The sequence below is a fragment of the Achromobacter sp. HNDS-1 genome, assembly GCF_040084795.1.
GTDB classification, from domain to species: domain Bacteria; phylum Pseudomonadota; class Gammaproteobacteria; order Burkholderiales; family Burkholderiaceae_B; genus Achromobacter; species Achromobacter ruhlandii.
Map to the genome: position 1 here is coordinate 4452279 of NZ_CP157584.1, position 57671 is coordinate 4509949.

The following is a 57671-nucleotide window of genomic DNA, read 5'->3' on the forward strand; positions in this document are numbered from 1 at the left end:
GTCGGTGCCTGGCGCCGGTTCGGCCCCGGCTGCCAAGCCGGACGCCTCGGTGCCGTCGGCCCCGGCCGCTTCGGGCGACAAGCCGGCTGAAACGCCGGCCAAGTAAGCCTCGACAGCATGAGAAAGGCCGGCGGATCGCCGGCCTTTTTTCTTGGTGGCGCCGCAGCGGCGCCGGTTGGCGGGGCAAGGATGCGTTCAGGCGCCCGGCAGCATGTGGCGCGCCGACACCGCCATGATGCGTTCAGCGGATTCGCGCAGCTGGCGCGCTTCGCGGTAGGCCCGCAACGACAAAACGGCGTCGTAGCGGCGCGAACTGCGCGGGCCGGCGAGCAGCGTGGGGCGACGAGCCAGAATGGGGGAGATCAGACGTTGCATGGTGGAACCTTTCTACGGGCCTGAGGCCCTGTTGTGTATGGCTGGCATCGTAAGCCGGCCAGGCATGCGCGCCAACGAATTCCCTTTCATATGAATATCCGGAGGAAATTCCCCGGGAACAACCCCGGGTGTGCGCATGAGGATGCCAGTATTGCCGGGCGACATGACAGATTGATGCCAGCGGCCGTCGCGCTTGTAAGGGCTTGTTGCCCGAGCGGGAAGGGCGTGTCCGGCAGCGGCGGGGTGAGCGACGTGCCGGGACGAATTGACGCGAAGCGGCAATTGCGTGATAGAATGTTCGACTTTCCAGGAAAGCACTGCTTTTCTGAGAAGCCGACGTGGTGAAATTGGTAGACACGCTATCTTGAGGGGGTAGTGGCGAAAGCTGTGCGAGTTCGAGTCTCGCCGTCGGCACCAGGAATTCCTCGTGAAACGCCCGCTGAAACGCAAGTTCCAGCGGGCGTTTTGCATGGGCGCTCCATGCATGGCCCCGGTGTGGCCTGCCCCAACGTCGCTGGCGCATGGCGCTAGGCGCATGTCCGATCCTTGCGCGCGAGCCCGCCTTCTGCTTTACCCCTCCTGCTTTACCTTTCCTTCACCAACCTTTCATTTAGCTGTTATTCCCGCGTCATGTTGGGGAACGATCATGCCGCCAGGCTGGATCGCGGGTGAACCGGCCAGAACATCGAAAATGACAGGAAATCTGATGAGCGTTTCGGACCAGGACGACATCCCGTCCAACCCCTCCACGGCACCGCATTTCAATGAAGTGGTGCGACGCGCGGTGTCGCGTCGCGGTTTTCTCAAGGCTGGCCTGGGGGCTGGCGCCGTCGGCTTCATGGGCGCGGGCCTGACCGCCTGTGGCGGGGATGACAACGATGACGATTCCCCCGCCGGCGAAAATCCCGGCGCCACCAACCCCGGCGGCGAAACGCCCGCCAAGCCGGTGGAACTCAATTTCAAGGCCGTGCCCATCAGCACCGCCGACACCGTGGTGGTGCCCGAGGGCTACCAGTTCGCCGTGATCAGCCGCTGGGGCGATCCGCTGTTCGCCGGCGCGCCGGCCTTCAAGGCCGATGCCAGCAACGGCGGCGACGACCAGGCCCGCCAGCTGGGCTACAACCATGACGGCCTGCATTTCTTCCCGATCGACGGCACCGATAGCGTCAATGGCAGCAGCGTGGAAGGCCTGATGGTCACCAACCACGAATACACCACGCCCGAGTACTTCTATCCCGTCGGCGTGCAGCCCGGCAACGCGCAGTGGAACCTGGACTGGGTGCGCAAGTCGCAGCACGCGCACGGCGTGTCGGTGCGCCATCTGCGTCTGACCAATGGCAAGTGGGAAGCGGTGCTGGATTCGCCCTTCAACCGCAGCGTCAATGCCAACGTCGCCATGCAACTGGTGGGACCGGCCGCCGGCAACCGCCTGGTGCGCACCAACGCCGACCCGTCGGGCACGCGCTGCTTCGGCACCTTCGGCAATTGCGGCAACGGCTACACGCTGTGGAACACCTACCTGACGTGCGAAGAGAACTTCACCGACTACTTCGGCGTCGGCACGGCCGACCCGGCCACGGTGAACTATCCCGACGCCGAATACCAGGCGCACATGGAGCGCTACAAGGGCTCGGGCAAGACCTCCAGCAGCTCGTACCGCTGGGATCACTACGACAACCGCTTCAACTGGGCGATGGAGCCCAACGAATACAACCGTTGCGGCTGGGTGGTGGAGATCGATCCGTTCGATCCGAACTCCACGCCCAAGAAACTGACCGCGCTGGGCCGCTTCAAGCACGAGAACGCGGCGATGACGCTGGCCGATGACAAGCGCGTGGTGGTCTACATGGGCGACGACCAGGTCAGCGAGTACATCTACAAGTTCGTGTCCGACGGCAAGTACGACCCGGCCCGCCCGGCGCTGAACCGCCTGCTGCTGGACAAGGGCACGCTGTACGTCGCGCGCTTCCTGGACGGCGCCGCGCAGGGCGATGCCATGGGCGTGGGCGAGTGGATCCCGCTCAAGCTCGACACGCCGGCGCTGGCCGGCGGCACCCTGGGCGCGCTGTTCAACCAGGACATGGGCGAACTGCTGGTCAAGACCCGCCAGGCCGCCGATGCGGTGGGCGCGACGCCGATGGACCGGCCCGAGTGGATCACCACCCACCCGACCACCCGCGAAGCCTACGTCACGCTGACCAACAACAGCTCGCGCGGCAGCAGCAGCGCGCGCTATCCGGGCGGCCCCCAGCATCCGGGCGCCAACGATGCCAACCCCCGCACCGGCAACCAGTACGGCCAGATCGTGCGCTGGCGCGAGAAGAACGGCGACCCGGCGTCGCTGACGTTCGAGTGGGACATCTTCGTGCTGGCCGGCAACCCGACGCTGTATCCGCGCACCGACCTGCGCAGCGGCTCGGCCAACGTCACGGCGGACAACACCTTCAACAGCCCGGACGGCCTGGCTTTCGACAAGCGCGGCCTGCTGTGGATCGAGACGGACGGCAACTACTCCAACACCGGCGCCTACGCCGGCCAGGGTAACAACCAGATGCTGGTGGCCAATCCGGCCACCAAGGAAATCCGCCGCTTCATGACGGGTCCGATCGGTTGCGAAGTGACCGGCCTGACCTGGACGCCGGACCAGAAGTACCTGTTCATCAACATCCAGCACCCGGGCGAAGGTCCGAGCGTGACGGATGCGCAGAACAATCCGCTGATGGCATCCAAGTGGCCCGACGACGCCACCGCCACGCGGCCGCGCCCGGCCACGGTGGTGATCTGGAAGCAGGACGGCAGCGCCGTCGGCACCTGACGACGATGCGCCGTATGGCGGCGGGCCGCGTGCCCGCCATCGTCGTGGCGCAGGCGTGAATGGCCGGCACCTTGTGTGCCGGCTTCTTTTTTTTGGGGCGGCGGCGCGCTGCCGGGCGTGCGTGGGAAAAGCGCCGTCCGCCTGCCGTCAATGCAGGTTGTGGCCGAAGGCAATGGCCGCGGCCACGAAGGTCGCGGCGCCGATGCCGGCCAGCCAGTAGGCCCGCCGGGCCGCCATCGCCTCATTGCGGCCGAACGCCACCAGCAGTGCGATCAGCGACCAGATGCCGGTGAAGGCGAGCAGGGCGAGGGTGTAGACGAAACCGGACAGGTCGTAGCCCCCGCCGCCGATGGACGGATATTCCGGGCTGCGCGGCCAGAGCAGGGCCACGTGCGGCACGGTGACCAGCGCGAACACGGCCAGCCAGATCAGGAATCGGCGGTCTTTCAGCATGGGTGGGCTCCGGATGGGGGAAACCGTAGTCTGACACCATTTGCGCCGGATCCGGCGCCGCCGTCGGCGCGGCCGCGACTCACACGGCGGCCGGCGCTTCGCCCTGGTAGGCGTGGTGCAGCAGCGCAATGAAGTCTTCGGCCTTGGGCAAGACCACGTCCGCCACCCGACTGACGGCAATGCCGGGGGTCCAGGGCGTTCATCACCGGGGTGGGGAACGGGGCGGCGCGGGAAAGGCTGCGCTTGCGCGCACTATCCGGGATCGCGCGAGGTCCGGGAAACGAATGTTGCTTAAGGGATCTTCAAGCGGAACTTGACGATCAGCGTCGTGGCGCGGAGGCGCGGCGCCGACGTATCGCTGCACGGGGCCAGGCATTCGAGGTCATTGGCTACAAAACTGGAACAGTTTGTTCCGGGAAAAATCGCCGTTTTTGGCCCGGGGGCGGTGGTCGCCCGCGATGGCGGCCAGTAGAATTTGCTCACTCCCTACCCCTCTATCTACCAGTCGAAAGGCATATCCTCATGAGCAACGCATACCTCGACGCACTGAAGAAGCGCCGCACGCAGTATTCGCTGGGCCGCAACCTGTCCGCCTCGAAAGAGGAACTGGCGTCCCTGATCCAGGAAGCGATCAAGCACAGCCCCTCGTCGTTCAATTCGCAGAGCTCGCGCGCCGTGATCCTGTTCGGCGCCGAAAGCGACAAGCTGTGGAACCTGGCCACCGAGGAAGTGCGCAAGGTCGCTCCGGCCGAGAACTTCCCCCAGACCGAAGCCAAGCTCAAGAGCTTTGCCGCTGGCGTGGGCACCGTGCTGTTCTTCGAAGACCAGGACGTGGTGCGCAGCCTGCAAGAGAAATTCGCGCTGTACGCCGACAACTTCCCGGTGTGGTCGGAACAGGCGGGCGGCATGGCCCAGCTGTCGGTCTGGACCGCGCTGGCCAATGCCGGCGTGGGCGCCAGCCTGCAGCACTACAACCCGCTGATCGACGCCGCCGTGGCGCGTGAATGGAATGTGCCCGCCAGCTGGAAGCTGCGCGCGCAGATGCCGTTCGGCTCCAATGAAAACGGCTTTGGCGAAAAGGCCTTCATGGACGACGCCGAGCGCTTCCGCGTGTTCGGCTGATCCGGCGGGCGCCTAGCGCGCCCGGCTTCGGACCGCAAGACCCGCACATCCCGTTCACGGGGTCTGCGGGTTTTTTCATGCAATGCGCCCGTCCGGCATGGATCGGGAAAACCCGCGGGCCCTGCGGACACGCCAGCGGCCTGGGGCCTGTCGGGGCTGCGGACAGGCATAATCCGAGGTTTTGTCCGTATCCAGAAAGGCCCCGCCGTGACCGACGCCGTCCCCATCAGCCAAGCCGACTACGACCTGCCCCTAGAAACGCTGGAGGCCCATCTGCTGGCGCAGCGCCAGCGCGCCGCCGACGTGGTCAACGCGGCCACGCGCACCTGGACCTGGATCCGCCATGGGTCGTTCCTGGCGTCCATCGTCATCGTCGGCATCGAGAAGCTGACCACCGGCAAGGTGGGCGCCCATACCGCCGTGTTCGCCAGCGTGATGCTGTTGATGGCGCTGAGCTTCATCGCCGCCGCCAAGACGCGCCGCATCATCAAGGGCCTGGGCAACGGCCAGCCCACGCCCAAGTGGGTGCTCAAGCGCATGATCCGCAAGACCATCTTCAAGGGCGCCGCCAGCCTGAAGGGATCGGCGCGTTTTTATGCGGACCGCTTCGTGCTGGATCAGAATGGCAGCCATTTCGAGTCCGCCTACGAGAACGACAAGATCGAATTGATCGCGCTGACGCCGGATTATCTGCAGATCATTCCGGTGCAGCGCCAGGACGTGCCGGACGAGGTGTATTTCATACCGCTGGCGCAGGTCAGCCAGCCCGAGGAACTGCTGAAGTTCCTGGGCGGCAAGCCGAACTACGTGGATGCGGCCTGAGGGCCGGCGCGGGTCTACTCGTAGGCCCGCTTCTGCGTTGACCACTTGAAGGTGCGCTTCCACTTGCCGCCCTGCTGGCGCAACTGGATGTCGAAGTAGCCACCCGTCTTGCCCGGCAGCATCACCAGCGCGTTGCTGGCGTCGGATTCGTCGTGTTCGCGCGTGCCGTCCGGGTTCCAGTCGCCGGCGATGCTCTTGACGAACGACATGGGCTGGGCGAACACCACTTCCAGGGCCGCGCCCTCGATGCGGAACAGGTACAGCGCCTCGAAGTCGGCGCCGCCGCCGGCGTAGCCTTCGCTCCAGCCGGCGCGCAGGCCGAAGGCGGTGGCGTCGGGGGAGATGCGGTAGGGCGCCAGGTCGAAGCGCTTCCAGCTTTCGGGCGTGGACAGCATCGGCGCGCCGGCATCCTGCATCGCCAGGTCCATGGGCGGGTCGATGTCGGTGTCGCTCCAGTCGGTCGGCGCCGTCACCGGCGTCTCGGTGCGGGCCACCAGCCGGGGCGCCGCGCCGGGCGCCGATTCGAATACCCCGACCCACACTTCATTCTTGTCCTGGTCGCGCGACAGGTTGGCGCAATCGCCGCCGCCGAACTGCTTGAGCCGTTCCGCGCGTTCGGCGCTGGCCGCCAGGCACACCAGCGCGACATAGGATCCGGGGCGCTGCGGCCAGGCCTTGGCGCCGGCCACGAGCAGGCGCTTGGGATTCTGGCCAGGCGCCAGCTGCCGCAGCAGGAAAGCGTCGCTGAAGCCCGGCGGCAGTGGCGCGCCCAGGCCGTCGGGCCGGGGCGCGCCGCTCATCTGGCTGTCGTACATCTTGCGGGCGTCCTGCGTTTTGATGGCGCCGGGCACCTGGTCCAGGGATTGCACCCGGGTGTCGGCGCGCGCCATCGGGGCGTGCAGGGCAAGGGCCAGCGGGCAGAGCAGCAAAGCGGCGCGGATACGCATCGGCGTGGCCCGGCGGCGAGCCGGGCGGTAGTGGGGTTGCGCGATTATCGCTGAACGCCGCTGACACGCCGCCGTCGGCGTCAGTCTGTTTTCCAGCTCCCCCCTTCTTGAAGATCGCGCGGCCCTCGGCGCAGGCGAGGTAATCGACCAAGGCCTGCGCCCACGGGTTGGCAGGGGGGGCGTGGCGCGCGGGCGGCGCGGCTTCCTCCTGCTGTGAACGTGGGGGGGCGGCCGCGAATATTCCCTCGATTCGGTATAGTCCCTGCCCAATGGCGATGAACCGAGCAGAGAGCGATCGATGGACAAGCGACTAGAGCTGGAACCCGCGGCGATTCAGGAGGGTGCGGCGCATGCCACCGGGCCGGCCAGCCCGGTCCCGGGCACGCCGGACGCGGTCGCGATCGAGATCGAGGCCGATCCGACGCTGGGCTACGCGTCGATCCAGAACGCGGTGCCGGTCCTGCGCTCGCTGCGGCTGAGCAACCGCTCGCAGGAGACGTTCGAGGACGTCGAGGTCCACATCCGTTGCAATCCGGCCTTCGCACAGCCCGTGCGGCTGCGCTTCGACGCGCTGGTGCCGGGCGAAATCCGCCGCATCGCGCCGCTGGACCTGGCGCCCGACCATGCCTACCTGGCCGAGCAGCAGGAGGCCCAGCGCGCCGCCATCGAGGTGACGGCGCTGGCCGGCGGGCGCGAAGTGGGCCGGGCCGCGCAGGCCGTGGCCGTGCTGGCCTACGACCAGTGGGCCGGCACGCGCGCCCTGCCGGAACTGCTGGCCGCGTTTTCCATGCCCAACAACCCGGCCGTGGATGGCTTGATCGGCAAGGCCGCCCGGCTGCTGCGCGAGCAGCACAACGACCTGACCATGAACGGCTACCAGTCCAAGAGCCGCGACGTGGTCTGGAAACAGGTGTCGGCGATCTACAGCACGCTGGCGGCCGAATCGCTGCATTACGCCGAGCCGCCCGCGTCGTTCGGCGTCGACGGCCAGAAGATCCGCACGCCCGACCGCATCCTGGAGGCCCGCGTGGCCACCTGCCTGGATCTGGCCATGCTGTTCTCGTCCTGCCTGGAGCAGGCCGGGCTGCGTCCCGTGATCCTGATGAAGGAAGGCCACGCCTGGGTGGGGGTGTGGCTGCATCCGGCCTGCTTCGCCGACCCGCTGACCGATGACGTGCAGGCCGTGCGCAAGCGCGTGGACAGCGGCGAGTTCCTGGCGTTCGAAACCACGGGCATCGCCCAGCATCCGAATTTCCGGCCGTCGCTGCGCCTGGCGTTGGAACAGGGCGCGGCCCACCTGCGTGAAGACGACGCTTTCCGCTATGCCATCGACGTGCATCGCGCGCGCGAATTGCAGATCAAGCCGCTGCCGTCGCGCGCCGGCGCCACGGCGCCGGAGGGGGGCGACGCCGCCGAGGCGCCCGCCGCGATCGAGCCGACGCCCGACCTGCCGCCGCTGGACCCGGAATTCGTCATCAGCCTGGAGCCGGCCGACGACAGCCCCGAGGGCCGCCTGGCCAAATGGAAGTCGCGCCTGCTGGACCTGACGCTGCGCAACCGCCTGCTGAATTTCAAGAACACCAAGTCGACGCTGCCGCTGGTGGCGCCCGACCTGGCCCGCCTGGAAGACGCCATTGCCGATGGCAGCGAGTTCCGCATCCGTCCGTTGCCGGCGGCCTTGATGGAGGGCGGCGATCCGCGCGTGGCGCAGGTGCATGTCGACCGTGGCGGCCGCGCGCCGCTGGACGACATGGCGCTGGAGGCCCTGGGCAACCAGGAGCTGATCGCGCGCGTGCCGCAGGAGGCGCTGGATGCCAACCTGCTGACCCTCTTCGGCGCCGCGCGCACCGGCCTGGAGGAGGGCGGCGCCAATACGCTGTACCTGGCGATGGGCATGTTGCGCTGGACCGAGCATCCCGCCGCCGAGAGCGCCCACCTGGCGCCGCTGATCCTGATGCCGGTGTCGCTGCAGCGCCAGTCGGTGCGCAGCGGTTTCCGGCTGGTGCGCCACGATGACGAGACCATCATCAACCCCACGTTGTTGCAGATGCTGCGCAACAACTACGAGTTGCGCATCCCCGGCCTGGACGTGCTGCCGACCGATGACAAGGGCGTGGATGTGGCGCGAGTGCTGCAGGCGTTCCGACTGGCGGTGCGCGAGATCGCCGGTTGGGAAGTGCTGGAGCAGGTGCATCTGGGGATCTTCTCGTTCACCAAGTACCTGATGTGGAAGGACCTGCAGGACCGCAGCGGCCAGCTCAAGGCCAACCGCGTGGTGCGGCACCTGATCGACCATCCCGGCCAGGCCTTCGCACAGGAGCCCTGGGATCCGCGTTTCGAGCGCCTGGACGAGAGCTACCGGCCGCAGGACCTGTTGACGCCGCTGCTGTCGGATTCTTCGCAATTGAAGGCGATCTGCGCGGTCGACGCCGGCCGCGACCTGGTGCTGGAAGGCCCGCCCGGCACCGGCAAGAGCCAGACCATCACCAACCTGATCGCGCACCTGCTGGCGCGCGGCAAGACCGTGCTGTTCGTGTCGGAAAAAATGGCGGCGCTGGAGGTGGTGCACCGGCGCCTGGCCAACATCGGGCTGGCGCCGTTCTGCCTGGAGCTGCATTCGTCCAAGGCGCGCAAATCCGAAGTGCTGCAGCAGCTTGGCCGGGCGCTGGAACTGGGCGGCCAGCGCACCAGCGAGGAGTGGAACCGCGAGGCCGAACGCCTGGGCGTGCTGCGCCAGGAGCTGAACGGACTGGTCGAAGCGCTGCATCAGCGCCACGCCAATGGCCTGACGGTCTATGACGCCATCGGCACCTGCATCCAGCACGCTGGCCGGGAGGCGTCGCCGATGTACTGGCCCGATGCCCAGGCGCACGACGAGAAGGACCTGGAGCGGCTGCGCGAGGCGGCGCGGCGCATGTCGACGTTGTCCGGGGAGCTGGGGGCGCTGCACGGCCACGCGCTGGCGCACATCGGCATGACCGAGTGGAGCCCGAGCTGGCAGGACGCGCTGCTGGCGGCGGCTCAGGCGCTGGACCAGGCGGTGGACGCGTTCAAGACCTGCGTGGAGGCCGCCGGCGAGGAACTGGGCGTGCCGGCCGCGGGCTTGAGCCTGGACGCCTACGCGCGCCTGGACACGCTGATCGACGTCCTGCTGGCCGCGCCGCAGGTGCCCGCCGGCCTGGCCGCGCAGGCGCATGACCCGGCCGCGCGTCTGCGGGTGCAGGCCCTGGCCCGCCATGGCCTGGCGCGCAATGCGCATTGGGCCGATGTCGGCGCGCAATGGCAGGCGCGCCTGGCGGACCTGGACGCGGCGGCGCTGCGGGCGCAATGGCAGGCCGCCTGCGCCGCCTGGTGGCCCAAGTCGCTCTTCGCCAGGCGTGGGGTGCGCAAACGCCTGGCGGCGCTGCGCGTCGATGCGCGCCGTCCGGACGACGCCGCTATTGCCGCGATGCTGGAACCGCTGGCGCGGGTCAACGCCGAGGACCGCGAACTGGCGGCGCTCAAGGCCGATGCCGAGCGCCTGTTGCAGAATGACTATGCCGGGCTGGACACGGATTGGGAGCAGGTCGGGCGCCACGAGCAGTGGGCCGAACGTTTCGCCGAGGCGGTCACGCTGATGGCCGGCGATCCGGCCATGGCGTCCGCGCTGCGCACGCGCCTGCAGCCGCTGGTGGGCGAGAACCGCGCCTTGCTGCAGCCGGGCGCCGCGCTCGGCCAGCGCCTGCTCGACGCCCGCAACGCGTGGCGCGGGCTGCGCGATCAACTGGCCGTGGTGGAGGCGCTGGCGCATCCCGCCGCGCCGTTGGCGGGCCTGCCGCAGGACGGCGGCGCGCTCGAACGCCTCCAGGGCGTGCTGGCCGGATGGCGGCTCAACAGACAGAGCCTGATGCCGTGGTGCGTCTGGCGCCAGGCGCGCGAACAGGCGGTCGTCATGCAGTTGCAGGGGCTTGTGGCCACGCTGGAGGCGGGGCGCGTGCCGCTGGCCGGGGTCGAGGCGCATTTCGAATTCAGTTATCGCAACTGGTGGGTCAAGAAGGTCATTGACCGGTCGCCGTTGCTGCGTTCGTTCTCCAGCGCCGACCACGATCGCAAGATCCGCGAGTTCCGCCTGGCCGACGACCGCTTCCAGCAGCTCACCTCGGCCTATATCGCGGCATTGCTGGCCGGCAAGGTGCCTGCCAACAACGCCGTCCTGGTCAGTCCCGACAGTGAGCTGGGCCTGTTGCGCCGCGAATTGCAGAAGAAGACGCGCCATGTGCCGGTGCGCCAGCTGATGCAGCGCCTGCCTTCGCTGCTGCCGCGCCTCAAGCCCTGCCTGTTGATGTCGCCGCTGTCTGTCGCGCAATACCTGGATGCCGGTCACTCGCAGTTCGACGTGGTGGTGTTCGACGAAGCCTCGCAGATTCCGGTGTGGGATTCGATCGGCGCCATCGCGCGCGGCCAGCAACTGGTGGTGGTGGGCGATACCAAGCAGCTGCCGCCCACCAGTTTCTTCAGCAAGTCCGCCAACGATGACGACGGCGCCGGCGACGATGGCCAGGTGGAAGACCTGGAGAGCATCCTGGACGAATGCCTGGGCGCCGACATGAACCGCCTGCGGCTGCAGTGGCATTACCGCAGTCGCCACGAAAGCCTGATCACGTTCAGCAACGTGACCTACTACGATTCGCAGCTGATCACCTTCCCGTCGCCGGTCACCGACGACGTGGCGGTGCGGCTGGAACGCGTGGCCGGGGTCTACGACCGCGGCGGCAGCCGCAGCAACCGCGCCGAGGCCGAGGCCATCGTCCAGGGTATCGAGCAGCATTACCTGGACCCGGCGCGCCGCCGCCAGAGCCTGGGCGTGGTGACGTTCAACCAGCCGCAGCAGTCGCTCATCGAAACCCTGCTGGACGCGCGCCGGCGCGCCAATGCCGCCCTGGACAAGGCGATTTCGGCGCAGGCGCGCGAGCCGTTGTTCATCAAGAACCTGGAGAACGTGCAGGGCGACGAACGCGACGTGATCTATTTCTCGATCACCTACGGCCCCGACGCGGCCGGCAAGATGACGATGAACTTCGGCCCGCTCAATGGCGAGGGCGGCCATCGCCGCCTGAACGTGGCGATCTCGCGGGCCCGCGAAGGCGTGGTGATCTACAGCACGCTGCTGCCGCAGCAGATCGACCTGTCGCGCGTGCGCGCCGCCGGCGTGCGCGACCTGAAGCATTACCTGGAGTTTGCGTTGAAGGGGCCGCGCGCGCTGGTGGAACAGTCGCTGCCTACCGGCCGTGAACCCGACAGCCCCTTCGAGACGCAGGTCATCAAGGTGCTGCGCGAGCGCGGCTGGGTGGTGCATCCGCAGGTCGGCTGCTCGGGCTACCGCATCGACATGGGCGTGGTGGATCCGCGCGCGCCCGGCCGCTACCTGCTGGGCATCGAGTGCGATGGCCGCGCCTACCATGCCGGCGCCACCGCGCGCGACCGCGACCGGCTGCGGCAAGTGGTGCTGGAAGGCCTGGGGTGGCGCCTGCACCGGATCTGGTCGACCGACTGGTGGATCAATCCCGAACGCGAAGTGGAAAAGCTGCTGGCGCGTCTGGAGGCGGAACAGGCGCGCGAGGGGGAGGTGGCCGCGCCGGAGCCGGAAGTCGCGCCCGAGGCGCCGGACGCCGCGGACGACGACGTCGCATTCAGCATCACCACCGAGGGCGAGGCGCAGCCGCGCCAGGCCGGTCCGGCAGGCGCGCCGGCGGGCGGCATCGAGACCTACGCGGTGGCCGCGCTGCCAGCGGGCGATGCGCAGGCGTTCTACGTCCAGGCCAGCAACGCGCGGCTGAGCGCCGAATTGCGCCAGGTGATCGAGACCGAAGGCCCCTTGCCGGAAAGCGTGCTGCATCGCCGGGTGGCGCGGGCCTGGGGCCTGGAGCGCACCGGCACGCGCATCGTCGAGCGCCTGCGGCAGCTGACACCGGCAGACATCGGCCGCACGCAAGAAGGCGAGGTCACGTTCCTCTGGCCCGCGGGCACGCGGGCGGCGGACTGGGCGGGCTTTCGCGGCGCCGGCGACGATGAGGTCTCGCGCCGCCGCGTCGACGACGTCTGCCTGGAGGAGCTGGCCAACGGCGTGCTGCGGGTGCTGGCCATGACCGGCAACGCCCCGCGCGCGGATGTGATCAAGTCGGTCTGCCGCCTGCTGGGCCAGTCGCGCACCCCGGCGGACGCCGAGGCGCGGTTGGGCCAGGCGCTGGCGGCGCTGCTGGCGCAAGGCCGGGTGCGCGAGGACGCGGGCATGCTGCGGGTGGATTGAGGCACCGCGGCGCGCCTCGGGCAAGAACGCCGCAAAACGCTGCATCACTGTGTGCAATGTTGCGGTTGGCGCGACGCGTAAGTGTCAGTCTGTAATCACATGGCGGGACGCGAGCGGCCCGCGCCGCGCCGCGCCATTCGTGGCGCCGCCGCAGGAGCGGCGCGAGGCGGACGCAGCCTTTGGTGTCAGCTTGTGTTCAGTCGGGCGGCAAGATTTTGATACGTCCGAGGGCAGGACTCGCCTATTTCGTCCATGGCGCGGACGTAGAATCGCGGTTTTCATCAGTGCCACACGGCTGATAGGAACAAACCATGAAAAAGACAATTCTCCTGGCGTCGGTCTGCGCCGCCTTGCTGCAGGCTTGCGCACCGGTTTCCCACACTGGCGAAGGATCTTCCACCATGTCCACCTCTTCCTCGACGCCCGCCGCCAACGCATTGAGCCTGCCGGCCTACTACTGGCGCCTGGTGTCGGCCACCGAGGCCTCGGGCAAGTCCATCCCCGCGCTGCAGAAGGGCGTTGAGCAGCCCCTGCGCCTGTCGTTCACGGCCGACGCGCTGAACGTGCGCGGCGGCTGCAACACGCAGTTCGGCGGCTACACCTACAAGGACGGCGTGCTGCGCGTGGCCAATCTGGCCTCGACCATGAAGGCCTGCGAGCCGGCCCTGATGCAACTGGATGCCGAGATCGGCCAGCGCCTGAAGGGCGACCTGCGCGCCACGCTCGGTGGCGAGTCCACCGAACCGACCCTGGAACTGGTGGCGCAGGACGGCAGCGTGCTGAAGTTCGTCGGCGAGCCGACGCCGGAAACCCTGTACGGCAGCGCCGGCGAAATCATGTTCCTGGAAGTGGCGCCCAAGCGCGCCGATTGCAGCCATCCCATGATCCCGCGCTACCAGTGCCTGATGGTGCGCGAGCGCCGCTACAACGAGGCCGGCGTGCAACTGCCGCCGCAGGAAGACTGGCACCCGCTGTACCAGTCGATCGAAGGCTACGACCACCGCGATGGCGTGCGCACCGTGCTGCGCGTCAAGCGCTACGACTGGAAGAACCCGCCGGCCGACGCGCCCTCGAAGGTGTACGTACTGGACATGGTGGTCGAGCAGGACGCCTCGGGCAAGAAGAAGTAAACGCCGGCCGCGCCCATCCGGGCGCGGCGCCTCAAGCGGCTCCCCGCGCGCCCCGGTCGCGGAAAGGGAAGGCGGCGGATTGAACGCCTTCATCAATAATGATTACAATTCCCATTCCCGAAATTCACAAGGCGCTGACGCGACGGCCATGTCGTCCACGGAATCCCTGGAGCACCGCGAGCTGGGCAGGCTCTATCGCGACCATCACGGCTGGCTGCGCGGCTGGCTGCTGCGGCGCCTGAACGTGCCGGCCGAGGCCGCCGACCTGGCCCAGGACACCTTCCTGCGGCTGCTGGCCTCGCCGGCGTCGATGGCGCAATTGCAGGGCGTGCGGCAGCCGCGCAGCTTCCTGGCCACGGTGGCGCAGCGCACGCTGGTCGACCACATCCGCCGCCAGGTGCTGGAACGCGCCTGGCTCGAAACCCTGGCGCAGCAGCCCGAGGCCAGCGCCATATCGCCCGAGACGCGGGCCATCCTGCTCGAGACCATCCGCGAGATCGACGCCATGCTGCACGGCCTGGGCGACAAGGTGCGGCGCGCCTTCCTGATGTCCCAGCTGGAAGGGGCCAGCTATGCCGAGATCGCCGCCCGCCTGGGCGTGACGGTCAGTTCCATCAAGAAGTACATGGCGCGCGCCACCGAGCATTGCCTGGTGTACGCGCTGGCCCGGCAGTAGGCGACCATGGCGGACAAGACCATCGCCGCGGCGGCGCAATGGTACGCGCGGCTCTGCGCGGACGACGTCAGCGCGGCCGAAGTGGCGGCGCATGGGCGCTGGCTGGCGGCCGATCCCGAACATGCGCGCATCTGGAGGCAGGTGGAACGGTTGCGCGGCACGCTGGGAGCCGCGCCGGCGCGCCTGGCTGCCGACACGCTCAATCGTGCCGACCAGCATTTCTCGCGCCGCCGCGCCGCATTGCGCAACGGACTGGGCGCGGTGGCGCTGTTGGGCGCCGGCGGCCTGGCGGCCTGGCGCACCCTGCCGATGGAGCGGATGCTGGCCGACTACCGCACCGGGGCGGGCGAGCGCCGCGAACTGCGGCTGGCGGATGGCACCTTGCTCTGGCTGGACAGCGCCAGCGCGGTCGACGTGACCGTCGACGCCGGCCAGCGGCGCATCTTCGTGCACGCCGGCGAGATCCTGGTCGATACCGACAACGTCCGTCCCGGCCTGCCGCCCTTGCGCGTGCTCACCGCGCACGGCGCGGTGCGGCCCTTGGGCACGCGTTTCATCGTCACGCGGCAGGACGATCTGACGCGGGTCGCGGTGCTGCGCCATGCGGTGGCGCTGGAACCCGCGACGGGCGGCGCGCCCGTGATCCTGAAGGCGGGCGAGCAGGGCACGCTGGCGCCCGCGGGGGCGCAGGCGGCCGGGGCCATCACCGGCGAGCCCGACGCCTGGACGCGAGGCCTGCTGGTGGTCGACAACTGGCGCTTGGACGACTTTATCGCCCGGCTCGACCGTTATCGGCCCGGGCTGCTGCGATGCGACGATGCCGTGGCGGCGCTGCGCCTGTCCGGGGCCTTTCCCGTCGACGACACCGACCAGGCGCTGGCCGCCGTGACGCGCGCGCTGCCTGTGAACATCGTGCGCTTTACCCGTTATTACGTCCGCATCGTCGCCCGCCACTGATTTTTTTTCGCTCGGCATTGTCCTTTTTCCGCGCTCGTCCGACTTAGCAGGGATTACGTCGGATCTGCCACACGGAAACCTGAGTCCATGCCTTCTGTACCCTTGCTTCGTCACTCCGCCAAACTCGCGCCCCTGGCGCGCGCCCTTGTCATCGCATTGACCACCCTGGGCGCCACGCCGTCCGCGCAGGCGCAGGCCGTTCCCGGCGCGCAGGCGTCGCGCCACTACGAGGTGCCGCCCGGTCCGCTGGGCCTGGCGCTGAGCCGGTTCGCCGCCCAGGCCGGGGTGGTGCTGTCGTTCGACGCCACGCTCACCCAGGGCCGCCAGAGCGCTGGCCTGCAGGGCGACTATGGCGTGGCCGCGGGCCTGGCGGCGATGCTGTCGGGCACCGGGCTGGAGGCCGTCAACCAGGGCGGCAACCGCTATGGCCTGCGCGCCGCCAATGCGCAGACCCTGGCGCCGGTCGAAGTGCTGGGCGCGCGCGAACCCGTCCCGAGCGAAGGCACCGATTCGTATACGGTCGGCGTATCGAACACCGCCACCCGGCTGCCGATGACGCTGCGCGAGACGCCGCAGTCGGTCTCGGTGATGACGCGCCAGCGGCTCACCGACCAGGGCCTGAACACGCTGGAAGACGCCATCGTCAACACCCCGGGCCTGACCTTCAAGAAGAAGGGCTCGGCCGACGACAACGAGAAGGGCCTGTATGCGCGCGGCATGGAAATCACCAACATGCAGGTCGACGGCGTGCCGACCCACAAGGACTTCAATGCACTGGGGCTGGACACGGCGCTGTATGACCGCATCGAAGTGGTGCGCGGTTCCACCGGGCTGCTGAGCGGGGCGGGCAACCCGGCCGCCTCCATCAACCTGGTGCGCAAGCGGCCGACCCGCGAGTTCGAGGCCGGCGTCGGCGCCAGCATCGGGTCATGGGACTACAAGCGCACCGAGTTCGACCTGGGCAGCCCGCTGGATGCGTCGGGCAAGCTGCGCGGGCGGCTGGTGGGCGCCTGGCAGGAGGGCGGCTCGTTCATCGACCGCGTCAAGCAGGATTCGCAACTGCTGTATGGGGTGGTCGAGGCGGACCTGACCGAGCGCACCCTGCTGACCCTGGGCGCGGAATACCAGCGCAAGAAGTGCACGGCGTGCTCGTACTTCGGCTTTCCCGCGTACTACGCCGATGGTTCCAAGACCGATTTTCGGCAACGGTTCAATTCCGCCACCAACTGGAGCCGCCAGGAACGCACGCGCTACAACGTCTTCGCCACGCTCGACCACGAGTTCTCGTCATCATGGAAGGGGTCGCTGACGCTGTCGCGCACCGGCGACGACAATGACCGCACCTATGGCTGGTTCAGCAGCAACGGCTGGGCCGATCCGCAGACCGGGCAGGGCGCCTCGGTCTGGGTCGCCAAATGGCCGATCCCCAAGACCCAGAACGCGCTGGACGCCAGCCTCAGCGGCGCCTTCGACGCGCTGGGCCGCCGCCACGACCTGGTGCTGGGCGTGAGCCTGTCGCGCACCCGGGGCGACTACGATACCTATCCGCTGTGGACCGCGCCCGGCTATGACCCGGTCATCCCGGACGTGCGCGCCTGGGATGGCGACATGCCGCAACCGCAGTGGCAAGCCACCGGCAAGCGCTACTACACCGAGAAGCAGAACGCGGTCTATGGCGCACTGCGCCTGCGGCCGACCGACGCGCTGTCGGTGATCCTGGGCTCGCGCATCACCTGGTGGGACCAGCAGGCCTCCTACACCTACAACGACGGCTCGGCCTACCCGGACAACATGCGCGAGCAGGGCGTGTACACGCCGTATGCCGGCGTGGTCTACGACCTGACGCCGACGCTGTCCGCCTACGCCAGCTATACCAGCATCTTCCTGCCGCAACAGGCCCAGACCGTGTCGGGCAGCGGCATTGCGCCGATCAAGGGCAATACCTACGAGATCGGCCTGAAGAGCGCCTGGCTGGACGGCCGCCTGAACGGCGCGCTGGCGCTGTTCCGCACCCGCCAGGACAACTACGCCATGCTGGACGGCGACAAGCTGGCGCCCAACGGCGACAACGCCTATGTCGCCGCCAACGGCGCGGTGTTGCGCGGCGTGGAGGCCGAGCTCAGCGGTGAACTCATGCCCGGTTGGCAGATGCAGCTGTCGTATGCCTACGTGGACCGCCGCCTGCCGACGGGCTTCTCGACCCAGGTCGGCCTGCCGCGACACATCGCCAAGCTCTACACCACCTACCGCCTGCCCGGCGCCTGGAGCGCGCTGACCGTCGGCGGCGGCGTGCGCTGGGAAAGCCAGAGCGGCTTCACCAGCCGCGGCCCCGGCGGGCAGCAATTCGATTCCTCGCAGAGCAGCTATGCGCTGGTCGACCTGATGGCGCGCTACCAGTTCAACCGACAATGGTCGGCCACGTTGAATCTGAACAACGTGCTGGACAAGAAGTACTACGCCAGCACCAACGTCTACAGCAATTACTACGGGGCGCCGTTCAGTGCGATGCTGGGGGTGAATTACCGCTATTGATCCGCGCCGGTCGGCGCGGCCGGCAGCTTTCGGTTTTGGGTGGGGGCCGTTTGTGCCATAGTGGTGTCCCCCGATTCACTATTCCTGTCCGCCCATGCCGACCTCTTTTGCCTCGCTTGCCGCCGCGCTCCGCTCCCCGGTCACGTCAGCCGACGACGTGGAGACCCTCGATGCGTTCTTTCAGCGCCCCGAGGTGCGCGCGTTCTACGAGGAAGCCCAGGATCCGGCGCACACCAGCGCCAGCCTGCGGTTCTGCGCCGAACTGCTGCCGTCCCTGCACCCCAGCCGGGCAGCGGCGCTGGCGCTGATGTGCGGCTCGCTGGTGGAGGACGGCGCCGATCCCGTGCTGCTGTTCCCCGCGTTGCAGGCGTTGCTGGGCCCGTGGTTGCGGACCCTGCGGCCGTATTGCGCGCTGGAGGTCGAGGACGACGACGCCGAAGTCGAGGAAGCCGACCGCCTGGCCTGGAAAGACGCGGTGGCGCGGCTTGAAGCCATTCCCGAGGACCGGCGCTGGGAACTCGATGCGCAGGTCGCCGCCATCGACACCCTGGTGCTGCCGATGATGGCCATGCTGATGCGCGACCAGCGCAATCACCAGGCCTTCGTCGCCGACGCCGAACTGATGGACCTGCTGTACGCCATGACCACGCTCAACGACAACCTGCCGTTCGAGCAGCTGCACTACCTGTGGCTGGCCTCGCGCATCAGTTACGAGGAAGAACTCGTGGTGGTGCTGCCCACCTCCGGCACGGGCTTCGTGGCGCGGGCGCACGGCATCAACAACAATTTCCACGCCTTCACGCTGTTGCAGAACCTGATGCGCGACCACGTCCAGGCCCTGGGCGTGCGCCGCGAGATCGCCGCGCGCGAGCCGGACGCCGAGCGCGACAGCGCCGATTTCCAGTGGTTGCAGGCTGATGCCTATGCGGATGGCGCGCTCGTCAACGACATGCGTTTCGCCTGGGGCGAGGCGGCGCTGCGCGACAACCTGGCCAGGCACGGCAAGCGCGTGCTGATCGCGCTGGAGACCGAGGACGGCATGCAGCGCAACTGGTCGGGCTTCAACGGCGCGATCCATGATGCGCAGCAACCGTCGATGACGTTCGTGCGTTATCTGACAGCGGATGAGGTAGCGGCGTACCTGGCATGAGGTCATCGCTAACGCTATACCAAGGTATACGTTCCATGATCTGTTCGGAACACCGGTGCAGACCTACACTGCCGCCTGTTGCCACCCTATAGGAGCCCGCCGTGGAAGACGACGGAAGTACCAGAACCCACGGCGCACGCCGGGTCTAGCGGGTCTGCACGTTTTTTCTGCCAGCCGCCACGCCCGTCCGGATCGACCCGGAGCCGCGACGGCTTGCATGCGCCACCTGAACCCCTGCGGGCGGAATCGCCTGTTTCCAGGAGACGCGCATGCTGTCCCATATCCTGTCCCCCAACCCCGTGCGCCGCGCGGCCCCCGCGCCGGCCTTCATCAACCTGACGTTTTACGGCAGCCCCGCCGTGCTGGCCCTGATCCGCAAGCGGCTCTACGAGGAGCTGCGGCAGCGTGCCGAGACCGTGACGGACGTGCGCTATTCGGCCGACGGCGAGCAAGCCTGCACCGCCGTCTGCCTGCGCAGCGACAGCGGCAATCCGTGGCCCGTGATCACCTGGCTCAGCGACCTGTGCCGCGATCTGGGCGTGCAGACACTGCGCGTCGGCGTGGCCCCGGCGCCGCGGGCGCAGGCGGCGCCGGTCCCGCATTGATTCCGCCTTACCCGATTCTCAATATCCACCAAGCCCGCGCGGGCCGTGGACGGGGGCTGCTCGCGTCTTGACGGGGCGGCTCCCGCCGGCGGCGCGCGCGGGCGGGAGCAGCGAACATGAAACCAATCCAGGAAGCCTCCCTGCCGGCCCCCCAGGGTCCGCGCGGCGAGAAAGCGCCCGCCACCGCGACGGCGGGCAAGACCCGCGCCATGCCCGTGGCGCGCCACGCCGGGCTGTCGGTGCATGACAGCCTGCAGGCCCTGCAAGCGCACCGCGAGGGTCTGACCGAGGCCGAGGTGGCGGCGCGCCGCGCCATCGATGGCCTGAACGAAGTGGCGCATGACAAGCCGGCGCCAGCCTGGCTGCAATTACTACGCGCTTTCCGCAATCCCTTCGTGCTGGTGCTGCTGGGGCTGGCGGCGGTGTCGTACTTCACCGACATCCAGTTCGCCGCGCCCGCCGACCGCGACTGGACCGGCATCGTCATCATGTTGACCATGGTGACCATCAGCGGGCTGCTGCGTTTCATCCAGGAGTACCGTTCCGGCCGCGCGGCGGAAAAACTCAAGTCGATGGTGCGCAGCACCGCCACCGTGTTGCGGCGGGGCAGCGTGTCGGGCGAACCGGCGCGGCGCGAGCTGCCGATGAACGAACTGGTGCCCGGCGACATCGTCGAACTGCAGGCGGGCGACATGATCCCGGCAGACATCCGCCTGCTGCAATCGCGCGACCTGTTCATCAGCCAGGCCATCCTGACGGGCGAGGCGCTGCCGGTCGAGAAGTACGACACGCTGGGCAGCGTCAGCGCCAAGCGCGCCGAGGCCAAGGCAGGCGAGAACGCCGAGCTGCTGGACCTGGCCAACATCTGTTTCATGGGCACCAACGTGGTCAGCGGCACCGCCACGGCGGTGGTGGTGGGCACCGGCCCGAATACCTATTTCGGTTCGCTGGCCAGGAATGTGGTGTCGACCAAGCGGGTCGAGACCAGCTTCGACCGCGGCGTCAACAGCGTGTCTTGGCTGCTCATCAAGTTCATGCTGGTGATGGTGCCGATCGTGTTCGTCATCAACGGCGTGACCAAGGGCGACTGGGTTACCGCGCTGACCTTCGCGCTGGCCGTGGCGGTGGGGCTGACGCCGGAGATGCTGCCCATGATCGTCTCGGCCAACCTGGCCAAGGGCGCGGTGGCGATGGCGCGGCGCAAGGTGGTGGTCAAGCGACTGAATTCGGTGCAGAACTTCGGCGCCATGGACGTGCTGTGCACCGACAAGACCGGCACCTTGACGCAGGACCGCATCATCCTGGAACACCACTTCAACGTCGATGGCGAGGTCGACGACGAGGTGCTGCGGCTGGGCTGGCTCAACAGCGCCAACCAGAGCGGCCAGCGCAACCTGATGGACCGCGCCATCCTGGCGCGCGCGCGCGAACTGCGCGGCTGGGAACGCAGCGCGATGCACGAGAAGGTCGATGAGATCCCGTTCGACTTCGTGCGCCGGCGCCTGTCGGTGGTGGTGCGCAGCGTCGATGGCGGCCTGGAGATGATCACCAAGGGCGCGGTCGAGGAAATGCTGGCGGTCAGCACCGGCGTGGTCATCGATGGCCAGGAGCGGCCGCTGGACGCGGCCATGCGCAGGCGCCTGCTGCGCAGCGCCGAGGCGTACAACCAGGACGGATTCCGCGTGCTGCTGGTGGCCTCGCGCCGCCTGGAGGACACCGGCCGCACGCAGTTCCAGGCCGGCGATGAAAGCGGGCTGGTGCTGCGGGGATTCCTGACCTTCCTGGACCCGCCCAAGGATTCGGCGCAGGCGGCGATCCGCGCGCTCAATGACTATGGCGTGGCGGTCAAGGTGCTGACCGGCGACAACCCCATCGTCGCCGCCAAGGTCTGCCGCGACGTGGGCCTGGACCTGGGCAACGATGACGCTCGCATCCTGCTGGGCGCCGACATCGAGCGGATGGATGACGTGGCGCTGTGCCGGCGCGTCGAAGGCGTGGTGCTGTTCGCCAAGCTGACGCCGCTGCAGAAGTCGCGGGTGGTCAAGGCGCTGCAGGCCAACGGCCACACCGTGGGCTTCCTGGGCGACGGGATCAACGATGCCCCCGCGCTGCGCGACGCCGACGTCGGCATTTCGGTGGACAGCGGCGCCGACATCGCCAAGGAAACCGCCGATATCGTGCTGCTGGAAAAGGACCTGATGGTGCTGGAGCAGGGCGTCATCAAGGGCCGCGAGACCTTCGGCAACATCCTCAAGTACCTGAACATGACCGCCAGTTCGAACTTCGGCAACGTGTTTTCGGTGCTGGTGGCCTCGGCCTGGCTGCCGTGGGAGCCGATGCTGTCGCTGCAGCTGCTGATCCAGAACCTGGTGTACGACATCTCGCAACTGACCCTGCCGTGGGACCGCATGGACGACGAGTTCCTGAAGAAGCCGCGCAAGTGGGAAGCGGGCAACATCCAGCGCTTCATGCTGTGGCTGGGACCGACCTCGTCGGTGTTCGACATCACCACGTATTTCCTGATGTGGACGGTGTTCGGCGCGGGCGCGGCCTATGCCCTGCACGGCGGCGACGGCGGCCAGACCATCATGAATTCGGGCTGGTTCATCGAGGGCCTGGTATCGCAGACCTTCGTGGTGCACATGCTGCGCACCCGCAAGATCCCGTTCCTGCAGAGCACGGCGTCGCTGCCGGTGCTGTTGTCGACCACCGCCGCGATCGCGCTGGCGTGCTGGCTGCCGTTCTCGCCGATCGCCGAGTCGATCGGGTTCGTGGCCCTGCCGCCGATCTACTTCGGCTGGCTGGCGCTGACCATCCTGGGCTACATCGCGCTGACGCAGCAGGTCAAGACCTTCTACATCCGCCGCTACGGCCGCTGGTACTGACATGCCGGGAGAGACGACATGGAAAAAGCGTTCGAGGAAATGCGCAAGTTTTCGCGCGACATGCACGCCTACGAGATCGAACGGGCCGCCTTGCGCCGGCCCGGACAGACGCCGGACCTTCCGGACGGTCCGCTGATCCCGCTGCGGCTGCTGGTGCCGATGCTGCTGGCGTGGATGTTGGGTGTGGGCGGGATCCTGTGTTTCCTGCCCTGACGGCGAGACGGGCAGGCGGGCGGCGAGGCGCCGCCCGCCTGCCTCAGGCGATGCGGTGCAGCGCCTGGAGCACGCCGAGCGCGATCCAGATGCCGACGAGCACGGCGCCGCGGACGATCCAGAGGGCCTTGATGGACGGTTTCATGGGGAGGCTGCCGGTAGGCGTTGGCGGGACGGCGCGGCCCGCGGACGCGTCGCTGGGGGACCCGAAAATTATAGGAACCGGCCCCCGCCCGGGCGAGGCGCCATTGGGATGGCGGGCCTATACCTTGGTATATGCCGGCTTTCCGATAGTGCGCGGCGGCCCGCGCCTATCTCTACAATGGCGTCTCGCGGTGCGCGGCCATCGGGGCCCGGCGCCGGCGTCCATTCAACGGGGTGGCAGCGCCATGTTCCTCAAGCCGGCCAGGTATCTGAAGCAGCGTCCCGGCGCGGGCGTCGCATTGCTGGTGGCGCTGATGGCGCTGGTGTTCCTGGTGGACACCTTCACCCGCCTGGAAATCGCCGTGGCGGTGTTCTACGTGGCGGTGATCCTGGCGGCGCTGAGCTTCCTGCCGCGGCGCGGCGTCACCATCGTGGCGGTGGCGTGCGCGGCGTTGACGCTGCTCAGCCTGTACCTCACGCCCAACGGCGGCGTGCTGCGCGAGCTGGGGCTGATCAATGCGCTCATCAGCATCGCCGCCATCGGCGTGACCACCTACCTGGCGCTCAAGCGGGCGGCGGCCGAGGACGCGGCGTTCGAGGCGCGCGCGCAGCTGGCGCGCATGGCGCGCATTCACAGCCTGGGCGAGCTGACCGCGTCCATTGCCCACGAGATCAACCAGCCGCTGGCGGCCATCGCCACCAGCGGCAGCGCCTGCCAGCGCTGGCTGGAGCACGATCCGCCCAACATCGAGCGGGCCCTGCGCGCGCTGCAGCGCATGACCGGCGACGTGCACCGCGCCAGCGAGGTGGTGGCGCGCATCCGCCGCGATGCGCGCAATGCCGCGCCGCAACGCGAGCGGCTGGACCTGGCCGACGTGATCGGCGAGGTGCTGGAGCTGGCTGGCGACGAGCTGGCGCGCAACGACGTGGTGGTGTCCACCCGCATCCAGGAGCGCGTGCCGGCGGTGCTGGGCGATCGCGTGCAGCTGGGGCAGGTGCTGGTCAACCTGGTGCTCAACGCCATCGAGGCGATGCAGCAGACCCCGGCCGGCGCGCGCCATCTGACGTTGCGCCTGTCGTGCCAGGCGCCGGGGCAGGTGCAGTGTTCGTTGACCGACACCGGCCCGGGCCTGGACCCGCAGGCGCGCGAGCGCCTGTTCGATACCTTCTGGAGCACCAAGCCGGAGGGCACCGGCCTGGGCCTGACCATCAGCCGCGGCATCATCGAGAGCCACGGCGGCCGGTTGTGGGCCGAGCCCGCCGCGCGCGAGGGCGCGGTGTTCTGTTTCATGCTGCCGGCGGCGGCCAAGGATGAGTCTTCATGATCGCGAGCACGCGGCCCGAGCCGGCCACCATCCACATCGTCGATGACGACGCCTCGCTGCGCGAGTCGCTGGAGGACCTGATGCATTCGGTCGGCCTGCCGGTGCGCGGCTATGGCTCGGCGCAGGAATTCCTGGACGCCGATCCGGGCGCCGGCCCCGCCTGCCTGGTGCTGGACGTGCGCCTGCCGGGCCAGAGCGGCATGGACCTGCTGCGGCGCCTGCAGCAGGCGCGGCGGCGCATGCCGGTGGTGATGATCACCGGCCACGGCGACATCCCCATGTCGGTCGCGGCGATGAAGCTGGGCGCGGTGGACTTCCTGACCAAGCCGTTTCGCGACCAGGACCTGCTGGACACCATCCACGCGGCGGTGGAAAAGGATCGGGCGCACCTGGCCAGCGCGTCGGGATCGGACGAGGTCCAGGCCCGCTGGGACACTTTGACCGACGGCGAGAAGGCGGTGATGGAGCGGGTGGTGCGCGGCATGCTGAACAAGCAGATCGCGGCCGAACTCAACGTCAGCGAGATCACGGTGAAGGTGCGGCGCGGGCGCGTCATGCGCAAGATGCAGGTGCGCACGCTGGCGGACCTGGTGCGCGCGGGCGGGCAACTGGGCGGTTAGCGTCCCTGGCCATGGAACGGCGTGCGGCCGGTCGCGGCTGGCAGGCCGCCGCCGCCGTGTACAGGCGGCCTCAATCCGCTTTGACGAACCGCTGACGTCGCGGTGCGGGCCACCTTGTCAGTCGACCTTGTCAGTCCGCCTTGCCGGGCGGTTGCGCCGCCGCGCGCCACAGGTCGAGGAAGTGGCGCTGCTTCAGCGGGTCCAGGTACACCAGCAAGCCCACGCCCAACGCCACCGGCCGCACCCCCGCGGCCGGCACCATCGAGGCGCCTACCGGGCGCATGCCGGATTGGCGCGCAATCATTTCCTGGCCGCGCGGCGACAGCAGGTAGTCGAGAAAGCGCGCGCCCAGGTCGGCGCGCGGCGCCTGCCGCGGAATGATGGCCGAGCGCGACAGCATCAGCGTGTAGTCCTGCGGATAGACGATGGCCAGCGGCGCGCCCTGGTCGATGCGATGGCGCGTGTAGGATTCGAGCAGGTTGTAGGCCAGCGTGATTTCGCCGCGTTCGAGCTTGTCGAGCGCGTGCTCGGTCGATTCGTGGACGCGCACGCCGTTGCGGCCCAAGGCGGCCAGCAGCGCGCCGGCCAGGCTGTCCAGGCGCGCGTCCTGGGTGGCGGCCAGGTAGCCGATGCCGCTGCCTTCGACATCGTAGGTCGAGATGCGGCCGGCCAGCGGCTGGTCGGGCGCCTGCAGCAACGCCAGCAGTTCGCGGCGGGTGCGGGGCGCGCGCGCGGCGTCGAGCTGGCGGGTGTCGTAGACCATCACGATGGGGTCGGTGCCGATGCTGAAGACCTCGTCGCGCCAGTTGGCCCAGGCGGGCAGGGCGCCGGTTTCCGGCGATACGTGCGGCTGCGCGTGGCCATCGTTGACCAGCTTGGTCTGCAGGTCCATGGCGCTGCTGATGACCAGGTCGGGGCCGGCCTTCTCGCCCGGCGCCTGCGCGGCACGGGTCGCCACTTCGGCATACAGTGCCTGGGTCGACAGCTCCGTGTATTCGAGGCGTACGCCGGGGTTGAGCTGGCTGAAGTCTTCCAGCACGCCGCGAAACACCTGCACGCTGTTGGAAGCGTGCAGCACCAGCACGTGCTTGCTGTCGGCCGGGCCCAGCGTCAGGCCGTCGGCGCTGGTCTCGGCGGCGGGGCTGGCGCCGGCCAGGATCAGGGCGGCGCCGGCCGCGGCCAGGCGCGCGAGCAGGGGAAGTCTAGGCGTCATGGGCGTTGGCGGGCAGATGGACGACGGCTTCGAGACCGCCGCCGGGGCGGTTGCTGAGGTTGAGCCAGCCGTGGTGGATGTCGACCACGCGCTTGACGATGGACAGTCCCAGGCCGGCGCCGGGCGTGCGCGGATTGGGCCCGCGCGAGAAGCGCTCGAAGGCGCTTTGCGCCAGCGCGGGCGGGATGCCGGGCCCCTGGTCGGCCACGGTGATGCGCCAGCCGGCGTCGTCGCGTTCGAGCCGCACGTCGATGTGGCCGTCCGCCGAGGCGCCATGGCGCAGGGCATTGTCGATCAGGTTCTTGAAGGCCTCGCGCAGCATCAGGCTGTCGCCCGCGATGCGGGGCGGCGCGCCCTCTTGCGCGGCGGGCAGGCGCAGCCGCACATCGGGCTGCGGGTCGGCCTGCGGCACGGTGTCGTAGACGGCCTGCGAAAGCAGCTCGGCCAGGTCCACGGGACCGAACTTGCGCACGTTGCTGCGGTGGATGACGCTGGCGTCGCTGAGCAGCTGGTTCACCAGCCGCGACAGCTTCTCGGCATTGCGCAGCACCGCCAGCAGGCTGCGGCGCTGTTCGGCCGGGTCTTCCTCGTCCAGCGCCACTTCCATCTGCGCGTGCAGCGCGGCCAGCGGCGTGCGCAACTGGTGCGCGGCCTCGGCGATGAACAGGCGCAGGGTGTCGAGGTTCTCGGACAGCCGCGCCATGAAGCCGTCGAGCGAATGCACCAGCGTGTCCAGTTCCTCGGGCACCGGCGCGGCGATCGGATGCAGGTCGGCGGCGCCGCGCGCGGCCAGCTCGCGCTCGATGCGCTGGATCGGCGACAGCGAGCGCCGCAGGCCCCAATAGGCCAGCGCCAACGCCGCGGCGGTAAAGCCCATCAGCGCCAGCGTGCCCTGCCACAGGATGCGCTCGGCCAGCGCGTTGCGCGCCTCGCGCGTCTGCGCCACCTGGATCAGCGCGGTCTCGGTGGCGCGCGGGCCGGCGATCTTGCGCTCCATCCATGCCACCCGCACGGCGTGGCCCTGGTAGTCGGCGGTGAACAGTTGCGGCGCGGCGCTGGCGTCGGCGCCGTGAGCGGGTGGGGTGGACAGGTCGGCGTAGCCGGAAATCAGCGCGCCGTCGGCGGCCGTCACGCGGTAGAAAACGCGGTCGCGCGGCGCCTGTTCCAGCAGCGCCAGGGCGGCGTAGGGCATGTCCATCTGCCACTCGCCCTGCACCAGCTGCAGGCTGTCGGCCATCGACAGCGCCGAGGCGCGCAGCAGTTGGTCGTAGGTGGTGTCGGCGGTCTGCTGCGCATAGCCGCGTACCAGCAGGTAGAGCGCGCCCAGTCCCACGACGAACAGCCCCAGCAGCATCGCCAGCAGCCGCCGGCGCACGGAAATACGGCGGGACCGCACCGTTTCAGTCCCTTGGCGCCGCGGTGGCGTCGGCATCCCCGGCCGCCGTCAGCAGATAGCCCGTGCCGCGTTGCGTTTCGATGCGCAGCGGCGAGCCTTCCAGCTTCTTGCGCAGCCGCGCGATGTAGACCTCGATGGCATTGGGCGCGGCCTCGTCATCGAACGCGAACAGCTTGTTGGCGATCTCGGCCTTGCTGACCGCGCGGTTCATGCCGGCCAACAGGATCTCGAGCAGGCTGTACTCCCGCTTGGGCAGATCGATGCGCTGCCCCGCCAGGCTGACCTGCCGCGCCGCGCTGTCGATCACCAGTTCGCCAAACCGAAGCACCCCCGCCGCCTGCACGCTGGGCCGCCGCAGCAACGCCCGGCAGCGCGCCTCCAGCTCGCGAAAGTCAAACGGCTTGGCCAGGTAATCATCGGCCCCCGTATCCAGCGCATGGACCCGATCCTCGATATCGATGCGCGCCGTCAACGCCAGCACCGGCGTCTTGCTGCCCCGATCCCGCAACCGATGCAGGATCTCGAACCCCGACATGCGCGGCAATCCGATGTCCAGGATCACCAGGTCAAAGGTCTCGTACTGCAACACCCCATCCGCGTTCAACCCATCATTCTGGCAATCAACGGCATGCCCAAGACGACGCAGTCGGCGTACGAGCGCGTCGGCCAGGTCCTCATCATCTTCGATCACCAGAATCCGCATGCGCGAGATTGTCGCATAGCGGCAAGTTCCGCCTTTGCCTCGTATCCGTCCCCTGAATGTCTCTGCCATAGCCGGCGATTGGCTCGGCGGGCGCGTCCAAGCCTGGCCCGGGGGCGGCGGTTTTCCAGCATGATTGTCCAGGTATCCATGGACGTGGCGCGCAGGCGTCGGGCGTGTCCGGCCCGGCCTTGTATGCGCGGCGCCGACGGCTGTTAGCCGGCGCCGCGCACGCCTCAGAAGCGCCAGCGGACGTCAAGCGACCCGGCATGCTGGCGGTTGCCGCCGCCGAACTCGCCGCCGTAGCTCAAGCCGGCCGTCATGTTGCGTATCTGCACCAGGTCCGCGCCCAGTTCCACACGTGCGGCATCGCGCGCGATCGGCGCGCCCGCCACGCTGAACGCGGGCCCCTGGTCGAATGACAACGCGACCGAAGGCCGGGTGTTGCCGTAGACATGGCGCCAGCCGACCATGCCGCGCAGCGCGATGCTCGAGTCGGGCACCAGCCAGTTGCCGCGCAGGCCGGCCAGGCTGCTGACGTTGCGCTGGCGCTGTCCGTCGCTGGACAGCGCGGCCGAACCGCCCGATTCGGAGAACGCTCGCATGCGCAACTGGTTCCAGGCCAGGCCGATGAACGGTTCGACGCCGGCCGCGTCCGACAGGGGCAGCGCGTATCCGACCTCGGTGAACAGTTGCGTCGTGGCGCCGCGATAGTTGGCGCTGAGCCGCTGATCCAGGCTGCCGTAGCGCACCTGGCGTTGCGAGTCGACCACGTGCCAGGAATAGGCGCCGCCGGCCATCAGCTTGAGCGCGCCCGCGCCCAGCGCGTAGGCCTTGCCGCCATAGACGGTGGCGCTGTAGCTATCGGTCCTGGCGCTGGCCTGGCGCGCTTGCGCGCTCAACCGCGCGTCGGTGTAGCCGAAGGCGCCGCCCATGCGCCAACCGCCGCCTACGGCCGCGTCCCCGCCTATCGTCAGCGACGTGCTGCGCTGAGTCAGGTTCGGCGCGTTGCCATCGCCGGCCAGGTTGCGCCATTCGCCGCCAAGCTGGATCCACAACGGCGACGCGCCGCTGCGCGGCAGGGCCGAGGCGGGTGGCGGCGCGCCATTGTCGGCGGCCGCGGTGGGCGCGCCCGGCTGCATGGGCGCCGACAGATTGTGGCGCAGGGCCGCCAGTCCGTTCAGCGCGGCCGGCGCCATCGTCACGCCGGCCAGCGCCGAGGCGACGCTGGCGTGGGTGTCGCCGGACAGCTGGGCCAGCGCCGGGTCCAGGGCGGCGACGTTATTGCTCAGCGCGATGGTGCGCCACACTTCATGGCTTTGCGGCAAGGCGTCGATGGCCGAAGCCACGCTGGCCTGGTTGGCGGAGCTGGCCAGGGTGGACATGCCGCGGTCGTTGCGCTTGAGCGCGAGCGTGACGTCATTGCCATCTCCGCCCGTGGTGCTGACCGGCGCGTCCAGAAAGAGCAAGGGGTTGCGTACGGTGGTGAATGCGCCTTTGACCGCGCCGGGGCTGTCCTTGGCGATCAGGGTATAGGGGCCATTCAGCGGCTGCCAGGCGGCGGCATCCATCGGGGAGAGCTGCAGTTCCAGCGTGGCGCCGGTGATGTCCACCCCGCCGGCGACATCCACGCGACTCACTGCCGACGGCGCCCCGCTCGCGCGCAGCGTGCCGCGATTGACGTAATCGCCGGTGACCGTCTGCGTGCCGACAGGATTGCCGGGCGCGTGCACCGCGCCGGCTTCGATCGTCGTGGCGCCCAGGGTGCCCGTGCCGCCCAGCAAGGCGCCCGTGCGCGCCAGCACGCTGGCGCCGAGCCGCGCGTCGTCGCGCAGCCACAGGCCGCCGCCGCTCACGGTGATCTGGCCTCGATAGGCGCTGTTGTCGGCGCCCAGCGTGAACACGCCCGCGCCGGTCTTGGTCAGGCCCCCGGTGCCTTGGATCCGGCCGGTGTAGACGCTGTGCTGGTTGTCCGCGCCGGTGGTCAGGGTGGCCGCGCTCAGCGCGACGGCACCGCCGCCCGACAGCGAGCCGATGGCCTGGTCCCAGCCGCCCAGGTCGAGCTGCGTCCCTGCGTTCAACATGAAGGCGCTGCGTGACGAGAAAACGCCGGCCGAGCCGGCGCGCAAGGTGCCGTCCAGGAGCAGCGTCGGCCCGGAATAGGTGCTGGCGCCGGCCAGCACCAGCGTGCCGGCGCCCAGCTTGGCAAGCCCGCCGGCCGCCTGGCCGTCGGCCAAGGCGCCTGTCAGCGTCAGCATCCGGGCCTGTGTGTCGACCTTGCCGAGGCCGGTGAGGGTGATCGCATTGCCCAGGGACAGATTGTCGGCCGCCGCCAGCAGCGTCGCGCCGTTCGCGATGGCGAGCGCACCGATGCCGAGCGCGTTGTTGTGGCCCACGCCCAGCGTGCCTTCCCGCAGTTCGGTGCCGCCCGAGTAACTGTTGTCGCCAGCCAGGATCAGCGTGCCCGCGCCGGCCTTCACCAGACTGCCCCGGTAGTCGGCGTTAGTCTTGGCGGCCAGCGCGTTGACTCGGACCTGCCGGACGTCGATCTGATCCGCGATCGACTTGTTCTGGTTGATCGTGGCGACGCGAAGGGCGTCGAAGGCCGCCTGTGCCAGATCACCGTCACTGCGCCCCGCGATGAAATTGGTGTAATCATCGGCCTTGCTGTAGCGGTCGCTCCATCTGGGGTTGGCTGCTTCGTACATGTCCAGCAGGAGGGACCCCTGCGGGGCCGCCCGCAGCGCGGCCAGCGCCGCGTCGAAGCGGGCCGCCGTATAAATGCCCTTGATGTTCGATTTGATGGCTTCTTCGAGCAGGGCACGCGCCTGCGCCATGCCAGTGATCAGGTCGGGAGTGGCTTGCCCGGCGGTGGGCACGGCCTTGATGCCGCTTTGCAAGGCGGATTTTTCAGTGGCCCAGGCAGCAACTTCCGCGGTCTCCTCGCGGCGGCGTTGCGTCAGCGCCGCTTCGGAAATATTGTTCTTCCACGTATCGGACATGCCGGCCGGCAGGTTGGCGGTGAACTTTCCCAGCAGTTGGGCGGGGCCGTCCATGCCTTTGCGCAAGTCCGGCACGCCCCAGCCATAGCGTTCGTTCGGCGTATCGGCGGAGCCCGCGCCCCGATGCGAAGCGGTGGTCAGCAGGATCGTGCGGATTTCCTCATTGCCCAGGTAGGGATAGCGTTCCATCAGGATGCCCAGCGCGCCGGTCACATGGGGCGCGGACATGGATGTGCCGCTGGACAATGTGTATTTGTCGTCGCCGGCCACGTTGGCGCTGAGGATGCCGAAGCCGGGCGCGGCGACGCACCAGTACTTGGCCAGCCCGCACTGGTTGAAACCCTGGTCGCCCGACTGCTGAAGGCCCGTTGCCGCGATCCAGTATTTCTCGATCTCGGGACGGAAGTAGGGCAAGCCGGCGCGTGTCGAGGCATTTGCAACCCCCGCGTTGCCGTTGGCCCAGACCTGCAGCACGCCATATTGCAGCGAGACGTCGGCGGCCGCGTCCAGCCAGGTTTTCTTGCCGGCGCTGTTCATGCGCAGATAGGCCCGGGTGAAACTCGGCAGCGTGTTGTAGTTGTCGGCGTCCGCTGGCGTGCCCCAGCTGCTGTTGATGGCGCGCACGCCCGCGGCCGCCAGGTTGCCATAGGCGGCCTTGAAATAGTTGTAGTCCATGTTGGACCCGTATCGGGACGAGTCCGTGCCGTTGGAGTTGGTGGTGTAGTACTGGCTGCCAAACGAGACGCCCATCATGCCCTGGCCGTTCTTGGCGGCGGCGATGGTGCCCGATACGTGGTTGCCGTGGTTGTCGTTCGCGCCGATTTTTTTAGCCGGATCCGTCGAGTCTATGTACGCGCCGGGCCGGTCGAAGGCTTCGCCGGCGCGCCAGGCGAGCTGCGAACCATCGAGTTGCTCGCCGTCGTTCAGATAAGTGCCTTTGACCCTGAGCGCGATGAAGCCGCGGCTGGCGAATTCCTGGTGCGTCGGCAGATACCCCGAATCCACCGCGCCCAGCTTCACGCCCGCGCCGCTCAGGCCGCGCGCGTAAGCATATTGCGCGTTCATCGCGCCCAAGCCCCAGTCTGCCTTGAATTCCGGGTGGTTGGCCCAACTCACGACCGCGGCCTGCTCGTCGTTGGTTCGGGTGCCGTCGTAGTTGACGTAAGTCTGCGCCTGCGCCGGGATCGAGACCGCCTGGCCCAATGCCAGAAGCGCCGCGTGCGTAGCCCGCACGCCCTGGCGCACCTTGGGAGGCCGGGCAGGGTGGCGTTTTCGGGACATCTTGCTTTTCATGCTTTCCCCTTGGGATGGTGCAACGTCCCGTCCGGGCGCCGTCGTCGCTCCCCGGGGGCGGGTGCTGCTTGTTATGGAATGACGTGAATGAGCAATTCGGAAATGCGTATGGATTGTGTGTCGCCGGACGAACGGGCGCTACATTTGCTGACATTTTCAGAATCGTCTTAGGTTTTCCCGATCTCCTGGCCGGAAGCCTTGGATGCGCTCGTCGACTCGAGTGATCGCCGGTCTGGGCTCAATGGGGGGCAGGACGTCGCGCACGATCCTGGTGCGCCGTGCCCAAAAACGACAGGTTCCAGACAGCTTTTCTTCCTAGTCTTCCGCCCCAGCGCCCCACCGGCGTGCAAATAACAACGAGCCCGGAGATACCCCCTCATGCTTTTGACCCTGCTTGGCTTCGGCATGGTGATCACGTTCATGACGCTGATCATGACCAAGCGCCTCTCGCCCCTGGTGGCGCTGATCCTCGTCCCCATCCTCTTCGCCCTGCTCGGCGGCTTCGGCGCCGGCATCGACAAGATGATGCTCGACGGCATCCGCAAGATCGCGCCCACCGGCGTCATGCTGATGTTCGCCATCCTCTACTTCGGCGTGATGATCGACGCCGGCCTGTTCGACCCCATCGTCGGCCGCATCCTGCGCGCCGTGAAGGGCGATCCGCTCAAGATCGTGGTCGGCACCACCGTGCTGGCGCTGGTGATCTCACTGGACGGCGACGGCTCCACCACCTACATGATCGTGGTCGCGTCGATGCTGCCGTTGTACCGCCGGCTGAAGATGAACGCGCTGTCCATGACCTGTCTGGCGATGCTGGCCAGTGGCGTCATGAACCTGACGCCGTGGGGCGGGCCGACGGCGCGCGCCGCCAGCGCGCTGCACGTGGACGCCGGCGACATTTTCGTGCCGCTGGTGCCGGTGATGGGTGTGGCCATTGTCGCGATCCTGATCCTGGCCTTCTTCCTGGGCCTGCGCGAACGCCGCCGCCTGGGCGTGCTGTCGCTGCCCGACGGCGCCTCGCTGCACGCCGGCTACGACGAGGACGGCCCCAAGAACCTGCCCGAGATCGAGGTCGACCACGACCTGCGCCGTCCCAAGCTGCTGTGGGTCAACGCCGGCCTGACGCTGGCGCTGATGGTGAGCCTGGTGATGGGCGTGTTGCCGCTGCCGGTGCTGTTCATGATCGCCTTCGCGATCGCCCTGATCATCAACTACCCGAACCTGGCCGAGCAGCGCCGCCGCGTGGCGCAACACGCCGGCAACGTGCTGTCGGTGGTGTCGCTGATCTTCGCGGCGGGCATCTTCACCGGCATCCTGTCGGGCACGGGCATGGTGGAAGCCATGTCGCGCAGCCTGCTGGCGGTGATCCCCGACGCGCTCGGGCCGTACCTGGCCGGCATCACCGCGCTGGTCAGCCTGCCGTTCACCTTCTTCATGTCGAACGACGCTTTCTACTTCGGCGTGCTGCCGATCCTGAGCGAAGCCGCGCAAGGCTATGGCATCTCGCCGGTGGAAATGGCGCGCGCCTCGCTGATCGGCCAGCCGGTGCACCTGCTCAGCCCGCTGGTGCCGTCGACCTACCTGCTGGTGGGCCTGGCGGGCGTCGAGTTTGGCGACCACCAGCGCTATTCGCTCAAGTGGGCCACGATGGTATGCCTGGTGATGCTGGCGGCCGCGCTGGCGTTCGGTCTGTTCCCCCTGGTCGGTTCCGTCGCCTGACGGCCGCGCCTCTACGCGTTTCTTGAAAGGAGAACGTTCATGGCTTTGCGCATTGCTTACGTCACCAGCGGGATGGGCCACACGGGCACCGCGATCTGCCAGGCGCTGCACCGTGCCGGTCACCGCGTCATCGCCGGCTGCGGGCCGCGCTCGTCGCGCAAGGACCACTGGCTGAAGGAACAGAAGTCGCTGGGTTACGACTTCATCGCCTCGGAAGGCGACGCCACCGACTGGGCCTCGACCGAGGCGGCCTTCGCCAAGGTGCGGCGCGAGGTCGGCGAGATCGACGTGCTGGTCAACAACGCCGGCGCCATGCTCGACATGCGCTTTCGCCAGATGAGCCACGCCGACTGGTCGGCGGTGCTGCGCAGCAACCTGGACACGCTGTTCAACAGCACCAAGCAGGTGGTCGACGGCATGGCCGAGCGCGGCTGGGGCCGCATCATCAACATCGGCTCGGTCGCGGCCGAGAAAGGCCAGATCGGCCAGATCAACTACGCCACCGCCAAGGGCGCGGTGATCGGCTTCACCCGCTCGCTGGCGCAGGAAGTGGCGGCGCGCGGCGTCACCGTCAACCTGGTGTCGCCGGGCTTCATCGCCGACGACACCGTCAAGGCGTTTCCGCCGGCGCTGCTGGATCGCATCATCGAAAGCGTGCCGGTGGGCCGCCTGGGCACCGCCAAGGACCTGGCCGGGCTGTGTGCCTGGCTGGCGTCGGACGAGGCGGCGTTCGTGACCGGCGCCAATTACGCGATCAACGGCGGCGTTTACATGAGCTGAGGCGGCCAGGAACAAACGCACGGGCCGCCGCCATGCTCATTCCCGGACGTGCCTATCCGCGATGGATCGACACGCCGCCATCCACCAGCAATGCCGTGCCGGTGGTGAAGCTGGAGGCGTCCGACGCCAGGTACAGCGCGGATTGCGCGATTTCCCGTGGCGCGGCCAGTCGCTTGAGCGCATGCAGGCTTTCGACGTATTGGCGCGCTTCCTGCGATGGCATCGAGGCGCGGCCCATCGCGGTGTCGGTGCCGCCCGGCAGCAGGGCGTTGGCGCGGATGCCTTGCGCGCCGTATTCCGTGGCGATGGCCTGCACCAGGCCGATCAGGCCCGACTTGCTGGCGGCGTAGGCGCCCATGCCGGCAAAGCCGGCCGTGTGGCCGACGAAGGTGGACGTGAAGATCAGCGAGCCGCCGCCGCGCCGCAGCAGGGCCGGAATCTGGTGGCGCGCCCCGAGGAAAGCGCTGCCCAGGTTGGTGTCGAGGATCTGGCGCCATTCCTCGGGCGAGACCTGGTGCAGCGGTTGCGCCTGTCCGGTCATGCCGGCATTGTTGAAAGCGATATCCAGCCCGCCGTAGCGGCTTTCCGCCAGGGTCACGGCGGCGTCGGCGACGGCCTCATCGCGCACATCGCCGGCCAGGGACGCGGCCTGGCCGCCTTCGGCCTCGATGGCCGCCACCAGTTGGTCCAGTTCCGCCTGTCGCCGCGCCACCACGACGAGCCTGGCGCCTTCGCGGGCAAACAGTTTGGCCGCTTCGTAGCCGATGCCTGAACTCGCGCCGGTGATGATGGCGACTTTGCCGGTCAGTTGCCGCATGATCGTTCCTTGTGTGAAAGAGAGGACCCGGGAACGATAGGCGTGGCGCGCCGCGCCGGCTATCCGGTTCTTGCTGCCAGGCCGTTGCGCGTCCGCCAAGCGCCAGGTGCGGCCCCGCCCCGGCCATGCCAAAATCGGCGCTGGCCCATTGAATGCGAAGGAACGCCATGCCAGTCTTCCGTACCCGCCGCGCCCTGGGCGCGAGTGCAGCGGTGTTGCTGCTCCTGGCCGCGTGCGGCAAGAAGGCGGAGTATCCGCCCGAGGTGCAACGCGCCACCTACAGCTCCTGCCTGCAGGGTTTCAAGGCCAAGGCGCCCGCCACCATTCCCGCCAGCACGGTGGATGCCAAGTCCAAGGGCTATTGCCAATGCGTGCTGGATGGCCTGCAATCGAAAGTCCCGGAAAAGGACTTCCTGCGCTATGACCAGCTGCTGGCGACCCAGGCCAGCGGCCCCGAGGCCGACAAACTGCGCGATCAGGTAATGGGCGTGGTGAACGTCTGCCTGCAGCGGATGCCCGATTTCTAGCCGCATCCGCTGGCCGCTAGCGCGTCAGCTTCATCGAAACGTCGGTGTGCGAACCGCGGTCGAGGTCGGCCCCGAGAGGCATGCTGCACGCGGGCAGGGACAACAATTCGCGTCCCACTTCGCCGGCCTCGATTCTGTGAGCGATATCGTCGAGCAATTGCGTGCGCGTGGCGAAGCCCTGTCCCTTGAGGTTCCTCGCGTACAGGCGATAGCTGAGGTTGGGCTCGCTGCCCTTCATGACGCCAAGGTCGTGGATTTCGCCATGCTCGTTGCGGATCAGCAGGTGTCCCGGCCGCGCATAGATGCGGTAGATGCGCCACGGCGATGAAATCGCCGCATGAGCGGGGCGGTGGACGCTGGCGCCCTGCGAAGCATCGCGCGGCGGGGGACTGATGGGCGGGGTCGAAGGCCGTGGCAGCAATTTGACGCAGGCGTTGGCGAAACGCGCGATAGACCGCTTGAACGCGCTCACGCGCGCGCTGCCGAAAAGCCGTGGCTGGGGCGGTTGATGCGGAAATGATGCGAGGTCATGGCCGTGCTCCTGTGCATGGCGATGCGGCGAGGGTCGCGCGGTCAAGCACCATCGGGACAGCATACGCGCTTTGTCGTGCGCGCGAGGGAAAACACGCCAGGTGTTACGCGAAAGCGCGGAATTGCCCGAAATCCGGCCGTTCCCGGGTGGGGACGGGGCAATTCCGATGTTTGCCGCGTAACCGGGGTGCTATTTGGAAACGTTGGTTGACTTTGGCGTGTCCAGCACCCATAGTGGGTTTGAAGCTTTTCGAGCATCGTGATCATCGTCCGGTATTGCTCCCCTCGCGGGGCGCCGCATTGTTCGCCGTCCTTTCCTTGACTGGCTCACTTCGCTGGTTCACTTCGCGGGCTATGCCCGCCATCTAAAAGGAATGGCTCATGGAAACCGGAATCGTCAAATGGTTCAACGATGCCAAAGGGTTTGGCTTCATCATGCCCGAGAACGGCGGCAAGGATTTGTTCGCCCATTTTTCCGAAATCGTCGGGGACGGTCACAAGGCGCTGATTGAAAACCAGCGCGTCAGTTATGTGACCGCGCAGGGCGCGAAAGGTCCGCACGCGACCCAGATCCGCGCGATGTAAATGAAGGGCCCGCGCAAGCGGGCCTTTTACTTATCGACGGGGGGCTTATGCTTCACAACAACATGGTTTACAAAGGCTATCGGCTGACCGCGAGCGTATCCCGCGTTTCGGTGGGCGGATCGGACCGTCCCGCCTTCACAGCGACCGTCGCGGTGGAGTTGGCGGGCGATCAGGACCGGCTTGGCGAACCCTACGCCGTGCCGTTGTTCGCATCGGGCGGATTCGTCTACAGCCCCAGCATGGCGGTGGATGCCGCCATCCACCACGGACGCACCGTGGTCGACGCGCATCCCCGGCCGGGGTGAACCAGGGGCACGGCGCGAAGTCGCGGTTAACGGCTACTGGTTGATGACATGGCCGCCTGGCGCAAGCGGGCGGCCTTTGTGTTGGCTGCCGGTCCGTCCCATAGGCGAAGATCCGCCGGATCTCACGGGGTGAGGTAAAGTGGAGAACATGAAATTTCCTTAAGGACACAAAGGTGCCTGAATCGAACGAAACCCACGTCCTGCTGTTTTCCTACGGCACGCTGCAGGACAAGGCGGTGCAACGCGCCAATTTCGGCCGCGAGCTCACTGGCCGCGCGGACGCCATGACGGGTTATGTGCAGCGCTGGGTCGACATCACCGATCCCGAGGTGATCAAGACCAGCGGCCTGGCGCGCCACCCCATCGTCTACGCCAGCTACGATCCCAAGGACGAGGTGCCGGGCATGGTGTTCGAGATCACGCAGCAGGAACTGGAAGCCGCCGACCGCTACGAAGTGTCTGACTACAAGCGCGTTTCGGTGCTGCTCAAGTCCGGCGTGCACGCCTGGGTGTATATCAAGGCCTGACGCGGCGTCCGCGCGGCCTCAGACCTTAGGACCGAGCCGGCGCGCCTGCCCGCGCGGGGGGGGGGGGCGGCGTCGACCTGGCGTATTAGCGGTCCTGCGCGGCGATGTCCCGCAGCGCCTGCCGCAGCAGGGCGTGGGCGGCCAGGTCGGCGGGCCGGTGCTTGCGCGTGCCGCTGGCCGGATACGTGCCCAGGAAATTGCCGTTGCGCCGGTCCGTGGCCGGCCGCACCGGCCGCGGCGCGAAGCCGCCGCCGCAATTGGGGCAGACGTTGCCCAGCACCTGGTCGGCGCAGCGCGCGCAGAAGGTGCATTCAAAGCTGCATATGCGGGCTTCGGTCGAGGCGGGCGGCAGGTCGGCGTCGCAATGTTCGCAGTTGGGGCGCAATTCGAGCATGGCGGTTTCCTTGAAGAGGGCGATTCCGGCCAGCATACCCGCCCCGGCGCGCCGCGCCGACGCCGTGCGCGGACAGGTAACGGGCGGAAACGGTCATGGGAGGGGCGCCTTTCCAGGCCGGCGGACGCCTGTACACTCGGGCATCTCCCCCTTTGCGGAAACCGCCATGGCCGGCAGCAGCTTCTTCGCACTGTTCGACGACATCGCCACCATCCTGGACGACGTCTCCGTCATGACCAAGGTGGCGGCCAAGAAAACCGCCGGCGTGCTGGGCGACGACCTGGCGCTGAATGCGCAGCAGGTTTCGGGCGTGCCGGTCAATCGCGAACTGCCGGTCGTGTGGGCGGTGGCCAAGGGCTCGCTCATCAACAAGCTGATCCTGGTGCCGTCGGCCCTGGTGATCAGCGCTTTCGCGCCCTGGGCGGTGACACCGCTGCTGATGGCCGGCGGCCTGTTCCTGTGCTTTGAGGGCGTGGAAAAACTGGCGCACAAATTCCTGCCGCACGGCGACACGGTCGAGGGCAATCATGCGGCCCGCGCCGAGGCCCTGCAGGACGCGGCGGTCGACATGGTGGCGTTCGAGCGCGACAAGATCAAGGGCGCGGTGCGCACCGACTTCATCCTGTCGGCGGAGATCATCGCCATCACCCTGGGCGCGGTGGCCGGCGCCGATCTGCTGCGCCAGACGGTGGTGCTGGCCGGCATCGCACTGGTCATGACGGTGGGCGTCTACGGGCTGGTGGCCGGCATCGTCAAGCTGGACGACCTGGGCCTGTACCTGAGCGGCCGTCGCGCCGCGCTGGTCGCCGCCCTCGGCAAGCGCATCGTGGCGGCCGCGCCTTACCTGATGAAGACTTTGTCAGTGGTGGGCACCGCCGCCATGTTCATGGTGGGCGGCGGCATCCTGACGCATGGCATCGCGCCGGTGGGCACGGCCATCGAGCATGTCGCGGCCGCCAGCGGCGGCGGCCTGTTGCCGCCGCTGGTGTCGACCTTGCTCAGCGCCCTGTTCGGCATCGCCGCCGGCGCGGTGACGCTGGGCGTGGTCAGCGGCGTCAAGCGCTTGTTGGGCAAGTAGGGCGCCGCGGTTCCGTCGCGGGCCGCCGGCTCAGCCCGCCGTGGCCGCCTGCGGCCAGGCGCTCAGCGCATCGTGCATCCACGCGCCGAATGCCTGCATGGCGGCCGTCGGACGGCGGCTGGCGATGCGGGTGAGCCAGTATTGCCCGGTTTCCACTTCCAGCGCGAACGGGCGCACCAGCCGGCCCGACAGGAATTCGCGCTCGAACAGGCGCGTGGGCAGCAGGGCGACGCCGGCGCCCTGCGCGGCCGCGTCGGCCAATACCAGCGAGGAATCGAACATCGACCCCTGCACCAGCGGGGGCTCCAGGCCGGCCGCGGCAAACCAGGCGGGCCATTCATCCGGTCGATAGGATCGCAGCAGCGGCTCGCGCAGCACGTCGCGCGGTGCGCGCAGGCGCGGCGCCAGGGCGGGAGCGCAGACCGGCGACAGGGGCGCCGACAACAGCGGCTGCGCATCGATGCCATGCCAATTGCCATCCCCGAACCGTATCGCCAGGTCCAGGCCCTCGGCGGCCAGGTCGACACGATTGTTGTTCGAGAACACGCGCAGATCCACGTGCGGATGGCGCGCCTGGAAATCGCGCATCCGGGGCAGCAGCCAGCCTACCGCGAAAGTGCCCACCACGCCCACCGACAGGACCTGTCGCCGCACCTTGCCGCGATAGCCCTGTAGCGCGGAGGTGATCCGGTCGAATGATTCAGACAATACCGGCACCAGCGCCAGGCCCTCGTCCGTCAGCACCAGGCCGCGTGGCACGCGCCGGAACAATGCCACGCCCAGCCGCGCCTCCAGGTTCTTGACGTGCTGGCTGACGGCCGCCTGCGTCAGGTTCAGTTCCTGCGCGGCGCGCGTGAAGCTCAGGTGTCGCGCCGACACTTGGAAGGCCCTCAGGGCGTTAAGAGGCAGGTCCACGGCGACGCATTAGTTTTTCTATGGGATGGCCACAATTATTCCCGTTTGTTGGCCGCGCCGTCCAGCCTCTAGGATGCAAGCGTTTTTAAAGGAGAACGCCTTGCTGACGAGAAGAACCTTCATCGCCTCGGCCGTGCTGGCCGGCGGGATGCCCACCCTGGCGCGCGCCAGGACGGATAAGAAAACTCGATGGACGCGCGACAGTCTCGCGACATTCCAACAGGCCCTGGCCAAGCTGGAGGCGGCCAGCCGTGGCCGGCTGGGCGTGGCCCTGCTCGACGTGGGCAGCGGGCAGGCCGCCGGCTATCGCGCCGACGAACGTTTCCTGATGCTCAGTTCCTTCAAGACGCTGTCGGCGGCCTATGTGCTGGCGCGGGCCGACCGTGGCGAGGATCAGCTGTCGCGCCGCATCCCGATCACCGATGCCGATGTGCAGGAGTATTCGCCGGTCACGCGGCTGCATGTCGGGCCGCGAGGAATGACCTTGGCCGAACTCTGTGAAGCGACGATCACCACCAGCGACAACGCGGCGGTCAACCTCATGCACAAGAGCTATGGCGGCCCGCAGGCCCTGACCCGCTACCTGCGCGGCCTGGGCGATACCGTCACGCGTCATGATCGTTATGAACCCGAACTGAACCGCCCGCATCCGAGCGAGCCGCAAGACACCACCACCCCGCGGGCCATGGCGCGCACGCTGGACACGCTATTGTTCGGCGACGCGCTCAAGCCGCAATCGCGGCAGCAACTGCAATCCTGGCTGCTGGCCAACACGACGGGCGGCAAGCGCCTGCGCGCCGGCATGCCGGCGGATTGGAGAATCGGCGAGAAGACCGGCACCTATTCGAAGGTGGGCTGTAACGACGCCGGCTTTGCGCAGCCGCCGGGCGCGGCGCCGATCATCATCGCGGCCTATCTGGAAACCACCGCGGTGCCGATGGAGGAGCGCGACCGCTGCATCGCCGAGGTCGGCAGGCTGGTGGCGGCATTGGGCTAGCCGTCGGGTCGGGCGCCACGCCGCCGGCGTGGCGCCCGACCCGGGGGCGATGCCTCAGTACGCCAGCGAGGCTTGCAGGTACACCGTGCGCGGCATGCCCACGTACTTGCCGGCGTTGTTGTCGGTGGAACGCGTGAAGTAGCGCTTGTCGAACAGGTTCTTCACGCCCAGCGCGATGTTCAGGTTGTGCATCTGCTTGCCGAAGTCGTAGGCGGCGCGCACGTGCACCGTGCCGTAGCCCGGAATGTCGCCATAGGCGCCGTTGGCGCTTTCCTCGGTCTGGTAGCGGGCGCCGGGATCGGGGGCGCCGGGCGAGCGCTGCTTGGACTGCAGGAAGGTATCGACGTTGAAGGTCCACTGGTTGCGCGTGTAGCGCGCGCCCAGCGAGGCCACGTTGCGCGAATAGAAGGGCAGGTCGCGGCCCTCGAACACGCCGGCCTTGTAAGTGGCCTGGGTGTAGGTATAGGTGCCGTACAGTGACAGGCCCGACAGCGCGGCTGTCAGTTCGCCCAGGTCGTACGACAGGCCGGTTTCCAGCCCGCGGTGGCGGGTGGCGCCCAGGTTGGTCCAGGCGTCCGAACCGCCATTGGTGCCGCCGCGCAGCTGCAGTTCGTCGTCGAAGTCGATGTTGAACAGCGTCAGTTCGCCCTTCCAGCCGCCGCCATTGAAATGCGTGCCGACTTCATAGGTGGTGGCCTTTTCCGGATGCAGGCCGTTGGTGGTCGAGGCGATCTGGAAGTACTGCAGCGGGCCGAATGACTGGCCGGCGTTGGCGAACACGCTCCATTGTTCGCTGACGTGGTAGACCACCGACAGCGAGGGCAGGGGTTCTTCGGACTTGATGCTGGTATGGGTCCTGGCCGCGGGATTGGACTTGTCGTTCAGGAACGAGTCGATGAATTCATAGCGCAGGCCCGGCGTGATGGTCCAGTTGCCCACGTTGATGGTGTCATCGATGTAGACCGCATGCGCCGTGGTGCCGCCGGTGCGGTACTGGTACTGCGGATTGGGCGCATCGAGCGGGTCGAAGCCGCTGTCCGGCACGTAGAACGCGGTGCGCGAGGCGCGTTCGTCGCTGGCTTCCTTCAGGTAGCGGTAGCCCACGCTGATTTCCTGCGTCACGCTGGGGCCGCGGAACAGGCGCGAATAGCGCGGCTCGATCGCGAAGGTGTGATAGTTGCGCGGGTTGAACGTCAGGCGGCGCTTGCCGGCGTTGGCGCCGGTACCCTCGGTCTCGATGCTGCTGCCGCGGAAGCTGTCGGTGTAGTAGGTGAGCAGCTCGAACTTGTTGATGCCGTCATCGTGGTTGTAGCGGAACGAGGCGTCGGTGCGGCGGCCGGTGAAGTTGTCGTAAGGCCGGGTGGACTGGAACGGATCCTCGGAATACTGCCGGGCGGTCAGCCCGCCCGGCATGCCGGCGCGGCCTTCGTAGTGATGCAGCGCGGCCGACATGCTGTCGTCGGCGCCGATGCGATAGGTGCCCTTGAGCATCACGTCATCGATGTCCACGCGGTCGTTGCTCTCGCGAAAGCCGTTGCCGTGCGTGCCGGAATAAAGCAGTGCGCCGCCCAGGCCGCGTTCGTTGGTGCCGCCGATGAATGCGCTGGGCGAGGTCTTCACGCCGCCGTGGCTGTACATGTCGGTCTCGACCGTGGCGTCGGCGGTGAAGTCCCGCGGAATCGCGCGCGTCACGAAGTTGATGATGCCGCCCACGTTCTGCGGGCCATAGCGCACCGAGCCGGCGCCGCGCACCACGTCCACCGCCGACAGGTTGCCCAGCGACACCGGGGCCATCGACAACTGCGGCTGGCCATAGGGCGCCACCGCCAGCGGAATGCCGTCCATCAGAATGGTCGAGCGCGGCGACAGGCGCGAGGTCAGCCCGCGCACGCCCACGTTCAGCGACACATCGCTGCCGCCCGTGCCATTGCTTTCCTGCACCTGCACGCCCGGCACGCGGCGCAAGACGTCGCGCACATTGGTCGCGCCGGTGTCCTGGAACGACGAGCGCTCGATGATGGTGCGCGCGCCGCCGTGTTCCAGCACCTTCTCCTCATTCGGATTTTCCAGCCAGTCGCCCACGACGCTGATCGCGCCCAGGGTGTTGTCGGCGGGCGCGGCGTCTGCCGCGGTCTGCGCCTGGCTGTGGGCGGCCAGCGTCAGCATGGCCAGTGCGAGCGTCAGGCGTCGCGGGGGAAAAGGAATCGGCATCGGAAGTCCAGGAAGCGGGGGAGGGCGCGCGTCATTAATACGAGCGTCAATCACATTGAGAATCTTTACTGGTTCGGCGCGGACGACTGCCAGGGGCGCGCACGAGCCGAGTCGGACCTTGCCCGACCGGCCCGAAATATATCAAAAATTGGCGCCAATCCAAACGCGGTAAATTGGGGTCGTGGCAAAAACACGCCACGGCCGGCAGGCCCGTGCGCCAGACAGCGCGCGCCAGCATCGCGTCGAATCCGTATAAGATGTGAAATTGGCGCCAATTTTTAGCTGGAACAATCATGGACACACTCGATCAGCAATTGCTGGGTCTGTTGCGCGCCGACGCTCGCGCAACCGTCGCGACCCTGGCCAAGAAGCTCGACGTATCAAGGGGCACCATCAACAACCGCATCGCCCGCATGGAAGACGAGGGCATCATCGTGGGCTACACCGTCCGGCTGCGCCCCGAATCCCAACCCGACCAGATCGGCGCCTGGATGAACATCGCCGTCGACGGCAACGAAACCCGCCGCGTCGTCAGCATCCTCCTGGGCGACCCCGCCGTCGTCGCCCTGCACGACACCAACGGCCGCTGGGACCTGCTGGCCGAACTGCGCGTGGCCAACATCGAGGAAATGTCCCGCGTCCTGGACCGCGTCCGTCTCATCAAGGCCATCTCCGCCACGGAAACCAGCATCCACCTGAAAAGCTACAAGCTCGATTGAGCCCCGCCGCCCATCTTTGTGACCGTCCCTCCCAGAGCGCAAAATCGCCGCTCTTGTCTCTGCCCTTCCTGTTGACGACGCCTACGTCATCTCCGCAAACCCGGACGCCGACGCCGCACCACCGAACGCCCAAAAAGGCCGCCCTCGCGGCCGCCTTGGGCGACCCCGCAAGATCTTCCAACTCCAGACAACATCGCCACGAAGCCCAAGCACGTGACACATCCCGGCGGCGTCTCGAAACGCGCTGACGCAGCGGGGTGGCCGGGCCGGGCGGAGGGCGGGGCGTGTAGATGCGCCCAAGGGAAACCGTAGGGAGCCGAAGGCGGACGAGGTTGACGCAGGGGCAGTCCGGAGCGAAGGCTCCGGACCGCAATCGTAGCCCCGCCCTCCGCCCGGCCCGGCCACCCCGCGTCAAAAGAACCACAGCCCTAGCCACCCGACCGATCCCCGGGGCAACGTCACGAACCACTCGTTAGGGATTCCCCCCGCTTGCCCCAACCCAAACCTGGTTCCTAAAATTGGCGCCAATTTAGTCAAACATCCCCCGCCCGCAACACCCCCCCCGGCACACCCCGCCCGGGAATCGAGGAAACCATGCAGTCCACCGCAGCACCCGCCCTGGCCCCCGACGCCGCCCGCGCCCGCGCCATCTACGACCTCGGCCACAGCACCGTCTTCGCCTCGCGCATCGACCCGCGCTTCTCGTACTGCATGTACGTCCCCCCGCACATCGACCAGGCCAAACATCCCATGGAGCTGGTCGTCATCATGCACGGCACCGGCCGAGCTTTCGTCGAATACCGCGACGCCTTCGCCGAGTTCGCCCGCTGGAACGACTGCATCGTGCTGTGCCCGCTGTTCCCCGTCAGCCCGCTCGGCGACGGCAACCGCGACGGCTTCAAGCAACTGCGCGAAGGCGACATCCGCTACGACCACATCCTGCAAGGCATGGTCGCCGAAGTCGGCGAGAAATTCGGCCGCGACTTCTCCCGCTTCGCCCTGTTCGGCTATTCCGGCGGCGGCCAGTTCGTCAACCGCTACGCCCTGCTGCATCCCGAAACCCTGTGGGCCGTCTCGATCGGCGCGCCCGGTTCGGTCACGCTGCTCGACCCCAGCCAGGACTGGTGGGTCGGCGTGCGCGACGCCGAAGCCCGCTTCGGCAAAGCCGTGGACATCGAGGCCCTGCGCCAGGTCGCTGTGCACATGATCGTCGGCAAGGCCGACCTGGAGACCTGGGAAATCACCCACCGCGAAGGCGGCAAGTTCTTCATGCCCGGGGCCAACTCCGCCGGCTCCACGCGCCCCGAGCGCCTGGAATCGCTGCGCCGCTCGTTCGAGGCGGCTGGCGTCAAGGCCGTGCTGGACGTGGTCGACAACGTGCCGCACGACGGCCTGAAGTGCGTCGGCCAGGTGCAGGACTTCCTGGCCGCCGAACTGCGCAAGCTGCGCAATGAATAACGTCCACAACCCGATGGGCGGGCGCGCGAGCGCCTGCCTGCCGCGATAGGAGAGGGCCATGCTGCGTTTCGCGCTATCCCGTATCGTCATGGCCATTCCCACACTGCTGATCGTGGCGGTGGCGGTGTTCGTCATGATCCGCCTGATCCCGGGCGACCCCGCGCAATTGCTGCTGGGCGACCTGGCCACGCCGGCGGCCCTGGCCGACCTGCGCGCGCGGCTGGGCCTGGACCAGACCTGGCCCACCCAGTTCGGCATCTGGTTCGGCAACATGCTGCACGGCGACCTGGGTTCGTCCATCAACACCGGCCAGCCCGTGCTGCCGCTGGTGTGGGACCGTTTCCTGATCAGCGGCCGCGTGGTGCTGGTGGCCGTGCTGTTCGCCGCCCTGGTGGCCGTGCCCGCCGGCATGATCGCCGCCTGGAAGCAGAACAAGGCGCCCGACCTGATCCTGGTCGGCACCGCCACGCTGCTGGTGTCCATTCCCACCTTCTGGCTCGGCCTGCTGCTGCTGATCTTCTTCGGCCTGAAGCTGCAATGGCTGCCGGTGGTGGGCTACGTGTCGATCGGCGAAGACTGGAAGGCCGGCCTGCTGTACCTGGCCATGCCGATCCTGACGCTGTTCCTGCACGAGATCGGCGTGTTGATGCGCATGGCGCGCGCCAGCACCCTGGAAGTGCTGCGGCTGGACTACATCACCCACGCCCGCGCCAAGGGCCTGTCGGAATCCGCGGTGCTGATGCGCCACGCCTTCCGCAACGCCTTCGGCCCCACCTGGACCCTGATCGGCCTGGTGCTGGGCAACCTGCTCGGCGGCATCGCCGTGGTCGAAACCGTGTTCACCATTCCCGGCCTGGGCCGGCTGCTGGTGGATTCGATCTTCGCCCGCGACTACCCCGTGATCCAGGGCTGCCTGCTGTTCGTCGGCGTGATCTACGTGATCGTCAACCTGCTGATCGACCTCTGCTATCCCATCTTCGACCCGAGAGTGACCGCCGAATGAAAAAGCGAATTGCAGCTAACGCGCTGATAGGCGGCGTGATCGTGGCGGCGATGCTCGTCGCGGCCATCATGGGCGCCTTCTGGACGCCGCACGACCCGCTCAAGATCAACTTCGTGGCGCGGCTCAAGCCGCCCGGCGGCGACTTCCTGCTGGGCACCGACGAGTTCGGCCGCGATGAACTGTCGCGCCTGCTCGCCGGCGCGTCCAGCAGCGTCTGGATCAGCCTGCTGACGGTGGGCTTCGCCATCATCGCCGGCACCATTGTCGGCACCCTGACCGGCTTCGTGCGCGGCTGGACCGACCGCATCATCATGGCCTTCAACAACGCCCTGCTGGCCTTCCCCGGCCTGCTGCTGGCGCTGGGCCTGCTGGCGGTGGTCGGCGCCAACAAGTACGGCATCATCCTGGCGCTGGGCCTGGCCTATACGCCGTCGGTGACGCGCATCGTGCGCGGCACGGTGCTGTCGCTGCGCGAGAAGGAGTTCATCGAATCCTCGCGCGTGCTGGGCAACTCCGAGCTCTACACCATGGTGCGCCACGTGCTGCCCAACTGCGTCGCGCCGTTGACGGTGCTGGCGACCTCGATGTTCGGCTGGGTGATCCTGGCGGAAAGCGCACTGTCGTTCCTGGGCCTGGGCGTGCCGCCGCCGGCGCCCACCTGGGGCAACATGCTGGCCGCCGCCCGGCCGTTCATGGCGCAGGCCTCCTATCTTTCCATTCTTCCGGGCCTGGCCATCGCGCTCGCGCTGCTCGGGATCAACCTGCTGGGCGACGCGGTGCGTGACCGTCTCGATCCCCGCATGAGGGGCGTGCAATGAGCGCACTGGTTACCGTATCGAATCTGTCCCTGACTGTGGGCCGCGGCGGTCGCGAGATCGTCAGCGGCGTGTCCTTCGAGGTGGCGCCGGGCGAAATGGTCGGCATCGTCGGCGAGTCCGGCAGCGGCAAGACCCAGGCGGCGCGCGCCATCATGGGCCTGACGCCGCCGCCGCTGGTGGTGGCTGGCGGCTCGATCCGCTTCGAGGGCGTGGAAGTCACCCAGGCCAGCCCGGCCGCGCTGCGCAAGCTGCGCGGCGCGCGCATCGGCATGGTGTTTCAGGAACCCATGACCTCGCTCAACCCGTCCATGCCCATCGGGCGCCAACTGGACGAAGGGCTCAAGCTGCACCGCCGCGACCTGTCGACGGCACAGCGTCGCGAACGCGTCCTGGAGATGCTGCGCCGCGTCGGCATCCGCGACCCGAAGGCCGCCGTCGAAGCCTGGCCGCACGAGTTCTCGGGCGGCATGCGCCAGCGCATGATGCTGGCCTCGGTGATGCTGCTGGAGCCGGCGCTGCTGATCGCCGACGAGCCCACCACCGCGCTCGACGCGGTGGTGCAGCGCGACGTGCTGGAACTGATGGTCGACCTGACGCGCGAGCACAACACCGCCGTGCTGATGATCAGCCACGACCTGCCGATGGTGGCGCGCTATACCGAACGCATGGTGGTGATGCAGCATGGCAAGGTGCTGGAAACCGGCACCACCGCCGGCATCCTCGAACGCCCGCGGCATCCCTACACCCGCAAGCTGCTGGACGCCATGCCGCGCCGCCTGCCGGCGCGTCCGCCGATCCAGGAAGCGCCGATCGTCGAGGTCAGGAACCTGGTGGTGGACTACGCCGGCCACCAGCGCCTGTTCTCGCGCACCGGCGCCAAGCGCGCCCTCAATGGCATCGACCTGCATGTCAAGCCGCGCGAAGTGGTGGCGGTGGTGGGCGGCTCGGGTTCCGGCAAGACCACGCTGGGCCGCGCCATCGCCGGCCTGCTGGCGCCGACCTCCGGGCAGATCCTGTTCCGTGACCAGCCGGTCAGCCGCCGTTCGCCGGCCTGGCGCGACTACCGCCTGAACTGCCAGATGGTGTTCCAGGACCCGTATTCGTCGCTCGACCCGCGCATGACCATCGGCGAGCTGGTGGGCGAGGGCCTGCGCATGCTGGTCGATATGCCGGCCGCCGACAAGCGCCGTCGCGTCGACGAAGTGCTGGCCGAAGTCGGCCTGGGCTCGGAATACGCCAAGCGCTTTCCGCACGAACTGTCGGGCGGCCAGCGCCAGCGCGTGGCCATCGCCCGCGCGGTGGTGCGGCGGCCGTCCTTCGTCATCGCCGATGAACCGGTGTCGGCGCTGGACGTGACGGTGCGGGCGCAGGTGCTGGACCTGTTCGCCGACCTGCAGGAGCGCCACGGATTCTCGTGCCTCTTCATCAGCCACGACCTGGGCGTGGTGGAGCAGGTGGCCGACCGCGTGGTGGTGATGCGCGACGGCGGCATCGTCGAGCAGGGCACGCGCGACACGGTGTTCGACCAGCCGCGCGAGGAATACACCCGCAGCCTGCTGTCGGCGATTCCCGCGCTGGAGTCGACCGAAACCGGCGGCGTGCGCCTGCGCTGGCGGCTGGACCAGCCGGAGCCGACGCGGGCCACCGCTTGAGGGGACGGGTCCACGCCGGGCGGGAGTTCCGTTGCGGCGCGGACTTATGCATAAAATACGCGGTTTGGATTTGATTCACGGGAGTGGTCCATGCCGAAAGCGGCGGCGACACAGCCGGGCCTGGTTGACCGTATTGCCCTGGATATTCAGTCGGGGGTATACGGCCCCGGCGCGTGGCTGAAACAGATCGATCTGCAGGAACGCTACGGCGCCAAGCGCCTGGACGTGCGGCGGGCGCTCGATCAATTGACCGCCAAGCGGCTGATCGCGCACATCCCGAACCGGGGCTATCACGTCTATACGATGGACCCCGATCAGCACCTGCAGATCCGCGACATCCGCGTGCTGCTGGAAACCGGCGCGGCCGCCGACCTGATGCCCAACGTCACGGCGGCCAAGGTGCGCGCCCTGCGCGCGCTGGCCGAGCGGTTTTCCAAGCTGCTGCAGGACGGCACCCTGCTGGAGCAGTACGAGGTCAACCTGGCGTTCCACGCCGGGATGTACGACATGTGCTCCAACCGCGAATTGGCGGCGCTGATCCAGGAAACCCGGGCGCGCGGCCCGGCGGCCCCCGCCAAGGAATGGGTGACGCGTTCGCGCATCGAGATCTCGGCGCGCGAGCACTTCGACATGGTCGAGGCGCTGGAAGCGCGCGACGTCAAGCGCCTGCAGAAGATCATCGCCCAGCACGTCGGGCAGGACATTTCCTGACTCGCCCCGCCTGATCGTCACCCCCCACGCGGCGGCCTTCCTGAAAAGGAGGCCGCCGCGTTCATTTCGGGGCCGCTTTCAGGGATACCCCGGATACCGCCCCAGCCGCAAGTCTTCATAATGGGCAGCTATTTTTGGCGCCAATATAGTTATGAATCCGGCGCCGCATGCCCCCGGGGGATTTCCACAATGCACCACCTTCCTGTTTCCCGAGCGCTCGCGCTCAGCCTGGCCCTGGCCGCCGCGGGCGCGGCCCAGGCCGCCACCCTGACCATCGCCCAGCCGGCCGACATTCGCTCGACCAATCCCGGCGTGAACCGCGACAACACCACCGACGGCGTGGTGCTGAACATGGTCGAGGGCCTGGTTGGTTACCGGGAGAACGGCACGGTGGCGCCGCTGCTGGCCAAGTCGGTCGACCTGTCCGAAGACGGCCTGACCTATACCTTCAAGCTGCGCGACGGCGTCAAGTTCCACAATGGCGCCACGCTGACATCGGCCGACGTGCTCTGGAGCTGGCAGCGCTATATGGATCCGAAGACGGACTGGCGCTGCCGCAGCGACTTCGACGGCCGCAACGGCCTGAAGGTCACCGACGTGACCGCGCCGGACGCGCAAACGGTCGTCATCAAGATCGACCGCAAGTCGGCGGTGTTTCTCGATTCGCTGGCGCGCACCGACTGTGGCATGACGGCGATCCTGAGCAAGGATTCGGTCAACGCCGATGGCTCCTGGAAGCAGCCGGTCGGCACCGGCCCGTACCAGTTCAAGGAATGGAAGCGCGGCGAGTACGTGTTGTTGACGGCGTTCAAGGACTACGTGTCGCCCGGCGCGGGCGATAAGCCGGACGGCTACGTCGGCGCCAAGCGTCCGCTGGCCGACGAGGTCCGCTTCCTGGTGGTGCCGGACCCGTCGACCGCCAAGGCCGGCCTGGTGTCGGGCGCGATTGACGCGAGCCAGATCACCATCACCGACGTGGCCGAGCTGAAGAACAATGCGGCGGTGTCTGTAATGAGCCCGCACGACGCCACCAAGCACACGCTGCTGTTCCAGACGCAGGATCCGGTGCTCAAGAACGTCAAGCTGCGCCAGGCGATCGCGGCGGCGCTGGATATTCCGCAGGTGGTGGCGGCGGCTTCCGAGGGTCTGGGGCAGTTGAACAACTCCGCGGTGTACGCGGGGTCGGCCTACTACCAGGAGGCCGAGAAGCGCACCTACAAGTACGATCCGGCGCGCGCGCAGCAGTTGCTCAAGGAAGCGGGCTACAAGGGCGAGCCGATCGTGATCTACGCCAACAAGCGCGCGCATGTGCCGAGCTATCAGGTGGCGGTGATCGCGCAGGCGATGATGCAGGCGGTGGGCATCAACGCCAAGATCGAGGTGCTGGAGTGGGCCACGCAGCTGGACCGCTACAACACGGGCAAGTACCAGATCAGTTCGTTCACGTTCTCGTCGCGGATCGATCCGGCGCTGAGTTTCGAGCAGTTCGCGGGCGACAAGAGCAAGCAGCCGCGCAAGGTCTGGGATGATCCCGAGGCGCAGAAGCTGATCGACGAGAGCTTCCTGGAGTCGGATCCGGCGAAGCGGCAGAAGCTGTTTGACCAGCTGCATGCGTTGATGCTGGAGCAGACGCCTTTGTTGGTGCTTTATAACGGGGCGGATGCTTGGGCGACCAACAAGCGGGTGCAGGGGTTTTCGGTTTGGGAGGGGAAGCCGCGGGCTTGGGAGACTAAGATCGTTGGCAAGTAAGTCGCTTTTTTCGGGCGGTCTCTTTTTGGTGCCGTCCGGGGCGGCGTTGGCCTGGCGTGCGCGGGGCTACGATTGCGGTCCGGAGCGTTCGCTCCGGACTTCCCCGTTGTCATCTTCGTCACAGCCTGCGGCTGTTCCTACAGATTCCCTCGGGCGCATCTACACGCCCCGCGCACGCCAGGCCAACGCCGCCCCGGACTCGACCGTTGAAGCTTGACGGTTGCCGGGGCGGTTTTTTTTTGCTTGGGGTACCTGGATGCAACGGAGGGTGGGGGCGAGTCTTGCGGGGCCCGCGCAAAGGCGGCCGCGCGGGCGGCCTTTTTGAGCTTACGTGGTGTCTTGCGGTTGGGCTTGGCGCTGCGCGAGGGCTGCGGCTGCCGCTGTTTATTTGCAATGCAAAGAGGCCGCTTTTCGCGGCCTCTTTGCTTGGCGTTGCGCGGGTTACTTCGCCACGCGCTCCACTTCCCAGGCGCGCGGCTTCTTCACGGCCCAGGGGGTGTAGCCCTTGATATCGCTGCGGAAGGCGCCGATGTCCAGGCCGTTGTAGAGCGGGATGCTGGGGACGTCGGCCAGGAACAGCTTGTGCAGCTGGTCGAAGGCGGCCTGGCGCTTGGCGTGGTCGGTGTCGACCGAGGCGGCGTCCAGGAGCTTCTGGGCGTCGGGGTTGTCCCAGACCTTGCGCGGCTGCTTGGCCTTGTCGCCGGTGACCATTTCGTAGTTCAGCGCCGCGTCCAGGCGGGCGGAGTACGGGAAGGTCATCATCTGGTAGGTGCCGGCGTTGTAGCGGTCGAGCTGGGTGGCCCATTCGGACACGGACAGCTTGGCGTTGATGCCGACGGCCTGCAGCATGGCCTGGATGATGACGGCGGAGTTGTACGACTGCGGGTAGCGCTTGGTCGTGATCAGCTCCAGTTCCTGGCCCTTGTAGCCGGCTTCCTTGAGCAGCTTCTGGGCCAGCGCCGGGTCGTATTTCCAGCCTTCCTTCTGGGTGGCGTCGTGGTACGGCGAGACCAGCGGGACGATGGAGTTGTTGGGCTTGGCCAGGCCTTCGGTGACGGCGGCGGCCAACTGGTCGTAGTCGATGGCGTGGGCCAGGGCCTGGCGGATCTTGGGATTGGACAGCAGCGGGTCCCTGGTCTGCAGCAGCAGCGCGGTCATGCTCATGACGGGCGCGTAGGCGACCTTGACGTTGGGGGTGCCTTGCAACACCGGCACGTCGTTGTTGGAGACGTCTTCGATGATGTCGATGTTGCCGCGTTGCAGGGCGGCCTTGGCGGTGGAGTCGTCGGGCACGATGACGAAGCGCACTTCATCGACCAGGGGGCGCTTGGAGCCGGTGTAGCCGTCGCGCTTGCCGTCGCGGTTGGCGTAGTCGGCGAACCTGGTCAGGCGCACGTATTCGCCGCGCTTCCATTCGGCGAAGGCGAAGGGGCCGGTGCCGATGGGTTTGTCCCAGCTGCCGTCGGCCTTGACCGAGGCCTTCTGCAGGATGCCCGTGCCGCCACAGTCGGCGCGCGCCAGCGAGGCCAGGAACAGGCTGCTGGGTTTTTCCAGGTGGTAGACCACGGTCTGGGCGTCGGGCGCCTCGACGCCGGTGACCTTGACGGTGCCGCGGCCATCGAATTCGCTGGCGCAGCGCCAGCCGGCGTTGGCGGCGGTGTAGTGCTGCCAGGTCCAGAGCACGTCGGCCGAGGTCAGCGGCGCGCCGTTGTGGAACTTGACGCCCTGGCGCAGCTTGAAGGTGTAGGTCTTGCCATCGGGGCTGATGTCGATGGACTCGGCCAGCAGCGGGCGGACCTCGGCATCCTCGCCGTAGGCCACCAGGCCCTCGACGACGTGCAGCACCACCGCGTCGCTGTTGCTGTCGCGGTTCACGCCGGGTTCGGTCGAGCGGATGTCGGCGGTGAACGAGATGCGCAGCGGCGCGGGCGCCTGGGCCCAGGCTGATCCGCTCAGCGCGCCCAGCGCCAGGGCAATCGCGGTGTTCAGGAGTTTGATTGTCATCGATGCGTTTCCAGGGAGGGCGCGGGCGGCCGGGCATCCGGCCGCCGCCAACGGTTCAGGGGACTGGCAGAGATCAGGCCGCGGCCAGCAGCTCGGGCTCGGCGTCCAGGCTGTAGCGGGTAAACGTGCGGTTCAGCGCCGGCAGCGGCGCCACTTCCATCAGGCCGGCGGCCGGCTCCATAACGACCATGGCGACGGTGGCCGACAGGTTGTCGTGGCTGCCCGGGCGCGGCGGGCGGCAGACCGAGTAGGGCGTGCCGAAGTCGTCGAACAGCGCGCGCTTGAGGTCTTCGCGCGTCAGCTTGTCCTTCTCGTTCAGCAGGCGGCGCACGCGCCAGTCGCGGTAGGCGCTTTCCGGGGTGCTGGCGCGGCCGGTGTCGCGCAGCTTGCCCAGCGCGACTTCGCTGACCCAGTGGTTGGCGTGCACGATCAGGTCGTCGGCGCCCGGGTAGATCGGGAAGGCTTCATCGGTGGTGCACTCGTAGTCCACGCCGAAGCCGGCGGCCATGCCGATCATGATGTTGTTCGAGCACGACTTCTGGGTGGTGCTGACGGCCTTGATGGCCAGCGCGAAGTGTTCCTGCTCCAGCACCTTGCGGCGGATCAGCGACAGCGGCACGCCCAACTGGCGGAAGTCGCGGTCGGATTCCAGGTAGTTGGCGGTGATCGACACGCCGGCGCTGTTCAGGCCGCTGCGGGCCAGTCCGCCGGCCTCGACGAAGGTCAGGATGTCCGGGCCGTTGTCGTTGCGCACGCGCAGCACGATGGCGGTCTCGGCGCATTCGGCGCGCCAGTCCCAGTTCTGGCCGTGGATCAGGCGGCCGTTGGCCGAGCGGGTCGGCAGGATCAGGGCGCCGGTGCAGCCGTCGCCCGGTTCGAGTTCGGCGGCTTTCTTCTTTTCGGCGCGGGCCTTGGCGATGACTTCGGTGCGGGCGTTGACCATCACGATGTCTTCGAAGGGCACGTTGGCGCCGGCGGCGATGCCGCGCATTTCCTCTAGATAGTGCGGCGCGAAGTTCTCGATCTCACGGGCGAAGCTTTCGATCAGGCGGGTGCGCGCCATGGCGTCGTAACCCAGATCGACCAGCGTCTGGCCGTACATGGCGGCGCTCTTGCGCACGCGGTCGGCGGCCTGCTGGCCATAGGCGCGGCCACGGGCCTCGGGAGTACCGGAGACCGATACGAACGGGAATTGGGTGATCTGGGTCATGGACGGATAGCGGCGCGCGGCGCCGTGAGGTCGGGGAAGGGGAGAATGTTGCAAAAATATTAGCTTATTTTGGCGCCAATATTACCGAGGGTTTGCCCGGAGATGGAGCGCAGACGCGGACCTGGCTCGCGGCGGCTGCCCGGCACGGACACCGTCCGCGTCCGGTAGGACACTAGCGGGCTTCGGGGGGCGCCTTGGGCGCGCTGCCGGTGACCTTCCCGGCGATCGGGCTCAACAAGACCGGGCAAGGACGGGTACGGCGCTGTTGCGGGGGAGAGCGGCGCATCGACCCCGTGGTGCTCGCTTCCCGCATCAAGGAACAGGCCCCCGCGCCGTAGGCGTCGGGGGCCTGTGGGCGCCGCGCGGGCAGCGCGGCGTAGCGGTCACTGCTGCTGCTGCTGCTGCTGCTGCTGCTGCTGAGGTTGAGCCGCTTGCGGCCTGGCCGCCGCACCTTCGTTGGCCCGTTGCCCCGGCGCCTGCGACGCGCGCACCGGCGAACCCATCGCCTGGAACAGCGCCGCCGTCTCGGTCAGGCGGGCATTGGCGTATTCCACTTCCCGCACCCGCGCCGCGACGTAATGCTGTTCGCTGGCGTACGCGGTGTAGGGCGCCAGCGCGCCCAGGCGCACGCGGTTGGCGGTGTTGCGGTGCGACTGCTCCGCGGCCCGGCGCGAGGCCTCTGCCGAGGCCAGCGCCTGCCCGTCCGCCTCCAGTTGCGCCAGGGTGTCGGCCACGTCGCGGAAGGCGGTCAGCACGGTCTGCTTGTATTGCAGCACCGCCGCCTCATAGCGCTCCTTGGCGGCGCTGCGTTCCGCCAGCAGCGCGCCGCCGTGGAAGATCGGCTGCGTCAGCGACGCGCCCACCGCCCAGATCGAGCCCGCGCCCGACAGCGCCGTTGGCCAGCTGAAGCCGCCTTTGCCCATCGACGCCGACAGCGACAGACTGGGGAACAACTGCGCCGTGGCCACGCCGACGTCGGCCGCCGCCGCGCGCAGCACGGCCTCGGCGACGTGGATGTCGGGCCGCGCCGCCAGCAGTTCGGATGGCACCAGCACCGGCACCTCCTCGGGCACCGCGATCATGGCGAAGGCCAGGTCCGGCGGGGCCTGATCCGGGCTGCGGCCCATCAGCACCGCCAGCGCGTGGCGCGTGGCCTGCCATTGCGCGCGCAGGCCCGGCAGCGAGGCTTCCAGCGTGGCGGCGTCCTGGTCGGCCTGCAGCGCGTCGTTCTGCGAGGCCGAGCCCAGTTCGTAGCGGCGCTGGGTGTCGCGCGCCACCTGGCGCGCCAGCACCACCTGCTTTTCGGTCAACGCCACCCGCTCGGCCAGCGACGCCGAGGTGATGGCGCCGGTGACGATGTTGCCGGCCAGGGAACGGCGCGCCGATTCGAGCTGATAGGCCTGCTGTTCCACCTGGGCCGCGCGCGACACGTTCTCGAAGCGCGCCGCGCCGAACAGGTCGAGGTCGTACTTGGCCTGGACCTGGCCGGTGAAGACGTTGTAGAGCGCCGTGGGTTGCGGCAGGTTCGGCATGGTCAGCGCGCGCTTGCGCGAAACGTCGGCGCCGGCATCCACCGATGGCAGCAGCGACGAATTGACCTGTCCGCGCAACTGTTCGCGCGCGCCGGCCAGATTGCGCTCGGCCGCGGCCAGGTCCGGGCTGTTGGCCAGGCCTTCTTCCACCATGGCGTTGAGCGCGTCCGAGCCAAAGCGTTTCCACCATTCGGGCACCGGACGGCCGTCGCGTGCATAACGCTGCGCCACGCCCTGCGCCGGCGCGCCGGCGGCGGGCAGCGCTTCGACGCCGTATTGCGCGGGCTGCGCCATCGCTGGCGGCTTGCTATCGGGGGCGAAGGCGCAGGCGCCCAGCGCCAGCAACAGCGGCAGGGTGGCCAGGCGCCAGGCCGGGGTCGGGAGACGGAGGGACATCGTCAGGCTCCTCGTTCTACGTTGTCGCCGGCGTGGGCGCCGGGCGGCACGCCTTCGGGTTCCTCGCGCTCGTCGTGGCGCACGCGGAACCAGGCCGCGTACAGCGCGGGCAAAAAGAACAGCGTCAGCACCGTGGCGCTGGTGATGCCGCCCATCAGGGCCGTGGCCATGGGACCGAAGAAGTTGCTGCGCAGCAGCGGGATCAGCGCCAGCACCGCGGCCGCGGCCGTCAACGTGATGGGGCGGAAGCGCCGCACCGTGGCGCCGACGATGGCGTCCACGCGCTTGTGCCCGGCGCTGATGTCCTGCTCGATCTGGTCGACCAGGATCACCGAGTTGCGCATGATGATGCCGAACATCGCGATCACGCCC

General features: G+C 68.1%; 46 protein-coding genes and 1 tRNA gene (2 of these 47 cut by a window edge). 31 read left to right on the top strand and 16 right to left on the bottom strand.

Annotated elements, in window-relative coordinates; translation table 11 throughout:
- Positions 1-106, top strand: the end of a protein-coding gene (secG, locus tag ABFG95_RS20645; protein ID WP_059269463.1) for a preprotein translocase subunit SecG. It extends 386 nt beyond the left edge of the window; 106 of the gene's 492 nt are visible here — the last part of the coding sequence; its start codon lies off the left edge, out of view; the stop codon is at positions 104-106.
- A gap of 89 nt (positions 107-195) precedes the next feature.
- Here secG and ABFG95_RS20650 read toward each other — a convergent pair whose 3' ends face one another.
- Positions 196-375, bottom strand: a complete 180-nt coding sequence (locus tag ABFG95_RS20650) for a hypothetical protein (protein WP_348994880.1) — start codon at positions 373-375, stop codon at positions 196-198.
- 332 nt (positions 376-707) lie between these two features.
- On the opposite strand from ABFG95_RS20650, the gene ABFG95_RS20655 reads away from it, so the two are divergent.
- Both ABFG95_RS20655 and ABFG95_RS20660 read left to right on the top strand, forming a co-directional pair.
- Positions 708-792 (top strand) — tRNA-Leu (locus ABFG95_RS20655).
- 289 nt (positions 793-1081) lie between these two features.
- Complete coding sequence (locus ABFG95_RS20660) at positions 1082-3190, top strand: PhoX family phosphatase (protein WP_175144262.1); 2109 nt, start codon at positions 1082-1084, stop codon at positions 3188-3190.
- A 147-nt stretch (positions 3191-3337) separates the two neighbouring features.
- Here ABFG95_RS20660 and ABFG95_RS20665 read toward each other — a convergent pair whose 3' ends face one another.
- Complete coding sequence (locus tag ABFG95_RS20665) at positions 3338-3643, bottom strand: hypothetical protein (RefSeq protein ID WP_049071902.1); 306 nt, start codon at positions 3641-3643, stop codon at positions 3338-3340.
- Between the two features lie 522 nt (positions 3644-4165).
- On the opposite strand from ABFG95_RS20665, the gene ABFG95_RS20670 reads away from it, so the two are divergent.
- The gene (locus tag ABFG95_RS20670) at positions 4166-4765 is read left to right on the top strand and encodes a nitroreductase family protein (protein WP_336730403.1); all 600 of its coding nucleotides are present in this window, start codon (positions 4166-4168) and stop codon (positions 4763-4765) included.
- A 207-nt stretch (positions 4766-4972) separates the two neighbouring features.
- A complete protein-coding gene (locus ABFG95_RS20675; protein WP_054417559.1) occupies positions 4973-5587 on the top strand; it encodes a hypothetical protein in 615 nt (204 codons plus the stop codon).
- 14 nt (positions 5588-5601) lie between these two features.
- Here the strand turns inward: ABFG95_RS20675 and ABFG95_RS20680 are convergent, their stop codons facing one another.
- Positions 5602-6534: a hypothetical protein gene (locus tag ABFG95_RS20680; RefSeq protein ID WP_278990169.1), complete on the bottom strand. Its 933-nt coding sequence runs from the start codon at positions 6532-6534 to the stop codon at positions 5602-5604.
- A gap of 298 nt (positions 6535-6832) precedes the next feature.
- Here ABFG95_RS20680 and ABFG95_RS20685 point away from each other — a divergent pair, with 298 nt between their 5' ends.
- From ABFG95_RS20685 to ABFG95_RS20735, 11 genes are all read left to right on the top strand, one after another.
- Positions 6833-12820, top strand: coding sequence for a DUF3320 domain-containing protein (locus ABFG95_RS20685; protein WP_348994881.1), 5988 nt, complete (start codon positions 6833-6835; stop codon positions 12818-12820).
- A gap of 401 nt (positions 12821-13221) precedes the next feature.
- Entirely contained in the window at positions 13222-13950 is a 729-nt protein-coding gene (locus ABFG95_RS20690; RefSeq protein WP_198512915.1) for an META and DUF4377 domain-containing protein, read from the top strand.
- Between the two features lie 148 nt (positions 13951-14098).
- Entirely contained in the window at positions 14099-14626 is a 528-nt protein-coding gene (locus ABFG95_RS20695; RefSeq protein ID WP_006389156.1) for a sigma-70 family RNA polymerase sigma factor, read from the top strand.
- Between the two features lie 6 nt (positions 14627-14632).
- Positions 14633-15583, top strand: a complete 951-nt coding sequence (locus tag ABFG95_RS20700; RefSeq protein ID WP_348994882.1) for a FecR domain-containing protein — start codon at positions 14633-14635, stop codon at positions 15581-15583.
- Positions 15584-15670: 87 nt separating this feature from the next.
- Positions 15671-18115, top strand: a complete 2445-nt coding sequence (locus ABFG95_RS20705) for a TonB-dependent siderophore receptor (protein WP_348994883.1) — start codon at positions 15671-15673, stop codon at positions 18113-18115.
- 94 nt (positions 18116-18209) lie between these two features.
- Positions 18210-19265 carry a hypothetical protein gene (locus tag ABFG95_RS20710; protein ID WP_348994884.1) on the top strand — a complete coding sequence of 352 codons (1056 nt, stop codon included), beginning with the start codon at positions 18210-18212 and terminating at the stop codon, positions 19263-19265.
- A 269-nt stretch (positions 19266-19534) separates the two neighbouring features.
- Entirely contained in the window at positions 19535-19870 is a 336-nt protein-coding gene (locus tag ABFG95_RS20715; protein WP_054495668.1) for a hypothetical protein, read from the top strand.
- Between the two features lie 116 nt (positions 19871-19986).
- Entirely contained in the window at positions 19987-22755 is a 2769-nt protein-coding gene (gene mgtA / locus ABFG95_RS20720; protein WP_348994885.1) for a magnesium-translocating P-type ATPase, read from the top strand.
- 18 nt (positions 22756-22773) lie between these two features.
- The gene (locus ABFG95_RS20725; protein ID WP_100505510.1) at positions 22774-22968 is read left to right on the top strand and encodes a hypothetical protein; all 195 of its coding nucleotides are present in this window, start codon (positions 22774-22776) and stop codon (positions 22966-22968) included.
- A 389-nt stretch (positions 22969-23357) separates the two neighbouring features.
- Complete coding sequence (locus tag ABFG95_RS20730) at positions 23358-24437, top strand: ATP-binding protein (RefSeq protein ID WP_238908008.1); 1080 nt, start codon at positions 23358-23360, stop codon at positions 24435-24437.
- Positions 24434-25057 carry a response regulator gene (locus ABFG95_RS20735; RefSeq protein WP_175203102.1) on the top strand — a complete coding sequence of 208 codons (624 nt, stop codon included), beginning with the start codon at positions 24434-24436 and terminating at the stop codon, positions 25055-25057. The genes ABFG95_RS20730 and ABFG95_RS20735 overlap by 4 nt, the downstream gene beginning before the upstream one ends.
- A 130-nt stretch (positions 25058-25187) precedes the next feature.
- On the opposite strand, the gene ABFG95_RS20740 is transcribed toward ABFG95_RS20735, so the two are convergent.
- The 4 genes from ABFG95_RS20740 to ABFG95_RS20755 form a co-directional block, all read right to left on the bottom strand.
- Complete coding sequence (locus ABFG95_RS20740; RefSeq protein WP_348994886.1) at positions 25188-26270, bottom strand: ABC transporter substrate-binding protein; 1083 nt, start codon at positions 26268-26270, stop codon at positions 25188-25190.
- The gene (locus tag ABFG95_RS20745) at positions 26260-27666 is read right to left on the bottom strand and encodes a sensor histidine kinase (protein WP_217482363.1); all 1407 of its coding nucleotides are present in this window, start codon (positions 27664-27666) and stop codon (positions 26260-26262) included. Before ABFG95_RS20745 ends, ABFG95_RS20740 begins: the two co-directional genes overlap by 11 nt.
- Before the next feature lie 4 nt (positions 27667-27670).
- Entirely contained in the window at positions 27671-28369 is a 699-nt protein-coding gene (locus ABFG95_RS20750; protein WP_068979876.1) for a response regulator transcription factor, read from the bottom strand.
- A gap of 233 nt (positions 28370-28602) precedes the next feature.
- Entirely contained in the window at positions 28603-32649 is a 4047-nt protein-coding gene (locus ABFG95_RS20755) for an autotransporter domain-containing protein (RefSeq protein WP_348994887.1), read from the bottom strand.
- 390 nt (positions 32650-33039) lie between these two features.
- Here ABFG95_RS20755 and ABFG95_RS20760 point away from each other — a divergent pair, with 390 nt between their 5' ends.
- Together ABFG95_RS20760 and phbB are read left to right on the top strand one after the other, a co-directional pair.
- Positions 33040-34380, top strand: a complete 1341-nt coding sequence (locus ABFG95_RS20760; protein WP_054417570.1) for a CitMHS family transporter — start codon at positions 33040-33042, stop codon at positions 34378-34380.
- A gap of 39 nt (positions 34381-34419) precedes the next feature.
- Positions 34420-35160: an acetoacetyl-CoA reductase gene (gene phbB / locus ABFG95_RS20765; RefSeq protein ID WP_054417571.1), complete on the top strand. Its 741-nt coding sequence runs from the start codon at positions 34420-34422 to the stop codon at positions 35158-35160.
- 52 nt (positions 35161-35212) lie between these two features.
- Here the strand turns inward: phbB and ABFG95_RS20770 are convergent, their stop codons facing one another.
- Positions 35213-35977 carry an SDR family oxidoreductase gene (locus ABFG95_RS20770; RefSeq protein ID WP_063583005.1) on the bottom strand — a complete coding sequence of 255 codons (765 nt, stop codon included), beginning with the start codon at positions 35975-35977 and terminating at the stop codon, positions 35213-35215.
- A gap of 167 nt (positions 35978-36144) precedes the next feature.
- On the opposite strand from ABFG95_RS20770, the gene ABFG95_RS20775 reads away from it, so the two are divergent.
- Positions 36145-36504, top strand: coding sequence for a hypothetical protein (locus ABFG95_RS20775; RefSeq protein WP_054417573.1), 360 nt, complete (start codon positions 36145-36147; stop codon positions 36502-36504).
- A gap of 16 nt (positions 36505-36520) precedes the next feature.
- Here ABFG95_RS20775 and ABFG95_RS20780 read toward each other — a convergent pair whose 3' ends face one another.
- Entirely contained in the window at positions 36521-36976 is a 456-nt protein-coding gene (locus ABFG95_RS20780; RefSeq protein WP_059269485.1) for a hypothetical protein, read from the bottom strand.
- A gap of 440 nt (positions 36977-37416) precedes the next feature.
- On the opposite strand from ABFG95_RS20780, the gene ABFG95_RS20785 reads away from it, so the two are divergent.
- The 3 genes from ABFG95_RS20785 to ABFG95_RS20795 all read left to right on the top strand — a co-directional run bounded on the left by ABFG95_RS20785 (position 37417) and on the right by ABFG95_RS20795 (position 38452).
- Positions 37417-37620 (top strand): cold-shock protein, encoded by a 204-nt coding sequence (locus tag ABFG95_RS20785; protein WP_049071966.1) that lies wholly within the window; start codon positions 37417-37419, stop codon positions 37618-37620.
- A gap of 47 nt (positions 37621-37667) precedes the next feature.
- The gene (locus ABFG95_RS20790; protein WP_049071968.1) at positions 37668-37925 is read left to right on the top strand and encodes a hypothetical protein; all 258 of its coding nucleotides are present in this window, start codon (positions 37668-37670) and stop codon (positions 37923-37925) included.
- Positions 37926-38098: 173 nt separating this feature from the next.
- Positions 38099-38452, top strand: a complete 354-nt coding sequence (locus ABFG95_RS20795) for a gamma-glutamylcyclotransferase family protein (RefSeq protein ID WP_049071971.1) — start codon at positions 38099-38101, stop codon at positions 38450-38452.
- A gap of 85 nt (positions 38453-38537) precedes the next feature.
- Here the strand turns inward: ABFG95_RS20795 and ABFG95_RS20800 are convergent, their stop codons facing one another.
- Positions 38538-38846, bottom strand: coding sequence for a DUF1272 domain-containing protein (locus ABFG95_RS20800; protein ID WP_175203157.1), 309 nt, complete (start codon positions 38844-38846; stop codon positions 38538-38540).
- A gap of 166 nt (positions 38847-39012) precedes the next feature.
- Between ABFG95_RS20800 and ABFG95_RS20805 the strand changes: the two genes are divergently transcribed.
- Positions 39013-39924, top strand: a complete 912-nt coding sequence (locus tag ABFG95_RS20805) for a DUF808 domain-containing protein (protein WP_348994888.1) — start codon at positions 39013-39015, stop codon at positions 39922-39924.
- Between the two features lie 30 nt (positions 39925-39954).
- Here ABFG95_RS20805 and axcR read toward each other — a convergent pair whose 3' ends face one another.
- Positions 39955-40839 (bottom strand): putative beta-lactamase transcriptional repressor AxcR, encoded by an 885-nt coding sequence (gene axcR / locus ABFG95_RS20810; RefSeq protein WP_100505521.1) that lies wholly within the window; start codon positions 40837-40839, stop codon positions 39955-39957.
- Positions 40840-40939: 100 nt separating this feature from the next.
- Between axcR and blaAXC the strand changes: the two genes are divergently transcribed.
- Entirely contained in the window at positions 40940-41836 is an 897-nt protein-coding gene (gene blaAXC, locus ABFG95_RS20815) for an AXC family carbapenem-hydrolyzing class A beta-lactamase (RefSeq protein WP_278990207.1), read from the top strand.
- Between the two features lie 54 nt (positions 41837-41890).
- Here blaAXC and ABFG95_RS20820 read toward each other — a convergent pair whose 3' ends face one another.
- Entirely contained in the window at positions 41891-44047 is a 2157-nt protein-coding gene (locus tag ABFG95_RS20820) for a TonB-dependent siderophore receptor (protein WP_348994889.1), read from the bottom strand.
- A 293-nt stretch (positions 44048-44340) separates the two neighbouring features.
- Here ABFG95_RS20820 and ABFG95_RS20825 point away from each other — a divergent pair, with 293 nt between their 5' ends.
- The 7 genes from ABFG95_RS20825 to ABFG95_RS20855 all read left to right on the top strand — a co-directional run bounded on the left by ABFG95_RS20825 (position 44341) and on the right by ABFG95_RS20855 (position 52157).
- Positions 44341-44766: an Lrp/AsnC family transcriptional regulator gene (locus tag ABFG95_RS20825; protein WP_047992161.1), complete on the top strand. Its 426-nt coding sequence runs from the start codon at positions 44341-44343 to the stop codon at positions 44764-44766.
- A 594-nt stretch (positions 44767-45360) separates the two neighbouring features.
- A complete protein-coding gene (locus ABFG95_RS20830; RefSeq protein ID WP_263899268.1) occupies positions 45361-46224 on the top strand; it encodes an alpha/beta hydrolase in 864 nt (287 codons plus the stop codon).
- Between the two features lie 58 nt (positions 46225-46282).
- Positions 46283-47227: an ABC transporter permease gene (locus tag ABFG95_RS20835; protein WP_006393367.1), complete on the top strand. Its 945-nt coding sequence runs from the start codon at positions 46283-46285 to the stop codon at positions 47225-47227.
- On the top strand, positions 47224-48045 hold the full coding sequence (locus ABFG95_RS20840) for an ABC transporter permease (protein WP_049071983.1): 822 nt from the start codon (positions 47224-47226) through the stop codon (positions 48043-48045). The genes ABFG95_RS20835 and ABFG95_RS20840 overlap by 4 nt, the downstream gene beginning before the upstream one ends.
- Positions 48042-49697, top strand: a complete 1656-nt coding sequence (locus ABFG95_RS20845; protein WP_336730456.1) for an ABC transporter ATP-binding protein — start codon at positions 48042-48044, stop codon at positions 49695-49697. The genes ABFG95_RS20840 and ABFG95_RS20845 overlap by 4 nt, the downstream gene beginning before the upstream one ends.
- Positions 49698-49787: 90 nt before the next feature.
- Positions 49788-50408, top strand: coding sequence for a GntR family transcriptional regulator (locus tag ABFG95_RS20850; protein ID WP_049071990.1), 621 nt, complete (start codon positions 49788-49790; stop codon positions 50406-50408).
- Between the two features lie 189 nt (positions 50409-50597).
- Complete coding sequence (locus ABFG95_RS20855; RefSeq protein WP_049071993.1) at positions 50598-52157, top strand: ABC transporter substrate-binding protein; 1560 nt, start codon at positions 50598-50600, stop codon at positions 52155-52157.
- A 441-nt stretch (positions 52158-52598) separates the two neighbouring features.
- Here ABFG95_RS20855 and ABFG95_RS20860 read toward each other — a convergent pair whose 3' ends face one another.
- The 4 genes from ABFG95_RS20860 to ABFG95_RS20875 all read right to left on the bottom strand — a co-directional run.
- The gene (locus tag ABFG95_RS20860) at positions 52599-54161 is read right to left on the bottom strand and encodes an ABC transporter substrate-binding protein (RefSeq protein WP_059269490.1); all 1563 of its coding nucleotides are present in this window, start codon (positions 54159-54161) and stop codon (positions 52599-52601) included.
- Between the two features lie 73 nt (positions 54162-54234).
- Positions 54235-55371 carry a C45 family peptidase gene (locus ABFG95_RS20865; protein WP_006393373.1) on the bottom strand — a complete coding sequence of 379 codons (1137 nt, stop codon included), beginning with the start codon at positions 55369-55371 and terminating at the stop codon, positions 54235-54237.
- A 383-nt stretch (positions 55372-55754) separates the two neighbouring features.
- The gene (locus ABFG95_RS20870; protein WP_054518715.1) at positions 55755-57299 is read right to left on the bottom strand and encodes an efflux transporter outer membrane subunit; all 1545 of its coding nucleotides are present in this window, start codon (positions 57297-57299) and stop codon (positions 55755-55757) included.
- 2 nt (positions 57300-57301) lie between these two features.
- Positions 57302-57671 carry the 3' end of an efflux RND transporter permease subunit gene (locus ABFG95_RS20875; RefSeq protein ID WP_175144289.1) on the bottom strand. The gene runs 2804 nt beyond the window's last position, so the window shows 370 of its 3174 coding nt (coding positions 2805-3174); the start codon falls outside the window, past its right edge; the stop codon is at positions 57302-57304.

What these genes read in the sequence shown, in the direction of transcription:
- ABFG95_RS20650 (WP_348994880.1), bottom strand. Translation starts at nt 375, where the DNA reads ATGCAACGTCTGATCTCCCCCATTCTGGCTCGTCGCCCCACGCTGCTC.
- ABFG95_RS20660 (WP_175144262.1), top strand. Translation starts at nt 1,082, where the DNA reads ATGAGCGTTTCGGACCAGGACGACATCCCGTCCAACCCCTCCACGGCA.
- ABFG95_RS20665 (WP_049071902.1), bottom strand. Translation starts at nt 3,643, where the DNA reads ATGCTGAAAGACCGCCGATTCCTGATCTGGCTGGCCGTGTTCGCGCTG.
- ABFG95_RS20670 (WP_336730403.1), top strand. Translation starts at nt 4,166, where the DNA reads ATGAGCAACGCATACCTCGACGCACTGAAGAAGCGCCGCACGCAGTAT.
- ABFG95_RS20680 (WP_278990169.1), bottom strand. Translation starts at nt 6,534, where the DNA reads ATGCGTATCCGCGCCGCTTTGCTGCTCTGCCCGCTGGCCCTTGCCCTG.
- ABFG95_RS20685 (WP_348994881.1), top strand. Translation starts at nt 6,833, where the DNA reads ATGGACAAGCGACTAGAGCTGGAACCCGCGGCGATTCAGGAGGGTGCG.
- ABFG95_RS20690 (WP_198512915.1), top strand. Translation starts at nt 13,222, where the DNA reads ATGTCCACCTCTTCCTCGACGCCCGCCGCCAACGCATTGAGCCTGCCG.
- ABFG95_RS20695 (WP_006389156.1), top strand. Translation starts at nt 14,099, where the DNA reads ATGTCGTCCACGGAATCCCTGGAGCACCGCGAGCTGGGCAGGCTCTAT.
- ABFG95_RS20700 (WP_348994882.1), top strand. Translation starts at nt 14,633, where the DNA reads ATGGCGGACAAGACCATCGCCGCGGCGGCGCAATGGTACGCGCGGCTC.
- ABFG95_RS20705 (WP_348994883.1), top strand. Translation starts at nt 15,671, where the DNA reads ATGCCTTCTGTACCCTTGCTTCGTCACTCCGCCAAACTCGCGCCCCTG.
- ABFG95_RS20710 (WP_348994884.1), top strand. Translation starts at nt 18,210, where the DNA reads ATGCCGACCTCTTTTGCCTCGCTTGCCGCCGCGCTCCGCTCCCCGGTC.
- ABFG95_RS20715 (WP_054495668.1), top strand. Translation starts at nt 19,535, where the DNA reads ATGCTGTCCCATATCCTGTCCCCCAACCCCGTGCGCCGCGCGGCCCCC.
- mgtA (WP_348994885.1), top strand. Translation starts at nt 19,987, where the DNA reads ATGAAACCAATCCAGGAAGCCTCCCTGCCGGCCCCCCAGGGTCCGCGC.
- ABFG95_RS20725 (WP_100505510.1), top strand. Translation starts at nt 22,774, where the DNA reads ATGGAAAAAGCGTTCGAGGAAATGCGCAAGTTTTCGCGCGACATGCAC.
- ABFG95_RS20730 (WP_238908008.1), top strand. Translation starts at nt 23,358, where the DNA reads ATGTTCCTCAAGCCGGCCAGGTATCTGAAGCAGCGTCCCGGCGCGGGC.
- ABFG95_RS20735 (WP_175203102.1), top strand. Translation starts at nt 24,434, where the DNA reads ATGATCGCGAGCACGCGGCCCGAGCCGGCCACCATCCACATCGTCGAT.
- ABFG95_RS20740 (WP_348994886.1), bottom strand. Translation starts at nt 26,270, where the DNA reads ATGACGCCTAGACTTCCCCTGCTCGCGCGCCTGGCCGCGGCCGGCGCC.
- ABFG95_RS20750 (WP_068979876.1), bottom strand. Translation starts at nt 28,369, where the DNA reads ATGCGGATTCTGGTGATCGAAGATGATGAGGACCTGGCCGACGCGCTC.
- ABFG95_RS20755 (WP_348994887.1), bottom strand. Translation starts at nt 32,649, where the DNA reads ATGTCCCGAAAACGCCACCCTGCCCGGCCTCCCAAGGTGCGCCAGGGC.
- ABFG95_RS20760 (WP_054417570.1), top strand. Translation starts at nt 33,040, where the DNA reads ATGCTTTTGACCCTGCTTGGCTTCGGCATGGTGATCACGTTCATGACG.
- phbB (WP_054417571.1), top strand. Translation starts at nt 34,420, where the DNA reads ATGGCTTTGCGCATTGCTTACGTCACCAGCGGGATGGGCCACACGGGC.
- ABFG95_RS20770 (WP_063583005.1), bottom strand. Translation starts at nt 35,977, where the DNA reads ATGCGGCAACTGACCGGCAAAGTCGCCATCATCACCGGCGCGAGTTCA.
- ABFG95_RS20775 (WP_054417573.1), top strand. Translation starts at nt 36,145, where the DNA reads ATGCCAGTCTTCCGTACCCGCCGCGCCCTGGGCGCGAGTGCAGCGGTG.
- ABFG95_RS20785 (WP_049071966.1), top strand. Translation starts at nt 37,417, where the DNA reads ATGGAAACCGGAATCGTCAAATGGTTCAACGATGCCAAAGGGTTTGGC.
- ABFG95_RS20790 (WP_049071968.1), top strand. Translation starts at nt 37,668, where the DNA reads ATGCTTCACAACAACATGGTTTACAAAGGCTATCGGCTGACCGCGAGC.
- ABFG95_RS20800 (WP_175203157.1), bottom strand. Translation starts at nt 38,846, where the DNA reads ATGCTCGAATTGCGCCCCAACTGCGAACATTGCGACGCCGACCTGCCG.
- ABFG95_RS20805 (WP_348994888.1), top strand. Translation starts at nt 39,013, where the DNA reads ATGGCCGGCAGCAGCTTCTTCGCACTGTTCGACGACATCGCCACCATC.
- ABFG95_RS20820 (WP_348994889.1), bottom strand. Translation starts at nt 44,047, where the DNA reads ATGCCGATTCCTTTTCCCCCGCGACGCCTGACGCTCGCACTGGCCATG.
- ABFG95_RS20825 (WP_047992161.1), top strand. Translation starts at nt 44,341, where the DNA reads ATGGACACACTCGATCAGCAATTGCTGGGTCTGTTGCGCGCCGACGCT.
- ABFG95_RS20830 (WP_263899268.1), top strand. Translation starts at nt 45,361, where the DNA reads ATGCAGTCCACCGCAGCACCCGCCCTGGCCCCCGACGCCGCCCGCGCC.
- ABFG95_RS20835 (WP_006393367.1), top strand. Translation starts at nt 46,283, where the DNA reads ATGCTGCGTTTCGCGCTATCCCGTATCGTCATGGCCATTCCCACACTG.
- ABFG95_RS20840 (WP_049071983.1), top strand. Translation starts at nt 47,224, where the DNA reads ATGAAAAAGCGAATTGCAGCTAACGCGCTGATAGGCGGCGTGATCGTG.
- ABFG95_RS20845 (WP_336730456.1), top strand. Translation starts at nt 48,042, where the DNA reads ATGAGCGCACTGGTTACCGTATCGAATCTGTCCCTGACTGTGGGCCGC.
- ABFG95_RS20850 (WP_049071990.1), top strand. Translation starts at nt 49,788, where the DNA reads ATGCCGAAAGCGGCGGCGACACAGCCGGGCCTGGTTGACCGTATTGCC.
- ABFG95_RS20855 (WP_049071993.1), top strand. Translation starts at nt 50,598, where the DNA reads ATGCACCACCTTCCTGTTTCCCGAGCGCTCGCGCTCAGCCTGGCCCTG.
- ABFG95_RS20860 (WP_059269490.1), bottom strand. Translation starts at nt 54,161, where the DNA reads ATGACAATCAAACTCCTGAACACCGCGATTGCCCTGGCGCTGGGCGCG.
- ABFG95_RS20865 (WP_006393373.1), bottom strand. Translation starts at nt 55,371, where the DNA reads ATGACCCAGATCACCCAATTCCCGTTCGTATCGGTCTCCGGTACTCCC.
- ABFG95_RS20870 (WP_054518715.1), bottom strand. Translation starts at nt 57,299, where the DNA reads ATGTCCCTCCGTCTCCCGACCCCGGCCTGGCGCCTGGCCACCCTGCCG.